Genomic DNA, 50434 nt, shown 5'->3' on the forward strand with positions numbered 1-50434 from the left:
CCCCCGCCACTCCACGCCAGCAACAACAGGGCGCGGTCGCGTATCCCGCGCACGCCGTCGTCGCAGGTGGCGAGCAGCGCTTGCAACGACTCAAGCACGATCGCGGTCTTCTTACGCACCTCCACGCCCTGACGCGACTGCGCCTTGCGCGCTTCGCGCAGCAGGGTCTTCAGCGCCGATGATTCAGTCGGGCTGTCCCACTCCTTGATCCGGTGCCATTTACCGAGCACTGAAAGACGGTGACTGACCGTGTTGAACGATAGCGGCCCCAGCCTGCCCTTGACCCGAGCGGTGACTAGCGTCGCATCGATCGACGGCGGCAGCAGGTGCGCCCAACTGCCGTCCGCCAACGGCCGGGCCAGATGATCCAGCACGAACTGCACGGCCACGGTGGCAGGGAGTGGCGCATCGCCCAGGGCCTGGCCGTAGCGCAACTGCAGCCAGGTCGACCAGTAGGCGAGAGCGCTGCGGTAGCTGCGCACGGTGTTGGCCGCGGTGCCGGCGGCGATAAAGGCCGCGGCCGCTTCCTGGGCGTTGCTCGCCAGAAAATGCAGGTCCAGCGGGGTTTCGTCGAGCAGTGGTAATTGATCTGTAATTTCTATTACGTCCAACGTATTATTATTCCAATTAAGAAAATATAGAGTCGGATAATCTTTCATTATCAGACCTAATATAGCCGGAGATGAGCCATGGCAGTAGGGGTGCCGGAAACCGAGGTGTTTGCCGCCGCAGACGCGGTGTTGGCCCGCGGCGAACGGCCGACCGTGGAGCGCGTGCGTCTGGAGTTGGGGCGCGGCAGTCCGGCGCGGGTTGGCGGCCTGCTCGATCAATGGTGGGCGCGGTTGGCCGAACGGCTCAGCGGCGAGACCCGTCTACCCGCGCTGCCCGGCGAGGTCTCGCAGGCCTTCGTCGCGGTGTGGCAGCAGGCCATCCACCTGGCCCAGGGCGTCGCCGAACAGGCGTTGTCCGATCAACGTCAGGTCTTGGCTGCCGAGCGCGAGCGAGTTGCTGCTGTCGAGGATCAGGCGCGTCAGGACGCGGCACAGTTTCGCCAACAGGCGACGGACGCAGTAGCGGGGCGCCAGGCAGTCGAGTTGCGCCTGGCGGATCTGGAGCTACTGCTGACCCAGCGCCAGACGCAGATCGAGGATTTGCAGCAGCAGCGTGAAGGTTTGTTGCACGAGCGCCGTGAAGCGCAGCAGCACAACCACACGTTACAGCATGATCTGCAGGCGTTACGGCTCAAGGCCGAGCAGGAGCGTGTGACGCAGGAGGGCTACGTACGTGGCGTTGAAGATCGTGCGCACCGTGAGGTTGACCGCGCGCGGGAGGAGGGCAAGGCCATGGCGGCCCAATTCAAGGAGGTTGGGCGGCACGTCGAGCAGCTGCAACGGCGGCTGGAGTCGACTCAAAACGAGCTGAGTCAAACCCAGCAACATGCCGCGGCACAGCAGGCCCGTGCTGATACGCTGGAGCAACAACTGACGCAGTTACGCCAGGTTCCCGCCGTCAAGCGTAAACCAAAATCCGGCAAATCCGTTGCTTCGACCGGTTGAATCCACAGCCATCAGCGGCCATTCCACACTCCGGCTTGCAGCCTGCGATCCCGATGCAGCAATCAGCTGAACTGAACCTGAGGTTCAGCTTCAGTCCATGAGCGACTGAATTGCCTTAATGGCCTCATGCCTTATTGGATAGGCATACGGATTATGCCCGTTGAGCCGCGCCGACTGGATCAAGCTCATGATCGCCGCAGCCCGTTTTCCGCTTTCTAGCGATCCGGCGAAGAGCCAGTTCTGCGGCTAAGAGCCCTCTGAACCGGGGGTTGAGGGATGATCGGGGGTGAATCTAGGTGATCCAGGAGGTGACAGCAGGATTGACATAGCGATTATGGATTGACTATTGTTCATCTGCGCCTAGGCGTGAACCACAGGGTGGTTACAGGGATCTTCGGATCGCACCCCTCTTCTGATGAAAGTCAGATGGCCCAGTGCCAGGTAACAGCGTCCTGCCCCGTCGAACGCATGCAATCGACGGCTGAGAATCCCGCCTAGAGCGGGATTCGTCGTTTCTGGCCCTTCAACTACCCGGAAGTAAATATCGAAATTTCTGGCATGTAAATGTCCAAAACCGTGTAACCCCTTCCGGTTTTGGATATTTACTTCCAACACGTCGCTGTGTGAAAACTGCATAAGCGTCCGGCAGACACACCGACCCTTCCTAGAGGCTTGGAGGCCTGACAGTTTTGTAATTAAGTCACTGGCCATGCCATGGCACACCGACTTTCCTGAGCGAGTCCATGCTTGTACTCCTCGCTCAATATCCCCGCCAGCCTCTAATCACCGTCTCTTCTGTTGCGCGCTTTATTGCCGTTTTTACGGGAACGAAAGCCGGCAAGGTTGCAGGTGATTGATCCCGGTAGGTCGGTAGCCACTTGCGGATAACGTTGGCGTTGATACCGTGATGGATGGCTACGCTGGAAATCGTCGCTCCGGGTTGCAGGCATTCTTGGACGACCTAGGCTTTGAACGGATGAGGGTAAGAGCTTCGTTGGCGCAAAATCCTGGCGATAAGGGCAATTGCGTCCGCAAAAAATACGCGGACACCATCGCCCTTAATGCTGGAGTTCGGTAGGTGACTTGGCCGGACGCTTACGACCTTTCCAGTAATTCACGACCTTGAGGGCCATGCCAATTCTCCGGGGTGAGCTGCCGCTCGCTGGCGAAATCATCGAAGGATGGCGTGTCGATGAACCCTTCATGGGCGAAGGAAGACTGCACGCATAGGAGATCAGCCGACCATAGGAGTGGCGGCCACGATACCGGGCCGGCCCTCTGGATCCTCAGACGTCCCGAAAGCTTCTCGGCGGTGTCGAGTCGATCCCGATCACTCGAATAAATCGCCTGCGATCCTGCCCTTCTAATTCAAGAGCCCGGGCCTGAAGCAATTTAATGAGCTCACTGAATGTCATTCGATCGGAAGCTGTAGGGTAATGCCATTTTCGATCTTGCTCCTGCAGCACAATGACTAGGAAGCCTGTCGTTGCATTGCGGTTGCGCATGTACTGCCCCACCAACTGGTGCTCGAGTGCTTCCAAATACTGGGGCACGGTCCAGCGCATGGACATCTTGAGTTCGATGGAGGCGTAGTCTGAACCTTTCCGACAAAGCACATCCCGTCGCGTGGCCTCTGCTGTCTCGGACTCCCGCGTGACGGTATAACGAGACCCCGCGAGGTGATTCATTTCACTCCCAAGCAAGGCCTGAAAATCGGCTTCCAACGCGAGGCCTTCCTTGTCGGTACTGATACGAGAAAAGTTCACGGCGCTGAAGAACCGACGAAGACTGAACTCACCTTTTTCAATGCTGTACTTCACGGCCAGAAGGTCTTCCTGGACCGCCAGCGCCAGCGAAAGTGTGCCGGCGACTGGCTGCCTGAAGTCGTCATCGAACTTGTCAAAATCCCGTTGCAATACTGGCGAACGACTGAAGCGTGCTTCCTGCATGTCGAATAAAACACTGCTCAGGTACTGTGCTTGCTCGTCGCCCGCAACCTTGCGAATTGCCTCGAGGGCTTCATAGGCTCTTGTCGACCCTGCTGCAGCAATGGCGGGTATGAGCGCATCACGCAGTTGCTCGGCAGCATCCCGATTACCTGGCGTATACACACTTCCTTCAGGATGCTCGATGTCGTTCTCAGGTCGGACGATACCGAAGGTCCATCTATAAAGGGCGGCCAGTGTGTCAACCCCGTCGTCACTCTGTTTGGCGAGCCCGATGACTTTCGACCCATAGTCCTTTCCGAGGTAGGCCGCCAGTTCGAAAACAAAACTCTGTGCTTGGGGACTGGCGTCAACCAGCCACCGCTCAAGATGGGATTTGAAGGAATCTGGGTGGGTAGTAAGCCAGAAAGCCCCCCACATGACACTTTGCGCCACTGTTTCCAGTAGAGCGGGCTGAATGACGCTCTCGCCTGATTCAGTAAGCATGGCCGTGCTGAATGTCGCCTGAAGTCGGCTCGACGCCTGCGCCTCAAACACGTCTTGAGTTGTTGTGCCTGGAACATTGCTTACCAGATTGAGGAGCGACTCGGTCGTGTGATTTCTGCACCGTGGCTGTTTAAGAAGAAAGGACCAGGCCGCCGGCGCCAACGCTTTCTGAATGCTCTCCGGCGCGTTGTTTAATTCAACAAGCAATTCTTCTGCGTGTTCGAAGGAGGTTGGTCCCCGATCCGCGCGCGCGATCAGCTGCTGTAACTCGACAATCGCCACAGTCTGGTGTGCGTCGACCAATGGCCAGAACCATTTAGGAAATCCGTTGATTTCAAAGCAAGCGTATTGAATGGCCTGTCCTACCTGGCTCGCCGACAAGGTCGGCAAATCGGTGCCGTCGCGAAGCTCTTGGCTTAGGCCCAGCAAGCCAGCCACGGTGATGTGGTACGTGGACCTTGGTTCATCCTCCTTAAACATTGGCAGTTGATCGCGCCAAAGCGTGGACAGCCCGGCCTTGAATGCGGCTGCCAGGTCAGCGCCAGCGACCGCCGCCACTGGCTCGATGCTGACGTCGCCATAGCGGGACGACGTGTTTGCCTGCAAAAGCCAGCCAACCAACCAAGCAATTGCCTGACGCCCAGAGCCGTTACTTATCAGGTCAATTTCCTCGTGCAGAGTTGCCAGTGATGCTGCGTCCATGGTCATGCGATTCTGACGATTTTCCTTGGCCGTTGCCCGGGGCTTCCTGCCAGTGGCAATGGGCGCCTGAAATGCCAGAATCGCGGATCGCAGCGGGTCCGACATGAGCGTCGTGGCGTCCTCCAAGGCGGGCTCACAGATAAAGCCAAAGCCAAAAATGGCGTCCCTGAGCACTTCAGTATCTGGGGCGGTCAGCTGTAGGACTTTCCGAAGGAGTTCCAGGCGTACCGCCGGGTTCTGGCCAAGCGCTGTGCGCAGAGCTGAAAAATCACTCGAACCATAAAAGCATTCGCGGAAAAACCGGCGAATGATGAGACAAAGGAGAACCACGCGTGATTCATTGCGGTTCCCTGATCGAGTGATTAGTGAGGCCAGCACATCGATCACAAAACTGATCCGCCGATCGGAGAAGTCCGAATAGACTTTCCTTCGTGCGTCGGGCAGATGACGGTCCCGGACCAAGCGAATTACCAGCGATCGCGCCAGCTGATAGGCCTGTTGCTCATCCGCAGCGTCGAGAACCGGACCAGCGATGGTGGAGGTCAGGCGGAAAGCCCCTTGACCCCGGTCAAACTGCCGTTCGACCAAGGTAACGATTTGGGCCGCCGTCAGGTGCGACCAGGCCAGGCGGGTAATCGATGCGGAGATCAGGCTTTCATGGAGAGCAGCTTCCTCCATCAGCGCGGTTGCAATGCCTTGAAGGTCCTCGTTGACGCCAAGGTCCAGCAGGTAATACAGGTCGAGGCTCTGTCGTTGTTTCATGAGCAGTGCCAGGTCACCCTGACACGCCTTCAGCACCTGCTGGCGCAGAATGTCTGAGCGGTTGTGGGTTGCAATATTGATCAGCGCACTTCGGGCGCGATGATTTGAACCATATTGCTCGAACAGCTCGCTGATCAATGGCAGGTTGTAGTCCGCGCCAACCTGCCAGTAGTTTTCGGGTGTGAGATCGTAATGTTTGCGCCCAAGGCGATCCCCTTGTGTCGCCACAAGTTGAATACTTCGCTTGATTGCCTCGTGGGCGTCAGCCTTAGGGATATCCCGGTTACGTAAGTCACCAAAAAAGGCGACCACTTGCGGGTCTCGCGGCAAAAGTTCTTCCCGGCAGTAGGCGCTCAAGGTCGCCAGCCAACCCAAAATCGTCAGCAGCCGACGCTGTACACCACGCTCGCCCGTAGGGGCGTCCCAGGAAAACGCATCGACCAGGCGTTTGGCATCTTCGGGTGATTGAACCCGCGAGGCGAAATGTTGCGCGGCAAGAAACGGAACAAGTTCCTCAGGGTAGAGCTTGACCTGGTGGTGGCCAGCATCAATGAATAGTTGCGATGTCAGCAATTGCTGCAAGGCCGACTCCGGGAGCTGGGTACCCGCAATCAGTCGCACGGAAAGCACAGCGTCATCCACGCCGAACTGTTCCGAAGGCATCTCGATGTTCATCAGCTGACAAACCATTGAGGCTGCCGCAATTCTGCTGACAACCGCCACCTGTGCAGAGGGAGTGCCAGCAGTTGAAAGGCGATCGTCACGCCCTTGTTGGAGTTCGACAGCCTGGACCACCCCCTTGTAAACATCGGTTAGACACTCCGGTTGGCGGTTTACCAGATCGAGGTGGGCAAGGATCGCAAGTCCGCCGGGGCTCTTCGTGAACCCAGGCAGGCCCTTGTTGTGGGCTACCTCGAGGAGTGTGGCCGCATCATCAACCCCTTGTGCACGCTGCAGATAGGTTTTGGCCTGGCTTGAGGTTAGCGAAGCCAGGGAGAAAATGGACAACGCGGTGTGGCTGCTGCTTAACCGGGTGGTTGTGGCCTTGTCCGTCTCATCACCAAGCAGCCCCCCGAAATCGGTCTCCTCCGTGGAAGTGACCTCAAGGGGAACATCCAGAATCTCCGAGAGCTGGCTCAAAACATCCTGAGAGAGTACGGCCGGGCGCGTCGAGATGATCCACTGGGTGTTACTGTTTGGCCATTGGACCGCCTTGAGGACCTGCTTCAGGGCATGATGCAGATCAGCCCGCTGCTTGGGCGAAGCCTCATCCAAGGAATCGATGAACAGGGTGACTGCCGCATCAGGAGCTTGCTGCCAAGCCTGGAAGGCATCAACCTCAGACGGGATCAGTGAGTCCTCAAAGGCACCCCGATCAAGCACTTTGCGCAGCTCGATAAACACCGCGTATTTCCCCGCCATGCGTTCACGCTTTGCCTGTTCCTTGAGTTCAGTGGTTTTCCCGAAGTTAGCCGGCGCGACGATAATCGCGTAGCGGCTTTTCAGTACCTCACCCCATGACAATTTACGACCGTTTAGGTCTGACCGCAGTAATTCCTCCTGATCGTATTTCCTCCGTTGCACGAAGCGTCGGTCTAGGTTGAGGTACGGCATAGGGAGGCGCTCCATGAAAACGGTGCGATACGTTAGCCTCCCGGGCCCGGAGTTGAAAGCTCCCGATCAAAGGCTTGCCTGATATGAAATTACATCTGCAAGCCTGCGGGTGCACTCCATGACATATGTGTGATGCTCACGTTTGCGCCGGAACGGGCCGGCACGGTGATGTAAGCTGCATGGGGTCCAATTCTCGGGCTCGGCAAGAAAGGTCGATTACCCACGTCCTAGTCGCGGCTCACACTGATGTTGTAGCTGACATCGCCCAGTCATTGCTGTAACCGCCGGAAAAATTTTGAGAGCCGCCGCGGTCTCACTATCGTTGATCCGCTACGTTCAGGTAGAAGCTACCCAGTTCGCGGTTGCGCCCCGTACTCTGGTTTATGGTCGGGTCGATATTGAGCTTCGAGTTGCCGGTTCCCTTGAACGCGCTTTCGCTAATGTCCTCCATATCGTCGCTATCGACTTAAGCGAAGTCGGCACATCGGAGCAGGGTGCGAGTATCGAAGGTGGTGGCATTTTGATCTCGACTGCTATTCGATGCAGACTAGGCATTCCCACGACGCGGGGTTGTGGTGCCTACCTGCTGACCAAATTGAGGGTGCATGAAATATATCTGTTTGTTTCTGACTGCTGCCGTGCTGGGGGGCTGCGGAAAATACAACGCAGTCGACACACTGTCTGACGCTAAGTCGGACAGCCGAGACATTAGTCTGTGCGGGGCTGGAGTTGATATCGACAATCGGGTGGGACTGATCATTCGTTCTGAAGCCAACAAGTCAGGGGGTGAGCTTTCGGCTTCTCAGCGCTCCAAAATTCAGGCGGCTGCGGTCGATGCAGGGATTTTGTCAGCAAATGACAATTACGAAACCTATGTGAAGTGCATCCTCGAGCTAAATAAGCGACGTGGTGCCACACAGACGCTGAGTTTGCTACAGCGCCTGCAACAGCCTGCGCTGAAGGTCTGGCGCCAAGGGTACCAAGGTGAGACCAGTTACATTCGACGTTTGGTAATCGAAAACACAGGTGAGGAGCTGACTGAACTGCAGGTGACCAAAGCGCCTTTTCTTGTTGTGAGCGAAAGGTGCCCTGTTGGTCAGGCAAAGAAAGGCGACGGAAAAAAGTGTGCTGATTTACCCATTGCATATATTCCCCTTGCCAATTATTACTCCTCTGTCACTTGGGTTGGGGCCTATAAGGGCGAGCTCTACTCGGTCGATGAAGCACCACATGGCATGGATGACGTGGTGACGCGGTTCGCGCATGACAATGCTATCCCCGGAACCCAAGCGTTGAATAACAGTCTGGCGCTTCTGGTGAGGGTTCGTTACAAGGACAAGTTCCAGGACATGCACGAACGCTTCTTCGATGTAACCTTCGAGCAAAAAGAGATTGATGAGGATCTGGGGCAAGCGCTCTTCGCTAACCGTGAAAAGCTACTTGAGGCAGACTTGGTGGTTGATGTGCGAGAGATTACGGTGTCACGACTGGCAGAGGTCTGGTCAAGTCTTCGCCACCCCGACACTGAGCTGCAGTCGATCTGGCAACGCTTGGAAAGGCTTCGCTGGGAGGCCTGAGTTCAGCTTGGCGAGCGACGCCCGCGAGAATAATTGCACAGGGGATCTCACTCAGTTGCTCATGCACTTGAGCAAGCCGCGTTCAGAAACGACTTTTCCGCTTCCTAGTCATAGGAGACCTGCTGTTCCTCCGCAGGGCTGTCGCTCCTTTTCGAGCTGGCGCCCTGCGGGGGCGATTCGCGATCTCGACAGCTAACTATCGCCATTGATGACGTTTGTTGAACCGGTTACTTGGACTTCAAGACTTTGGGATTGGAGTTGCCCCAGATCGTGTACAAGTCAGCCAATAGCGCGCCATTGATGGACTCAAGCTCCGCTTGGGTAATTTCTTCATCACCTTGCCTGTCGTATAGAACGACCTCATCGCCTGCCTGCACGCCCTTGATGTCACTGACGTCAACCATCAGGGTGTTCATGGTGACCTTGCCGATCACCGGCGCGCGTTGGCCGTGGATCAGCACTGAGGCTTTGTTGGAGAACGCCCGTCGATAACCGTCGGAGTAGCCGGCCGGTATGTTGGCGATCAAGGAGTCCTTGCTCAGGGTAAAGGTACGGTCGTAGCTGATTGTACTGCCCGCCGGGTAGGCATTGACCGCCGCGACCCGCGATTTGAACTGCATCACTCGTTGAAACTCGTTATGCCCACCCACTGGGTAGCCGTAAAGCGCAGCCCCCGGGCGCACCATGTCCAACCATCCTTCCGGCACCTCAAGCGTGGTGAAGGTATTGGCACAATGCAGGGTGATCCGGCTGCGGTCCAGTTTGGCGTGTTCGATCAGCCAGCCGGACTGCTCCTTGAATTTGGCCAGTCCCTGAAGGACATCCTCTCGTTCTTCGACCGGGAAGTGGGTCATGATTCCAACGATATTCAGATGATCCAGCCGAGTCAGATCCACCGCCTGTTGTTGCCCCTCAGCCGTGCTCATTTCCAGACCGTTGCGGCTCATGCCCGCCGAATTCAGTGCCAGGTGAATCGGCAGCTTGGCGCCCTTGCGGTCGGCCAGTTCATTGAGTTGACGTGCAACCTCCAGATTACCAACCAGCTCTTCGATGTTGTAACGCAATGCATTCTCGACTTCTTCAACGGTAGCGCTGCGCAAACGCATCAGGCGTCCCTTGAAGCCTTTCGCCCGTGCAACACGCGCCTCCTCATTGCTCGCTACGCCGATACAGGTGATTCCCATCCTGATGGCGGAAGGGATCAGTAAACCAATGCCATTTCCATAAGCGTCGGCTTTCATTACGGCACACATCTGGCTTTTACCCGCCAGGCGTTGCCATCATCGATTTCCAGTCTGCTGGCTGAGGCTTCGAGTCCACTCCAGTTCCTTCGTATAACGCTTGCTTCTAGTTATTCATAATCCGAGCTATTTGCTCCAGAACCCGGCTGCGCCTAGGTTAGCGCCTAGCCGAGCTTCAAGCTTTGCGTAAAAGAACAACAACAAGAGAGGCGAATAATGCCTGTGATAACCATCGGTATGGTGGGAATCGGCCAGCTTGGCCTTCCTATCGCTACCAACCTGCTAGCGGCCGGATTTCGCGTTGTCGGTTACCGACGTCGAGATCGCGAGGCCTTCATCCGTCAGGGTGGCATCGCGCTCGAAAGCCCGACCGATGTAGCGGCGCAAGCCAACTTCATCCTCACTTGCCTGCCGAGCGAAGTGGCCCACATGGACATCATGGAGGGGCCTGATGGCCTGCTTCAGTCCATAGGACCACAGCACACGCTCATCGAGATCGGCACCTATCACAAAGCCTTCAAGCAACGAATGGCTCAGCGCATCGAACAACGTGGTGCGCGGGTGTTGGAAGCGGAGGTCAGTGGTACTCCATCAATGGTTTCGCAACGCAAGGCTTCCTTGTTTCTGGGCGGTGACCCTGAGTTGGTGGAGCACTGCAAGCCGGTGCTCGATGCAATCGCCGACATCCAGTTCCACATCGGTGGGTTTGGGTGCGCAGTCGCGATGAAATTGATCGCCAACTATCTCGTGACTATTCACACCCTGGCAGCAGCCGAGGCGTTAAACCTTGGCGTGAAAGCAGGGTTCAGCGCACAGCAGGTGGTTGAGGTGATACGCCAAAGCGCGGGTGGCTCAACGATGTTCAGCGCAAGAGCACCGATGATGGCTGATCGTCATTTCCTGCCGGCGCCAGGACCTTTCGCCACGCTGGAAAAGTACATCGACATGGCCAGTGAGCTGTCCGAGGAACTCGGTAGCGCCGCGCCTTTGTTCAATGCCGCCAAACCCTACTTCCTAAGGGCTATCGAAGAAGGCATTGGTGAAGAAGATATCTCGGCAGTGATCAAGTTGATCGAAGCCGACTCCCAGGCCGACTCCCAGGCACCTTCCAAAAAAGAGAAAACAACATGCTGATTGAACAACGTACCTATCAACTCAAGCCTGGTGCCCTGCACGAATTCCTGCGTGCTTACGAGGAGGAAGGGCTGCCACTTCAGGGCGAGGCACTGGGCAACCTGATCGGTTATTTCAAGCCGGAAACGGGGGATATCAATCGGGTGATTCAGTTGTGGGGATATTCCAGCTACGAGGACCGTGCCCAACGCCGCGCGGCGCTGTCCAGTGATCCAAGATGGCGTACGTTCCTTGGCAAGAACGGCCATCTGGTGGTTGCCCAGCAGGTGGAACTGTTGAGCGCCGCACCCTTTTCCCCTATTCGTTAAAAAGGAGCGTCCAAGATGATTCGTTCTCTACAACACGTAGGCGTGACTGTTCCGGATCTGGAAGTGGGTCGCTCCTTCTACGAAGCTGTCGGGCTCGAAGCCCGCATGGCCGGTGATCATTTGGTGTTGCGCTGTAAGGGGCGCGCCCAGGATCAAGTGCGACTGATGCCCGGCACCACAAAGCGCCTGAGTTATATCTCGTTTGGTACCGATGCAGAGGGCCTGCAGACTATTCGAGAAAGCCTGAGCTACCACGGTGTGGTCATCCATCCGGCACCGTTTGATATCGGGCAAGACGGATTGTGGTTTCGTGATCCGTCCGGCGATTGGGTTCACGTAACCGACGCCGACTCCATGCCGTTAGCTCCTTTGCCGACGCCAGAGTCGAACACCCCGGGCCGTTACCGCCGCATCGGTCAGCGCGGATGCACACCGTCCTCGAAGTTGCGTCGAGTGACACCGTTGCGCTTGGGTCACTTGATCAAATTCACCCCCGATGTGGATCGTTCGATTGATTTCTATACCCAGGTGCTAGGGATGAAAGTCTCTGATCGCGCGGGGGACAAGATCGCCTTTCTACGGTGTGGCTGTGGCGGTGATCACCATGTATTGGGCCTGGCCAAGAGCAGCCATAGCGGTCTGCATCATCTCAGTTTTGAGGTGATGGGTATTGATGAGATCGAATTGGGCGCTCAACACCTGATGAGCCTGGGCTACGAAAGCGCTTTTGGCCTTGGACGACATGTGGCCGGCTCCAATTACTTTCATTACATCCGCGACCCTTGGGACAGCATGGTCGAATACTTCTGGGACATCGATGTCATTCCCGAAGATGACAGCGAATGGCTGGCTATCGATGGGGCACCACCAGACCTGATCGCCGTGTGGGCAACCAATCCACCACCTGAAGCCTTCATTCAGAATTTCGAGGCGGCGCGTGATGAGTGATAGCTCTACGACCAAGGAACTGCTGGCAGGGATGTTGAACAAGCCGCTGTTCGTGGTCATGCGTACGCCACGGGACCTGACCCGCGTACCAGAGCTGCTGGACGCCCACTTGAAGTGGGCGATTCTGGCGCAGCAACGCGGCGAGTTGTTCGCTTCCGGGCCCTTTGTCTCGGATCAGACCCTTCCCGGTGAGCTGGGGGGTATGAGCATTTTGCGTGCGGCGGATCATGCCGAAGCACTGCGCATCGTCCAGTCAGATCCCTTTATCGCCCACGGCGTTTATGACGTGGATGTACGCAAGTGGCTGCTCATGGAAGGCGGCCTCACGCTCCACGTCAGCTTTTCCAACCAACGCTTTTCGCTCCTGTGATGGTGGCCCCATGAAGTATCAGCTTTTCACCTATCGGACGGATGTCCAGTCAAACGCAACCGGCCTGCTTGTTGGCGAATACGCCTATGATCTTGGTCAGCTTGTGGCCAAGGCCGGCCTTGAGTTGCCGGCAGCTTCCCTCGATGCATTGCTCGAGTTCTGGGAAACGTCCAATCCGCAGCTGCAAAAGCTTGCAATGGCAGTGTTTGAAGCGCCAGCACTCTATGAGTCGCAGCGGCTTGATCTTGCCACGTTGCACTTTGCTCCGTTCCTGGAACGTCCAGGCACGATCTATTGCGCGGGAGCAAACTATCGAGACCATGTCGAAGCCATGGCCCGTGCGTTCAACATGAAACTGTCGCTGGATCCGCGCAGCGAGGGCATTGCTCCCTGGCATTTCATCAAGCCCGGCCGCGGCAGTCTGGTCGCACACAAGCAAGCGGTAGACTTTCCGGCAGGTGTCCGCATGCTCGATTGGGAAGCCGAGTTGGCGGTAGTGATCGGCAAGCGAGCGTCGCGTGTCTCCATTGAAGAGGCGCTCGACTATGTGGCGGGTTACACCTGCGCCAATGACCTGTCCGCGCGTGATCGGCTGCGTCGCGAGCAAGTCGACCCCAGCTCGCCGTTTCGCTTCGATTGGATTGGCCACAAATGCTTCACGGGCTCTTGCCCACTGGGCCCTTACCTGACGCCGGCACAATTTGTCAAAGATCCCGAGAACCTGGACATCAAGCTGTCGAGGAATGGGGTGTGGGTACAGGATTCCAATACTCGCAACCATATGTACGGCATCGCAGAGCAGATTTCCTATCTGAGCCAGACCATCGATCTGTTTCCCGGTGATGTTCTGTTGACGGGAACACCGGCGGGCGTGGGCATGGAAAGCCACACATTCCTGGACCGCGGCGATGTATTGAAAGTCTGCATCGAAGGGCTTGGCGAGCTGGAAACCACTATTCGGTAACACCTTGCTGAAGGCCGGGCAATCAACACCCGGCCGTTTAATAACTCAACTGTTTGCAGCGTCCTGACAAATGACTGTGTGCTTCGCTGCGCCTGAAATTTGCCAGTCGCCTTTCAGTAACGCCAGCACTGAAAGCTGCAAAAAAACTCTCCTCCGTCATACAAAAATAACAATGGTACATGAGATGAGCACACCAAGATCAAATGCTCTGCGCGCGACAAGCGCCTGGATCAGCACCCTCTGCATCGGCCTTCTTTGCGTTCCGCTGGCCCAGGCAACAGAAGGCGGCGGCACCTCATACCCACTGGGTGTGAATACGGTTCTCGCGGGAAAGATGCCACCGCCAGGCTTTACCGAGTTTTTCTACTTGTCCGACTACAGCGCGAATAAAACGCTGGATGGCGATGGCAATCAAAAACAAGGTATTCACAACTTTGACCTTGATGTTCAAGCACTGTCGATGCGAGTGGATTACGTCTACCAGGACTTCTCGATACTGGGTGCCAAGCTGGCCAGTCGCATTGCCTTGCCCTTAGTCAAGGGCGACGTCAAGTTCGATGTCGATACACCGGCAGGGCGCGTTCATCGCAGCGATCACCAAGAAGGCATCGGCGATTTGACGGTAACTCCATTTGTATTGGGGTGGAGCTCTCCACGGTACAGCCAATTATTCGCGCTGGATGTATTTGCGCCCGTAGGATCCTATGACAAGGACCGCCTTTTCAACCCGGGTCGAAATTACTGGGCTTACGGACCATGGTACTCGTTTACTGCCTATCCATTGGAGAAACTGGAGGTCAGCGCCAAGCTCATTTATATGTTCAATGGTGAGAACTCCGCTACCCACTATCGCTCCGGCCGTGAGTTCAACGCCGACTACAACATTGGCTACAACATCACTCCCGAATGGCAAGTGGGCGTGAACGGCTATGCGTATAAGCAGCTCAGCGATGATGAGAAGAATGGTCAGACGTATTTGGATGGTAACCGTGGTCGGGTCGTCGCAATCGGCCCCTCGATCAAATACCAAACCCCGGCAATCGGGTTTGTCATGAAAGTGCAGCACGAAATGCTAGTCGAGAACCGTGCCGAAGGTAATAAATTCTGGCTGCAGGCCGTTTACCGATTCTGAACTTTGCCTCTTTCCAGGGTCGCAATAAACAACATCGCGGCCCGCGGAACGAACATCACTGTCCAATAATTAAAAGCAGGTGAAATCGTGACTGGAATATCCAAGTGGCATGTACTGATCGGCGGATTCATCGCCTACCTTTTTGATGCAATGGAGATCATCCTGCTTACGCTCGCTCTGCCGGTTATCCGCCAGGACCTGGGTTTCAGCCTCCATGAGGTGGGTGCGCTGGCTAGCGCTACATTGCTGGGTATTGGTGTGAGCGGCGTTGCCACAGGTTGGTACTCCGACAACTTCGGTCGGCGCAAGGCATTGATTGCATCGCTGGCGATCTTCGGCACACTGACCTGTTTCTTTGCATTCGCTCATGATCTCTACGTAATGGCGGGCCTGAGGTTTGTCTCTGGTCTTGGCCTTGGCGGGGTATGGACGATCCTCTCGGCTTATATCGTCGAAACGTGGCCGCCCAAGCAACGCGCTAGAGCCATATCCTTCGTGATCAGTGCCTTCCCAGTTGGCGCCATCGTGGCTGCGCTGGCAGCAAAGTTCATGCTGCCGGAATGGCGTTTGATGTTTTTCGTGTCCGGTGCCTCGGTGATACTGCCGATTATTTATGTATTTTTTCTGATTCCGGAATCGCCGGCCTGGAAGGCTCAGCGCAATACACAGGGCACTACTGCGCAGCGGATATCGGTCAGGGAGATTTTTTCGCCTGAACTACTTCGTTACACCCTGCTGGGGTCTCTTGCAGCCAGCTTTGCGTTGCTTGGTTCCTGGGGCGTCAGCACGTGGCTGCCCACCTACCTGATACAGGACCGTGGCTTGAGTCTGGCGTCGATGACCAGCTTTATGGCGGTACTCCATCTCGGGAATTTCTTTGGCCTGAACGTATTCGGCTTCATCGCCGATCGCATTGGCAAGCGGCTTACGATTGTTATATCGCTGTTGCTGACATCCATGATGGCGCTGGTCTATGTCTATACCACCCACACCCAATCGCTGATCTGGATAGGGGCGGGGTACGCATTTTTCATGGTGTTCGCTGGGTTGTTCGGTTCTTACTTCAGCGAGATGTACCCCATCCGGGTGCGAACGCTTGGAGCGGGCTTCTGTTTCAATGCGGGTCGCGGACTGGCGGCTTTCGCACCCGTGCTGCTCAGTGGCATTGCCAGCTTCTATAGCCTGGCAGCGGGATTGATCGTCTGCGCCGGCTTCTACGTCATTTCCGCATTGTTTGTGTTCTCCATGCCAAGGAGTAAAACAGTGAATGAAGTCAGTACGCAGGCAGGCGCTTCAGACATTGCCAAGGAGGCAATCGGGTGACCTGATTCGTTGGTGAAAATGCCTCGTATCTGTAGATACGGGGCATTTTTTTTACCCCGAAAAACTGGATGCAGAGGGTGATACGCGTATAAATAAATCAGATAGCGTGAATAACTAATATTTGCTTCTTTTATTTATTGGCCAGCGGGAAGATGGTTCCCAGACAACAATAAATAAGAGGACATGCCTCATGATTAACCTGCATGACATTCGGTACATACGGCTTGGCACCGCGAATCTGGACGAGGCACGTCGCTACGCCACACAGGTTCTCGGCTTGCAGATCGCAAGAGAAGCCAATGGAGCGGTGTACTTCCGATCGGACAGCCGAGACCATACGCTCTGCTATTACGAGGGCGATCCGCAAGAAACCACAACAGCGTTCGAAGTCAGAACAGCGCAGGACCTGGAAGACGCAGCGGTCTTGCTGGAGCGTAATGAATTCAACGTACAGCATGGCTCTCGTGCAGACGCTGAAGTGCGCTATGTCGACGACTTCATTCGCTTCAAAGATCCCAGCGGCAATAACATCGAGCTGGTCTTGCGTCCCCAGGCAAGCGGGCGACGCTATTTCCCTAGTCGCGATGCCGGCATCACCGGTTTCAGCCACATTGGCTTGCGCACCATGAATGCCCGGCGTGATGAACTGTTCTGGACTCAGCTGGCAAACGCCAGGGTTAGTGACCGAATTGGCGAGGCGCCACTGCTGCGTATCGACGAGATCCATCACAAGATCGCCTTGTTCCCTTCGTCCCATCCCGGCGTGCAACACATCAACCATCAGGTGGAGTCCGTCGATGACTTGATGCGTGCCTATTACTTCCTGGTTGAGCGGGGCATACGCATCCTCTTTGGTCCGGGCCGCCACCCCACCTCGGGCGCGATGTTCCTCTATTTCGAGGGACCTGACGGCATGACATACGAATACTCGACAGGGGTCAGCCTGATCTCTCCAGAAAATGATGCAACCCACCAACCTCGGCAGTTTCCGGCGGAGGGTGCGGGATTCTGCGCGTGGGGTGCGAAGCCAGACATTCCGGAGTTCAAATCGTGAGTCACTTTCCAACTCCCGGCCGAGATCAGCAATCGCAAGTGCGCTTGGCTGCGCGGGCTTTGGCCCGCGCTGGTTTAGTGCATGCCTACGGGCACTGCAGCTTGCGACTTGATGAAGAGCACTTTTTGGTTTGCGCCGCGCGACCGATGGGTTTGATCCGTATTGGTGAGCCAGGAATTGTGGTGCCAATCAAAGGTGAATTGCCCGACGGTGTGCTGGGTGAAGTCCGTATTCACCAGCAAATATACCGTCGACGCCCGGACGTCCATGCAGTGATCCGAAGCATGCCTGCCCAGGTCATGACCCTGTCCTGTGCGAGGCTCACACCTCAATCGCGTCATGGAATGGGTAGTTACTTCCAGGCGCCAATCCCGCTGTGGGACGACCCGCAGCTGCTGCGCAGCGACGACCAAGCCAGCGCCCTGGCCAATCAATTAGGGCAGGGGAATGCCCTGGTCATGCGTGGCAATGGTGCCATCGTCGTCGGCGCGTCACTGGTCGAAGCGTTGACGCTGACCTGGTACCTGGAAGACGCCGCACGGATTGAATTGCAACTGCACAGCGCGGGTCTTGCAATCCAAGGACCGGTACTCGACGCACAGGCCTGCGCGCAAAGGGCTGTCACCAGCGGCCGAATTTACGAACGCATGTGGGAATACCTGACAGCGGGCGACCCCGAAGCCAGCGTTCAAACACTCTAAAACAAGAAGGAACACTGTATGCCTGCGAAAGAATTCCGCCATTTTATCAATGGTGAATGGGTGAGTAGCGCCCGTACGTTCGAGAACCGAAACCCGGCCGACAACAGCCTGATCGGCTTGGTACATGAAGCCGGCAAGGCTGAGGTCGACGCCGCCGTGCGAGCTGCGCGCGATGCGTTGAAAGGCCCCTGGGGCAGCATGACCGTTGCCCAGAGAACGGCCCTGTTGCACAAGGTGGCGGATGGCATCGAACGTCGCCATGAAGAGTTTGTAGCCGCCGAAGTGGCCGATACGGGTAAACCACGCGCGCTCGCCGGACATCTGGACATTCCCCGTGGTGCGGCCAACTTCAAGGTGTTCGCCGACCTGATCAAGAATGTGCCGACTGAAAGCTTCGTGATGGACACCCCTGACGGTGGCAAGGCGGTGAACTACAGCGTGCGAGCACCACGAGGCGTCATCGCTGTTGTTTGTCCCTGGAATCTGCCGCTGTTGCTGATGACCTGGAAGGTTGGGCCGGCCCTGGCCTGTGGCAATACTGTGGTGGTCAAACCCTCGGAAGAGACCCCGGCCACTGCCACGCTGCTCGCCGAAGTCATGAATGAAGCCGGCGTGCCACCGGGTGTATACAACGTAGTGCATGGTTTCGGCGGTGACTCGGCCGGTGCCTTCCTTACTGCTCACCCAGAAGTCAATGGCGTCACCTTCACCGGTGAAACCGGCACGGGCGAGATCATCATGAAGGCCGCAGCCAAGGGTATCCGCCCGGTATCGCTGGAACTGGGCGGCAAGAACGCAGGCATCGTTTTTGCCGATGCGGACCTGGAAAAAGCCGTCAAAGGTTTGGGGCGCGCCGTGTTCGAGAACAGTGGCCAGGTCTGCCTGGGGACCGAGCGCATCTACGTGCAACGTCCACTGTTCGAGCGTTTTGTCGCTGCGTTCAAAGCCCACGCCGAAGGCATCAAAGTGGGTGACCCGAACCAGCACGACAGCACCATGGGACCGGTGATCTCACTCGGTCACCGTGAAAAAATTCTCTCTTATTGCCGTCAGGCGGTCGCCGACGGTGCCACGGTGGTCCATGGCGGTGGCATCGCCCAAGTACCGGAGCACTTGGCCGAGGGGGCTTGGTTCGAGCCGACGATCTGGACCGGCCTTTCGGAAACGTCGGCCGTGGTGCGTGAGGAAATTTTCGGCCCGGTTTGCCACATCGCCCCCTTTGATACCGAAGAAGAAGTCGTCCACCTGGCTAACGACACACCCTATGGTCTGGCTGCCAGCGTGTGGACTAGCAACCTGCAGGTCGCCCATCGTCTGGGCAGCGCATTGGACGTGGGTGTTTGCTGGATCAACTCATGGTTCCTGCGCGACCTGCGTACCGCTTTCGGCGGTGCCAAGCAGTCGGGTATCGGCCGTGAGGGGGGCGTGCATTCGCTTGAATTCTACACCGAGCTGCGCAACGTCTGCGTGCGGCTGTAAGGAGCCATTCATGAATAAACAAGAGATCCACGTACTCGGCCAGCAACTACACCAGGCCCTCAGCAACGGCCAGGCTCTGGCGCCGCTGACCGACACCTACCCGGACATGACCCTGGAACAGGCTTATGAGGTACAGCTGTCAATGATCCAGCGACGCCTTGACGACGGCCAGCGGGTCATTGGAAAAAAGATCGGCGTCACGAGCAAAGTGGTCATGGACATGCTCGGCGTCGATCAACCGGACTTCGGTCATCTGCTCTCGGACATGCTCTATGCCGACGGCGCCGCCATCGCCATCGACGGTTTGATCGCACCCAAAGCCGAAGGCGAAATCGCGTTCGTGCTCAAGGAAGACCTGCATGGCCCCGGTATCACCGTGGCTGATGTTTTACGGGCTACTGACTATGTGATGCCGTGCTTCGAGATCGTCGATTCGCGCATCCGTGACTGGAAGATCCGCATCCAGGACACCGTCGCCGACAACGCCTCCGCCGGGGCTTTCGTCCTGGGCGGGCAGGGCGTGGCCCCGCGTGACGTTGACCTGGCCTGTGTCGGCATGACCCTGGAAAAGAACGGTGAAGTGGTTGCCACTGGCGCCGGTGCTGCGGCCCTCGGTCATCCGGCGAATGCCGTGGCCTGGCTGGCTAACAAACTCGGTCAACTTGGCATTGGCCTCAACAAGGGCGAAGTCATTCTCTCCGGCTCACTCGCCGCCATGGTGCCGGTCAAGGCCGGTGATCAATTGCGCATCAGCCTGGGCGGCATCGGCTCGGCCTCCGTTCGTTTCGTTTGAAGGAAACCCTTATGAATCTCTCTGCAGCAACTATCGCCCAACTGGCCGAACACCTGGAAAACGCCGAACTCAATCGTGAGGCGGTGGCCAAAATCACCGACGCCCATCCGGACATGGACTGGGAAGACGCCTACGCCATTCAGGACACCATTCGCCAGCGCAAAGAGTCACGCGGTGTACGTATCGCTGGCTTGAAAATGGGCCTGACCTCTTTCGCGAAGATGAAGCAAATGGGGGTCACTGACCCGATCCACGGCTTCCTTACGGACTACGGTTCTTGCCTGGACGGCGCGGCTATCGATGTTGATGGGTTGATCCATCCCAAGGTCGAAGCCGAGATCGCCTTTGTCCTCAAGCATCCGCTCAAGGGACCGGGCGTGCATGTTGGCGATGTATTGGCGGCCACCGATTTTATTTTGCCGGCAGTCGAAGTGATCGACTCGCGCTACGAGAACTTCCGCTTCGATCTCAAGAGCGTCATTGCCGACAACACGTCTTCGGCACGTTTTGTCACCGGCGGACAAATGAGCGGCGTGCAGGGCATTGACCTTAAATGCCTGGGTGTGGTGCTGGAGAAGAACGGCGAAGTGGTCGCCACCGGTGCCGGCGCCGCGGTGCTCGGGCACCCGGCGCAGAGCGTCGCCATGCTGGCCAACATGCTCGGTGCCAAGGGGCGTGAACTGCCGGCGGGCTGCTTCATCATGACCGGTGGCATCACCGAGGCCATTGCTGTTGCTGCCGGGGACAACATCACCGTCCGCTACCAGCATTTGGGTAGTGTCTCCATGCGCTTCACTTCATCCAGCCAGCGTTGATCCGGAGATACCGACCATGCCTATCGCCATGATCCACCTCGCCGAGGGCCGCAGTGAAGAGATGAAGCATGCACTGTTGGTCAATGTCACCCAGGCCATCGCACAAAGCCTGGATGTGCCAGTAGAAAACGTTCGCGTGCTGCTTCAAGAGATTCCCGAAACCCAGTGGGCCGCGGGTGGCAAGACCCTTGCCGAACGCCGGCGCGGTAACGCCTGATCCCCAGGCTGTGTGCAACGACAGGACACAATAACAATGAGCAATCCAATCAGCGTCGCCATCATCGGCTCGGGCAACATCGGCACTGACCTGATGATCAAGATACTGCGTCACGGCAAGCACCTGAAAATGGCCGTCATGGTCGGTATCGACCCGGCCTCCGACGGTTTGGCCCGCGCCCAACGCATGGGCGTTGCGGTGACCCATGAAGGCGTCGAAGGCCTGACCCGCATGGACGAATTCAAAGACATCGATGTCGTCTTCGATGCGACCTCGGCCGGTGCCCACGTGAAGAACGACGCCTTCCTGCGCTCGATCAAACCCGGCATCCGTCTGATCGACCTGACGCCTGCAGCCATCGGCCCGTATTGCGTGCCAGTGGTCAATCTGGAACAGAATCTCGGTCAACTCAACGTCAACATGGTCACCTGCGGTGGTCAGGCGACCATTCCGATGGTCGCGGCGGTATCGCGAGTGGCCAAGGTGCATTACGCCGAAATCGTCGCCTCGATTGCCAGTAAATCCGCCGGCCCCGGCACCCGCGCCAACATCGACGAGTTCACCGAAACCACCTCCAAGGCCATCGAAGTGATTGGCGGCGCGGCCAAGGGCAAGGCGATCATCGTGATGAACCCGGCCGAACCGCCTCTAATGATGCGCGACACCGTGTTCGTATTGTCCGAAGCGGCGGACAAGGCACTGGTCGAGGCCTCGATCGTCGAGATGGCGGCCGCCGTGCAAGCCTATGTGCCGGGCTATCGCTTGAAGCAGAAAGTCCAGTTCGACGTGATCCCCGAGGATGCACCGCTGAACATTCCCGGTCTCGGAAAATTCTCCGGGCTCAAGACCTCAGTGTTCCTCGAAGTCGAAGGCGCCGCCCACTACCTGCCAGCCTATGCCGGCAACCTCGACATCATGACTTCCGCTGCCTTGGCCACCGCCGAGCGCATGGCGCATTCGATGCTCAACGCCTGAGGAGACCGACATGACTTTCAATCCCGGCAAAAAGATCTACATCTCCGACGTAACCCTGCGCGACGGCAGCCACGCGATTCGTCACCAGTATTCGATCCAAAACGTGCAGGACATCGCCCGCGCCTTGGACAAAGCCAAGGTCGATTCGATCGAAGTGGCGCACGGTGATGGCCTGCAAGGGTCGAGCTTCAACTACGGCTTCGCGGCGCACACCGACCTGGAATGGATCGAAGCCGCCGCCGACGTGATCAGCCACGCAAAGATCACTACCTTGTTGTTGCCTGGCATCGGTACCGTGCATGACCTGAAAGCAGCCTACAACGCCGGTGCCCGGGTGGTGCGCATCGCCACTCATTGCACCGAGGCCGATGTGTCAAAACAGCACATCGAATACGCCCGCGAGCTGGGCATGGACACCGTCGGTTTCCTGATGATGAGCCATATGATTCCGGCCGAACAGTTGGCCGCCCAAGCCAAGTTGATGGAGAGCTACGGCGCGACCTGCGTGTACATGGCCGACTCCGGTGGGGCGATGAACATGCAGGACATCCGCGAGCGTTTCCGTGCGTTCAAGGCGGTGCTCAAGCCGGAAACCGAAACCGGCATGCACGCCCATCACAACCTGAGCCTGGGGGTTGCCAACTCCATCGTCGCGGTGGAAGAAGGTTGTGACCGCGTTGACGCCAGCCTGGCTGGCATGGGGGCGGGGGCGGGCAACGCGCCATTGGAGGTGTTCATCGCCGCCGCCGAACGACTGGGCTGGAATCATGGCACCGACCTCTACACCTTGATGGATGCCGCTGATGACATCATCCGTCCGCTTCAGGACCGTCCGGTGCGGGTAGATCGCGAGACGCTGGCGCTGGGTTATGCAGGCGTTTACTCCAGCTTCCTGCGTCATGCTGAAGCGGCGGCCCAGCGCTACGGGTTGCGTACCATCGACATCCTGGTCGAATTGGGGCGGCGAAAAATGGTCGGTGGGCAAGAGGACATGATCGTTGATGTGGCACTGGACCTGACACGACGTTGAGTTATCCACGCGTCCGTATAACACTCCAGAATTCCAGTTTTACTGCACTTGCCGCTCGAAGCCCACGTCGCTTTGCTGGCAAGTGCAGTGTTTTGGTTTCTGAATATCAGTCAGGGCGCTGTGATGAAAGATCTAAATCTGCTCTATATCTTTGAGGCGTTGTGGCGAGACCACTCCGCTTCAATTGCGGCGCAGAATCCGGGTGTTACGCAGGCAGCCGTCAGCGGGTCGCTCAAGCGGTTACGAAACGACTATGGTGACAGGTTGTTTACGCTGGTAGGTCGCCGAATGGAACCGACACCGTTTTGTGTCCATATCGCGCCGCGACTGTTGGCCTCCCATGCGATGGTCAGGGAGGCTGGAAGCCAAATGCCGGTGTTTGATCCGAAAAGTTGTAAAAAGGCATTTACCATCAGAATGCGCGACGTTGGCGAAGTCGTTTGGTTGCCCGCCACCGTAAGCGAATTGTCCAAGGTTGCACCTCAAGCACGTTTACATGATTTTAGAGGAGAGTGAAATGCTCAAGGCTTCAGACGTCGTAGTGCAGTGCCTCGAGAATGAGGGCGTAGAGTTCGTGTTCGGGATTCCTGGTGAAGAGAACCTGGACTTACTTGAATCACTCAGGCGCTCCAACATCCGGCTCGTTCTCACTCGACATGAGCAATCGGCTGGTTTCATGGCGGCAACCTATGGCCGGTTGACCGGCAAAACAGGAGTCAGCTTATCGACCCTTGGCCCTGGCGCTACGAACCTGGTCACTGCTGGCGCCTATGCCTACTTGGGTGGAATGCCAATGCTCATGATTACCGGGCAGAAGCCAATCAAAAAGTCCAAGCAGGGCCGTTTCCAGATTCTTGATGTTGTTGGGATGATGCAACCGCTGACCAAGTACACCCACCAGTTGGCGTCCGCTGACAACATTCCCTCGCGTGTGCGTGAAGCCTTCCGCCTTGCTGAGGAAGAAAAGCCCGGAGCGGTTCATCTTGAACTTCCCGAGGACATCGCCGCGGAGCAGACCGAAAGCCGACCAATTCCTCCGAGCCTGCATCGTCGCCCGCTGGCCGAGCACAAGGCCATCGAGGCCGCAGTCGAGAAATTGCAGACCGCCCGTAGCCCAATCCTGGTGATTGGTGCCGGCGCCAATCGCAAGATGACCGCCAAGGTACTCAAGCAACTGATCGACAAGACCGGCATCCCTTTTGTCACCACTCAGATGGGCAAAGGCGTGGTAGATGAGCGTCATCCACGCTTCCTTGGCAATGCCGCACTGTCTTCCGGCGACTTCGTGCACCGTGCTGTCGAGGCGGCTGATCTGATCGTAAACATTGGCCACGACGTGATTGAGAAACCGCCATTTTTCATGGTCCGTGGCGGCACCGAAGTCATCCACATCAACTTCCGCTCCGCCGAGGTCGATCCGGTGTACTTCCCACAGGTCGAAGTGATCGGCGATATCGCCAATGCTGTTTGGCAGATCGGCGAATCCTTGAATGACACTTCACACTGGGACTTCACCCGCCTTATGACGATCCGTGAATCCAACGAGGCCCAAGTGATCGAGGGCGCGGACGACAACCGTTTCCCGATCTACCCGCAGCGCTTTGTCGCCGACGTGCGTCGTGCCTTGCCCTCCGAAGGCATCGTGGCTCTGGATAACGGCATCTACAAAATCTGGTTCGCGCGCAACTACAAGGCACATAAACCCAACACCGTTCTGTTAGACAATGCCTTGGCAACGATGGGTGCGGGCCTGCCTTCGGCGATGGCTTCACATTTGGTCTATCCGGATCGTCCTGTGGTAGCTGTGTGCGGTGACGGCGGCTTCATGATGAACAGCCAGGAGCTGGAAACCGCCGTACGTTTGAAGATGAACCTGACGGTCATCATCCTACGCGATGATGGCTACGGCATGATCCGTTGGAAGCAGTCCAACATGGGGTTCACTGATTTTGGTCTGGACTACGGCAACCCGGATTTCGTCATGTATGCGCAAAGCTATGGCGCCAAGGGCCACCGGGTGGAAAGCGCCGAAGGATTCTTGCCGCTACTGCAGCGCTGCATCAGTGAGCCGGGTGTGCACGTTATCGATTGCCCGGTGGATTATTCCGAGAACGATTTCATTCTGAACCATGAGCTTAAAAGACGTAGCGCTTTGGTTTAAGCCAACGCTCGCCAACCCCCATTCAGAAAAGGAAACGTCATGCAGCTGAAAGACACTCAGTTGTTCCGCCAGCAAGCCTTCATCGATGGCACTTGGGTAGATGCGGACAATGGTCAGACGATCAAGGTCAACAACCCGGCAACGGGCGAAATTCTGGGCACCGTGCCCAAAATGGGCGCTGCCGAAACCCGCCGTGCGATCGAAGCCGCTGACAAAGCGCTGCCGGCCTGGCGTGCACTGACCGCCAAAGAACGTGCGGGCAAGCTGCGTCGCTGGTTCGAATTGATGATCGAGAATCAGGACGACCTGGCTCGCCTGATGACTCTGGAACAAGGCAAGCCATTGGCCGAAGCCAAGGGTGAAATCGTTTACGCCGCTTCCTTCATCGAGTGGTTCGCCGAAGAAGCCAAGCGCATCTACGGTGACGTGATTCCGGGCCACCAGCCAGACAAGCGCCTGATCGTGATCAAGCAGCCAATCGGCGTGACCGCTGCCATCACCCCGTGGAACTTCCCGGCCGCGATGATCACCCGTAAAGCCGGCCCGGCCCTGGCCGCCGGTTGCACCATGGTGCTCAAGCCTGCTTCGCAAACGCCATTCTCGGCGTTCGCCCTGGCCGAACTGGCCCAGCGCGCCGGCATTCCTGCCGGTGTGTTCAGCGTTGTTTCCGGTAGCGCCGGCGACATCGGTAGCGAGCTGACCAGCAACCCGATCGTGCGCAAGCTGTCCTTCACCGGTTCGACCGAAATTGGTCGTCAGCTGATGTCGGAATGCGCCAAGGACATCAAGAAAGTGTCCCTGGAACTGGGCGGCAACGCACCGTTCATCGTGTTCGACGACGCGGACCTGGATAAGGCCGTCGAAGGCGCGATCATTTCCAAGTACCGCAACAACGGCCAGACCTGCGTCTGCGCCAACCGTCTGTACATTCAGGATTCGGTCTACGACGCGTTCGCCGAGAAGCTGAAAGTGGCTGTGGCCAAACTCAAGATCGGTAACGGTCTGGAAGAAGGCACCACCACTGGCCCGCTGATCGACGAAAAAGCCGTGGCCAAGGTGCAAGAACACATCGCCGACGCCTTGAGCAAAGGCGCCCAGGTACTGGCCGGTGGCAACACCATCGAAGGCAACTTCTTCGAGCCGACCATTCTGGTCAACGTACCGAACAACGCTGCCGTGGCCAAGGAAGAAACCTTTGGCCCACTGGCTCCACTGTTCCGCTTCAAAGACGAAGCCGAGGTAATCGCGATGTCCAACGACACCGAGTTCGGCCTGGCTTCGTACTTCTATGCTCGCGACCTAGGCCGTGTATTCCGCGTGGCGGAAGCCCTGGAATACGGCATGGTCGGCGTCAACACCGGGTTGATCTCCAACGAAGTCGCGCCGTTCGGTGGCATCAAGGCCTCGGGCCTGGGCCGTGAAGGCTCCAAGTACGGCATCGAAGACTATCTGGAAATCAAGTATCTGTGTTTGAGCGTGTAATAGGTTTTCAACCTTATTAGTCTGATTGACTGAAAGGAATGGGGCCGGCGAGTCCGGCTCCGATTTTTTCTTCTGTCCTTTCTTATCACTGAAGCTATCGCTCCGCGGCTACAAGCCACCCCGATTTTCAATGGAAGTGGGCGTAGGACCAACGGATAGTAGCGAGACAGGACCTTGCCAAGTGCGCTGGGTACAACCCCAGAGCATGTCTGACTCAAGCAGCAGGTGTGGTGCCGATAGGTACTGAGGCATGGATGCACGGATACTGTTGCGCCCACCGGCATCTAGCAGTCGCGTTCGAGCGTTTGGTGGCCACTGCCTCCAGGTTCAACCAGCAGCTGTTGCTGCCCGATGAATCGTTCCAGGGTCAATTTCTTTTCGGCAAGTGGATGTCCAGCGCGCATTGCGCAGACGTAGTGCTGAGAAAATACAAGGGTTCGATGGATATCCGTCTGCAGGGTAGGCAGGTGACCCACCGCCAAGTCAATACGGCCAGTGGAGAGACCGTTCAACGTTTCGTCGACCGAGCCCGTCACCGTATGGATCCGTGCCATGGGGGCCTGGGCGAACAACACTTTCAGAGTCGTCGGAAGGCATACCACCTCGCCGATATCTCGCATACGAAGGGTGAATGTCTTGCGGCAGTCGTGTGAGTCGAATGCAGCCATCTGGCTGTCAGCCTGGCGCACCAGTTCGAGCGACTCGAGCAGCAAAGGTGCGATCTGCACCGCGAAGGGCGCTGGCTCCATACGCTGCTGGACCTGCGCGGACACAGAGTAATCCCGCCTTAGTGCTTCGAAGGTGTAGAGCAGGTTTAAGTCCTTCATCGCTGTCCTTCGTATAGTTCTTGTTTTTACATATGTATAGCTTTGGGTGTTTGCTCCCAGGCTCGGCTGGGCCTAGGTTAGGACCCAGCCAAGCTTCGTGCTTCGCGTAAAAGAACTATAAGAAGAGAGGCAAAAAATGCCTGGTACAACCATCGGTATGGTGGGAAATGGCCAACTTGGCCTTCCCATCGCCACCAACCTGCTTGCCGCCGGGTTTCGCGTCGTCGACTACCGCCGTCGAGATCGCGAAGCCTTTGTTCAACAGGGTGGCATCGCGCTTCAGAGTCCCGCCGCCGTAGCGGCCGAAGCAAATTTCATCCTCACCTGCCTGCCATGCGAAGAGTCCCACCTGGAAATCATGGAGGGGCCTGATGGCATCCTTCAGTCCATAGGGCCACAGCACTCGCTGATCGAGATCGGCACGTATCGGAAGGCCTTCAAACAGCGGATAGCTCAGCGCATCGAGCTTCGTGGGGCTCGGGCACTGGAAGCTGAAGTTAGCGGCACCCCATCAATGGTGCTGCTTAGCTTGGTTGAATATCTACGACATCGGCTTTGCAGGAGCGCAGCTTGAACCCACTAATTACCGCTGTTCGTGTCGGCAACCATGCCTCGTCCAACCGTATGGTCAGGCTCCAATGACTCGCTCTCGTGCTGATGATGCAGGTGTGCCGAGGGCGTTGGTGCCCACCTACTACGCGAAGTATGCCGGTAACTGGAACTCGCCCGAAGGGGAGGGGCTGTTGATGCAGGGGGGATGACTGCCCTGCAGGATTGACTCAGTAGATGACCGAAGTGAATGAGGAAGCCAAATGTATCCCTTTACATTCTCCTTTCTCCGCAAACCTTAAACAATAAAAACAATACCCAAGCGTCCCCGTCGTCACGAGCATCCAATGCTGACGGTTGCTGCCCTAGAAACATCTAAGTTCGATGGGCTAGAGCGCAATTGGCACTAACGTGTTCATTCGAGGTGGGTGTGTATTTCCGGAGCGACTCCATGAAGCTCGACTTGAATCTACTTCGGGTACTGCAGGCGATCTATGATACCCGCAATATAACTGCAGCAGCTGGATCGCTGAAGGTGAGCCAGCCTGCAGCCAGCGCTGCATTGGCACGACTTCGCGATTCATTCAACGATCCTCTTTTTATTCGGACTCCCATGGGCATGGAGCCGACACCTAGAACCGAGAGCATCATAGAAAAAGTCAAAGAGGTCATTGAGTCGATTGACCAGGATATTTTGACGCGGCAATGCTTCGATCCCCGACAAGCGACCAGCGATATTGTTCTTTGTTTGACTGCCATCGCTGAGCACGTGTTTTTGCCGCACCTGTTTCCGGTAATGAAGCAACAGGCCCCTTCTGCCCGGATTCGCTCTCTCTCACTCTCGCCGCAGGATGTGGCCCAAGGATTACAGAGCGGGAAGGTGGACCTAGCAATCGGTTTCTATCCAGATCTTGTATCTGCGGACATCTTTCAGCAGAGGCTTTTTTCACACACTCTTGTTTGCTTGGTAAGGAAGGGGCATCCAATTGCAGGGGCACGCATGACTTTGGATGAGTTCTTAAAAGCTGAACATGTTCAGGTCAAGGATAGTAGCCGAACCAGCGAGATGTTCGATCAGGTACTAGCTAGTCGCCAACAAGAGCGAAATATCGTTCTTACTACATCCCATTACATGAGTGTTCCAGGAATCATTTCTGAATCAGATCTTGTCGCAATCGCTCCGATGGTTGTGGCAAATATGTTTGCAGGTCAGTATGGATTAAAGACTGTGTCGCTCCCGATTGAAATTCCCGAATATGATCTGAAGCAATACTGGCACAGAAAATTCCACCATCACCCTCGACTGATTTGGTTGCGCTCACTGATTCAACGAGAATTTTCGAATGCTCCCGTAGCTGACATGATGAGCAAATTTGCCTAAGTGATTTTTCATGGGCCTTTGTGCCGTCGTTATAGAGAGCTCTAGGGAAGGTCAGAAGTAGTGGCGAGCTCTTTTGTACACTCAATTGGCGGCTTGGATCATGGGAAACAGCCCTCAGGTGGCGGTCGGTCTTTGAAGGAAGCCTCTGGGTTTGAAGGCGGTTGCGTGGAGGATATAAGTAGAACGGATAATCCAAATTACGAGAAATGACTTCCGTTGGAGATGTACTGAGCGTAAGTTGTTCTGGAAACTAAAGCGTGAGTTTGGGGCGGGGTGGTGATCGTGTTTGCCTGTTCATAGGCATTTCAAATGCCAGCCACACTCAAGGAGAAAGCAATGTTATATGTTGCAAAAGAAGTTTCGGTAAATGGCAGTCGTAAGCCGGGAGAACCAGTCCTGAGTCGCTCGCAAGTATGGAAAGGGCTGGAATTGAAAGCGGGGAACGCCTTGCCTTTTGTTGCGGCAATGTCAAAGTGTGAGGTTGTTGAACTCACTGAAAATGGTCTGATTCGAGATATCGAAATACGGGGCCAGGCTGCCCGGGAGCGGATCACCTTTTATCCAGGAAAGAAGGTTGTGTTTTTGCGCCTCTCTGGTCCAGTTGATGGTCTGATTACAAATGAAATTCTCGAAGGGAAAGATGGCGACATGAGGCTTCGTTTTAGTTTCGCCTTGCAATTGGTTGATGCCGACTCTGGGTCACCGCAGGAGCAAGAGTTCGGGATGATGATGGAGCAGGATTATGCTGCAGCCGTGGATTCCACTCTTTCCGCAATCCGACAGGCTGTAAATAGCGGAAAACTGTAGTCGAATCCTTATTCGATTAACCAGTTTCTATCGCCGAAATTTTGGGGTGGTCATTTTCAATGATTCGACTGTCAGTTGCTGTGGATGGCTGGCTGGAGTCTTTGTGCTGCCTTGTGCTTTCGGTGGTAATAGCTGGCTGTAAGTCTGTGTCAAATTTATAATTAAAAATTGGTGGTGCTGACATGCGTGGTCTCTGCTATGAGAAGCTTTTCGATAATATCGACAGAAAGCGTATGGAGGATTTTTTATCCTTTTTGACTGAGGATATTAAACTTTCTATTGCCAATAATCCGGCGGCTTCTGGAAAGGAAGAGGTGCGCACTATCGTAGGTGCATTTTGGCAGACAATAAATGGTTTAAAACACCACATACACCATGTGATTGAAAGCGATGATTATGTGGTATTTGAAAGCCTCGTGACCTATACGCGCCTGGACCAGAAAGAAGTTTCGGTTCCGTGCGCTACCATCATCAAGCTTAGGCACGAACTCATTAGTGAGTGGCGTATCTATGTCGATGCTTCGCCTGTTTTCTCTGCTGCATGAAGTGTGTTTGAAATTGGTTTGCTCCGGATAAATCACTCTGTTCCGAATCAAAGTGATTGTGCCGAGTTGCATTGCATGCTGCCTGCGTGATCGCGCGGTTCAGCTTTAGCAATACGAGTTTATTCAATTTTTCTTGCAAGTTCTGGAGTTTGCCATGGCTAGCCGATTAAAAGAAAAAGTAACTGTAATTACTGGAATAGGTAGTGGCATGGGGCGTGCCGCAGCATTGCTTTTTGCCGCAGAGGGGGCAAAGGTCGTCGGATGTGACGTCAATGTAGACGGTTGCAAAGAGACTATTGCAACAATTTTGGATCAAGGAGGTGAAGCTGTTGCATTGCATCCTTGTGACCCGTCCGATCCGGCCCAGGCCCAAGCACTCATTGATTTTGCGATCTCTAACTTTGGGCGTATCGATGTGCTCTACAACAATGCCGCAGCCGTGCACTTTGCGCCGATCGAAGAAATGACCCATGAAATGTGGACAGCCACCATGAAAGGTGAGTTGGACATTGTGTTTAACGCCTGCAAGGCGGCATGGCCTCATCTGAGAAAGCGTGGTGGATCGATCATTAACTGCGGTTCAACTTCCGGGAAGATCGCTTATGAAGTATTGCCCGCATTAGCACACGCGGCTGGAAAGGGAGGAGTGATCGCTATGACCCGGCAGCTTGCAATGGAAGGCGGTCAGCATGGCATTCGTGCCAACAGCATCTCCCCTGGCTTGGTTCGCTCCGGTGCCACCGCTGCTTTTATAGACGATCCCGAGTGGTTTGGCCCAATGAAGCGAAAGCTGATGCTTAACGGCTTGGTGGGTACTCCTGAAGACATTGCGTATTGCGCACTTTACTTAGCCAGTGATGAGGCGAAATGGGTGACCGGCGCTGATTTCGCAATAGATGGCGGTACTACTGCGTGGTGACGCGATTCGGTCGGGACATTGTCGACTGAGTTTATAGAAGGGCAGCGAGGCCATGCTGACATCCTCTGTACGACCTGGCTTCACTGCGGAGTGGTCGTAGTCGGCGTGTGTTCTACGTCTGAATCACTGCTGGCCTCGCACGAGCCGATAGTCGGATCCTCCTTGGGTACCGGAGCTCTCGCCGGCTCAGACGGCGTACGCAAGCCAAGCGCCTTCTAACCCAAGAATGCTGGAGCGCAAGTCGCGCGTGTATCGCAATTGACACTGCAGTCTATCGAGGCGGGCGGGCCCCGGGGATACACACACCGATAAGAAGTCGCAGAAAGAGGGTGCAAGGTTTTGGCCTTGTTCCCTGCAAAAATCACAGAAGTTTCCTTGCTAACAACAATAGATACCTGGAGACCGAACAATGACCAGCACGCGAATTACTCCGCGAGCGAGTTTTAGCCATGCGCGTCCAACTCACGTGGCGCACGCAATACATCTTGCCATTGCCTGCGTCGCGGCGGTGGCCTCGAATGGCGCATCCGCATTTGAAATCCCAACGGACAACCCTGACTGGAAAATGAGGTGGGACTCCAGCCTGAAATACAGCGCTGCCTGGCGGTTGAAGGATGCCGACTCAAAGCTCATCGGGCCAGCCCAGGCCAACCTTGATGATGGTGATCGCAATTTCCGTGAAAAAGGCCTGGTGTCGAGCCGCGTGGATTTGTTCTCCGAGGCGGATGTCATCTACAAGGAACGATTTGGTGGCCGTGTAAGTGGTGCCGCGTGGTACGACGAAGTCTACAACCGTTCCAACGACAACAATTCCCCCCTTACGATCAATAGTACATCCGTTCCGGCAGGCGAGTTTACGCACGATACGCGTGACCTTATGGGCCGCGAGGCTGAATTACTCGATGCCTTCGTATTTGGTGGGGCCGATTTTGGCGACATGAGCGGGACATTCCGTCTCGGACGGCATGCCCAGATCTGGGGAGAAACGCTGTTCTTTGGCTCCAACGGTATTGCTGGCGGTATGGTGCCTATCGACTACGTGAAACTGTTCAACGTGCCCGGTTCTCAATTCAAGGAAGTGGTACGACCGGTCAATCAGTTCTCGGCGCAACTGCAAGTTCGGCCTGGTCTCACGGTTAGCGGGTACTACCAGTTCGAATGGGAAGAAAACCGCATTCCAGCTTCCGGCGCGTTCAGCTCCTTCTCGGATATTTTCGGTGATGGGGCGGAGAGTCTCCTGTGGCCAACCGGGGCGCACTTTGCGAACGCAGGCAAAATCAAGCCAAGTGACGCTGGCCAGTTCGGCTTTCAGGTTCGTATCCGGCCAGAGGACATAGATGCTGATATCGGCCTCTATGCCATCCGCTACCACCAGAAGGACGGAAACATTTATATCCGTCCCGCCGCGGGGACAGGGTTCTTCAGCAACCAGGGGGCGCCGGGGCAGGAAGTTGGTGTTTTCCAGACCGTATACCATGAGGGCATTCGCGCTTATGGCGCCAGTCTTAACACCTCGCTCGGCGACGCGAACATGGGCATCGAAGTCTCGATGCGCGACAACGCGCCGCTGGTCAATCCTGGGGTCTTTGTCTTCGATCCTGAGGCCGACAATGATTCCCACCCAGCCTACCCCGTGGGCCGTACAGCGCACGTGAACGTATCGTCAACGCTGCTCCTCTCTCCGACTGCACTTTGGCAAGGCGGAACTTTTCTGGCTGAGATGGGGTGGAACCGCCTGCTGTCGGTCACTGACAACCCGCAGGCAGTTGATCCCAATGCAACGCGAGATGCCCTTGGATTCCGCATGCTCTTCTCTCCCACCTACTACCAGGTGTTGGACGGGTTGGATGTGTCCATCCCCATTGGCCTTGGATACAACCCAAAGGGTAGGTCGTCCGCGGTGACTCTCTTCAACGGGGGCGTCGACAAGGGCGGTGATTACAGCATCGGCATCAAGGGTGATTACAAGAAGGACATCATCCTCGGCCTTACCTACACGTCCTACTTCGGCAATACCGGCGCCGTGCTTGAGTCGAGTAACGACCGGCTGTCGTTTGATCAGTACTACAAAGATCGCAGCAACATCTCCGCCACTGTGCAGATGTCGTTCTAAGTCCTGGAGATCAACATGAAATTGCATTCATTCAAATTGCTTGGCGTCGTCGCGGCAATGGCTTGTGCCGGCATTGCACAGGGCGCAGTAACCAACGAAGAGGCTCAGCAGCTCAAGAGCACCCTGACGCCTGTGGGTGCAGAGCGCGCCGGTAATGCTGACGGCAGCATCCCCGCGTGGAGCGATGCCGGTGTCACTCCGCCGGCGGGGTACAAGTCAGGTGATCCTCGACCTGATCCCTTTGCCCGCGAAAAGCCAATCCTGACTATCACCTCCAAAGACATCGACAGCAATGCGGCGAAGCTGCCCGAAGGTGTGAAGGCCCTACTCGGGAAGTACCCTGACTCTTTTCGCTTAAACGTGTATCCCACCCACCGCACGGCGACTTTGCCGCAATGGGTGAATGACAACACGTTCCGCAATGCGACCAGCGCGAAGACTACCAACGGTGGCAATTCGATCGAAGGCGCCTACGGAGGCATTCCGTTTCCGATTCCGAAGACCGGTGCGGAAGCAATGTGGAACCACCGCTTGTCCTATGCGGGGTCGACCACCACGACGACATACCTCAACTACACGGGTACTGCAGACGGGAAGTTGGTGATTCCGTCCAGGGGCTACAACAAAGTGCAGTGGCCGTACTACGACCCGAAAACGCCGTGGCATGCCGACTTTAAGGGGCCCTTCATGCAACTGCGGAACATGCAGACGGAGCCCGCGTTCAAGTCCGGCGAGGCGCTGCTGGTTAACGAAACCCTGGATCGCGGGCGATCGGCATGGCAGTACTTTCCTGGACAGCGGCGTGTTCGCAAGGCGCCGACAGTGGGCTATGACACGCCCAACGACGTCAACTCCGGGCAGGAGTATTACGACGAGGCCTTCATGTTCTGGGGCGAGTTGGACCGGTACGACTGGAAGTTGGTCGGCAAGAAGGAAATGTATGTCCCCTACAACACCAACGGCTGGCAGAACCTTCCGGCCGACAAGCAGTATTCCACGCACCACATTAACCCTGACTCGTTCCGCTGGGAGCTGCACCGCGTCTGGGTGGTCGAAGGGACGCTGGCATCGGGTAAGCGACATGTAGTTCCGAAGCGGCGCTACTACTTGGATGAGGACACTTGGGGCGCCGTAATGCACGAGGGCTGGGACGCCGAAGGCAAGATCTGGCGAGTAGGCATGGGCTTACCCCACATCGTATGGGAGGGCCCATATGTCCTCACGAGCCAGCCTTGGGTCACCTACAACATTCAGACTGGCACCTGGGTAGTCGGTGCGCCGGCAGACTACTCCAATGGCCCGTACTACCGTCAGCTCGATACGCTGCCGGCCACCTATTTCACTCCCGAGTCGCTGGCTGCGGAAGGTGTGAGATGACGACTCGCAGCCGTCGGAGGATCTCGCTCCGTTTTCCCATCGTCCTGATCGCGTGGTGCGCTGTCAGCATAGGTGTGCATGGCGCGGAGGCCCCCAGCGATGGGGGGCTCCGCCCGGAGGAAGAGCACGGACCTGCTGTTGATCTTGGCGACCACCGTCTGACAACAATGGCTACGCCCACGCACCGAACCACAAAGGCTGCCATGATGGCAGCCGCGTCGGCCGGCAAACGCCAAGTTGTTGCGGGTGAGCGTGGGCTGATTATTTACTCGGATGATTGCGGGAACACGTGGCAACAGGCGAGGGTGCCGGTCAGTGTCACGCTGACCGCCCTGACATTCGTCGATCCCACCCGCGGCTGGGCCGTGGGACACGATGGCGTCATTCTCGCCACGCAGGACGCAGGCACTACGTGGCAGAAGCAATTAGACGGCCGGGTCATTGCGCAGCTGGCCTTGGTTGCGGCCCAGAAGGCAACCGCTGCGGACAGCTCGAACGAGGCTGCCCAACGAGCGCTGAGCGATGCCGAGCGGCTGGTCGCCGACGGCGCGGTCAAGCCCTTGTTTGCGGTGCACTTCTGGACTCCTGAGCGCGGAATAGTGGTTGGTGCATACGGGTTGGCACTGATCACCGATGATGCCGGAGCGACCTGGCAGTGGATCGGCGACCGGATTCCCAATCCCATGGGGCTCCACCTTTACGGCCTTTGGGCTCACGAGAATCTTGTGTATGCGGTCGGCGAACAGGGCTTGATAGTGCGGTCCGATGATGGCGCACGCAGCTTTCAGGTCGTTCCCAGTCCTTACGAGGGCAGCTACTTCGGCATCACGGATAGCGCACATGAGCAGAGTGCGGATTTGATCGTCTATGGATTGCGCGGTCATGCGTTCCTGCTCTCATCGCAATCACCAGATTTCCAACCACTACCGCTCGGAACCGAGGCGGCCTTGCTCAGTGCCTTGCCACGTCCCGCTAACAGCACGATGTTGTTCGATGCCGACGGACAAGCCATCGAAGTGCGTGGGACGGGCAGGGCAGCCAGAGCGATTGGCAGTTCACCCGTGGGGCCGGTTTTCGGCGTAACGCCCGCCTGTGGCCCTAACGTCGTGGTCGCGGGGCTGCGAGGCGTCGCCGTGGTCGATTCAACATCTATGGGCACAGTGAGCAGTTCAGGTACGAAGAAATGACAGCCATGATCAAACAGACTGGTGACTGGCCGGTGGTATCAAACCTGGCGGACTTTGATGTCCACTCAGGTTCCATAGTGGAGCGCGCACTGTTCAACAACCGCATCTGGCTTGTTGTCCTGTGCGCGCTGGTGACGATATTTCTTGGGACAAGTGCCCGCAAATTGGAGCTAAACGCCAGCTTTGAACGAATGATCCCAACGGGTCATGAATTCGTTCGCAACTACCTCGAACACCGCGAAGAACTGGTGGGGGTCGGCAATACCTTGCGTATTGCCGTACACAACAACTCAGGAACGATTTACGACGCGCACTACCAGGAAACTCTGCGCCAGCTCAATGACGAGCTATTCCTCGTTCCGGGCGTCGAGCGGCCTTTTATGAAGTCGCTGTGGACGGCTAATACACGCTGGCTTGGTGTCACAGAAGACGGTCTGGACGGTGGGCCCGTGATCCCAGACAACTTCGACGGTTCGGCGCAAAGCCTCGCCGCGCTGCGCATGAATGTCGAGCGGTCCGGCGAAATCGGCCGACTGGTCTCTCCCGACCTTCAGTCCAGCGTCATTCTCCTACCGCTACTGACAACTACTCCGGACGGAAAGCCCCTGGACTACCAGGCTCTTTCCCATCGATTGGAAGAGTTGCGCGCTAAGTATGCCAAGGGGCTCATCAGCATCCACATCACCGGCTTTGCGAAGGTGGCAGGCGATCTTATCGATGGGGTCGGTGCCATGGCTGGTTACTTCGCGCTCGCCTTGCTGATGTGCATGTCAGCGCTGTATGCGTACAGCCGCTGCGTGCGCAGTACAATCGTTGTCATTACCTGCTCACTGATCGCGGTGCTATGGACTCTCGGCGCTCTCCGGATACTGGGCTACGTGCTTGATCCATACACCGTACTGGTGCCGTTCCTGGTGTTCGCAATCGGTGCCAGCCATGGCGCCCAGAAGATGAATGGCATCGCTAACGATGTGGCAAACGGTACGCACAAAGTCGTCGCCGCCCGATACACCTTCAGACGGCTGTTCGCCGCCGGTCTGACGGCCTTGCTGGCTGATGCACTGGGTTTCGCGGTGCTCACCGTGATTGACATTCAAATCATCCGCGACTTGGCGCTCACAGCTGGGATTGGCATGGCCGCATTGATTCTGACGAATCTTGTGCTCCTACCCATCCTGCTTTCGTACACCGGGGTCTCGGTGCATAACCGGGATGAGAGTCGCTTTACCCAGGGGTTGTGGCGGGCACTCGTGCGTTTCACGCAGCCAAAGCAGGCGCGTGTAACGGTTGCAGTGGCAGTAGTGTTAGCGGTTGTCGGCATTGCGGGCAGCATGCACTTGACCGTTGGCGACCTTGATCCAGGTGCGCCCGAACTCAGGAAAGACTCACGCTACAACCAAGACAATGCCTTCATGGTCGGCAACTTTCCGTCGAGCAGCGATCTCCTGGTGGTGATGGTGAAGACGCCGAAGTCCCTGTGCACTCGGCACGAAACCATCGTCGCTGTCGACGAGCTGGAATGGCGGCTGCAGCAGTTGCCTGGCGTTGAGTCCACCAGTTCGTTCGCAAGCTTGTCCAAGCTTGCTGCCGTCGGCATCAGCGAGGGTAATCCTCGTTGGTACGATCTGCCGAACCAGGCAACGCTGAACTCGATCACCACAAGAGCTCCTCGCGAGTTGTTCAACCAGGCATGCGACCTGCTCGCTGTCTACGTCTATCTCGGCGACCACCGCGCGGAGACGCTGGACCGGGTGGTGAAAACCACGCAGGCGTTCGCTATGGAGGTAGGGGCTGGTGCAGAGACCCGAATCCTGCTCGCGGGCGGTAATGCAGGGATTGAGGCGGCCACGAACATCGTTGTGAAGCGTTCCAACTGGATCATGACCGTACTCGTGTACCTGAGCGTCATGGCGCTTGCGATGATCACCTTCCGCTCATGGCGCGCAACACTGGCCGCCATGCTGCCGCTGATGCTGACCACAGTCCTGTTGGAAGCGCTTATGGCTTGGTTGGGGATCGGGTTGAAGGTCGCCACGCTGCCCGTAGTCGCCCTAGGTGTGGGCATCGGTGTCGACTATTCGCTGTACGTCCTCAGCGTGACTCTCGCCGCTATGCGCAGCGGAGCGAGTCTGCCTGAAGCCTATGCACTGGCATTGCGCTTCACGGGCCGGGTGGTGGTCCTGACTGGTCTGACTTTGGCTGCAGCAGTCTTTACCTGGGTACTTTCGCCGATTCGCTTCCAGGCAGATATGGGGCTGCTGCTGGGCTTCATGTTCGTCTGGAACATGCTGGGCGCGCTGATCCTGCTGCCGGCATTGGCACATTTCCTCTTGAAGCCCAACCGGATTTCGTCTGTCGAGGACGAAGCCTTTCCTCCCCAAACTGCCCAGGCCTGATGGCGTGACGATCATTGGAGCAATGCCGATGTACAAACACCTGCTTGTACCCATTGACGCCTCGGTGTTATCCGAGGGCCTGGTTAGTTGTGCAATCGAAGCCGCGAGCCGCGTAGGTGCGCGCATCATCTTCTTTCATGCCTCACCAGACTATGCCGAAAGCAGCGATGGCGCGTTGGCACACGCGGCTTGGCCTGCGGACTACCAGAACCTGGCGAACGCGCAGTCACTGAAGCTTTTGGCAAAAGCAGAGGTGGCAGCACGATTAGCCGGAGTGGTCTGCAATTCGGCTTCTGCACCAAGTGCCCGGCCGCATGAGGCGATTCATCAGGCCGCGGTTGAGTACGGCTGCGACCTCATCTTCATCGCCTCACGAAGTCGCGGCAAGGTTGCACGACTGCTGCACCGATCGGTCACATCGCGGCTGCTCGAGGTGTCGACCCTGCCGGTTCTGGTCGTCAGCGGGCAGGCTCGAGGTCCCCTCACGGATGAAGAGATCGCCGTGACAGCCGTGCGCGACGAGCATCGCTCACTGGCGGCCGTCCTCCAAGCGCTAAAGGAAGTGCTTCAGCAGGCAGGCATGATCGGACAGCCTGCCGATATTCGCTTGCTGCGCGCAATGTTGTTCTATGTCGATGCCTTCCCGGAGCGTCTGCATCATCCCAAGGAAGAGATCTACTTGTATCGCAAGCTGCGCGAGCGAGCCCCGGAGTACAGCGCTCTTTTGGACAGCCTGCAGCACGATCATGACACGGGAGGTGCCCGCTTGCAGGAGCTACGGGAAGCGCTCGATGTCCTGGCGCAGAACCCGGTATCCGGGCTGAAAGAGTTTTTGGCCGCTGTCGACGAATTCACCGTCAGGCAGCTCCGGCATATGTCGGTCGAGGAGCAATCGTTGTTGCCTGCCGCGAGGGCGCATCTGAAACCAGCTGATTGGACGGAGATCAAGCATGCGTTCCAGGACAACGCAGATCCAAGATTTGGCGCGGATGCCGACGAGTCTTTTGATCATCTCCTCGGCCGATTGCTCAGCCTTGCTCGCGGACATTTTGGCGCCGCCGATAGCATCGAGGAGGTCATCGCCAGACAGGGAGGGCGTTAGGTATGCCCCCTTATCGCTTGACTGAAACAAAGGCTTTTCCATAGAGCCGACAACGCCGCAAAGATACCTCGGGGAGTTTGGGTTTGCATCGAACTGGCTCGATCAACGATTAACCGAAGTAAAACAAACTGAATGAGGTCAAAGCATGAGACAGGAAGAAAAAACAGCGCCCGCGACCGTGACACAAAACCTTGAAGGCAAAACGATCATAGTAACCGGCGCCGCAAGTGGCATCGGCCGCGAATCGGCCCTGCTCTTTGCGCAAGCCGGTGCGAAGGTGATCGTAAGCGACATCGCAGCAGACGGCGCCCGGGCTACAGTCGATGCCATTCGTTCGCTCGGAGGTGTCGCCTCGTTCGAAGCAGCGAATTTGGCAGTCGAAGAGGACGTTCAAGCCCTGGTGCAGGCTGCAGTGACGACGTACGGTCGTCTCGATGGAGCGTTCAACAATGCGGGTATCGGTCAGGCTGGCAAGTTGCTGCACGAATTGTCGACAGAGGAATGGCAACGAGCACTGCTCATTGACCTGACTTCGGTTTTTTGGTGCATCAAGTACCAAGTGATTGCCATGATGAGCACCGGTGGTGGTGCCATCGTGAATACTGCGTCGTCGCTCGGGCAGGTGGCCATACCGAATGCCAGTGAGTACGTCTCGGCCAAACATGGCGTCATTGGCCTCACGCGCGCAGCGGCTGCCGATTACGGCGCCAAGGGCGTGCGCGTCAACTGTGTGTTGCCGGGCATCGTAAATACTCCGCTCGTCCAGGAGTTGGTCGGCGATCCGCGCTTTGCCACATTCCTGGAGAAGCTGAAAGACCGGCACCCCATTGGAAGATTTGGTGAGCCTAATGAGATCGGTGAGGCGGCTCGTTGGCTGCTATCCGACGCGGCCTCCTTCGTAAATGGAGCATCAATTGCCGTCGATGGGGGCTATCTAGCGATCTGAATCGAGTCTAAAAGGCCGCGACATGTCACGGCCTTTTTGTCTGTCGAGCGTGCATCGGCCAAATCGGCTCAGGAGTTAGTACTTCAGGTGGTCGGAGCGCAAGGCTCATTCATCGACCGGGATAAGAACAAGATGAAATTCATGTCTCGAACGCTATCGCGTTTGTCCATCGGTGGGCTATTGGCGGTTGGGTTCAGCCTACTCGGGGGGTTAACTGCTTTCTTGGCCATCGTAGCCATTTTCAGCTTGCAGTCGGTGTTCGAAGGAGAGGGCAGGCTTGAAGTAATTGCAACGGTTCATTCGGGCATCCTCAGTGTGCGTAACGCAGAAAAGAGCTATCTGCTAGATGGCTCCACAGAAGCGCGGGATGAGGTAGTAAGGCTTGTCGAAGCAATTCCGTCGCAGCTCGGCGGGGTGGGGCAGTCGCTGCAACCTTTGATTCAGTCCAGTAAACGATTTCTGGACCAGTTTGAGCGATTGGCAGAGGCGCATGAGGGCGTCTTCAGGACGCAAGCCACCATGGTGCTTGAAGCGAACTCGGCCCGAATTGGTTTCGAAGGCGTCGAGCAGGACCTGATTGACTCGGCCATCGAAGATGGCGAAGAGGGCAAGGTGTCGGTGACCCTGCTCAGTGGAGCAGCATCGCTGATGCACAAACTCATGGTGTTGCGTGCAGCGGAGCTGGCGTATACGCGTGATCAGGACAAGGCGCGCTATGACCAATGGGTCCTGTTGCTGACCGACCTCCGTTCCTCGGCACAGGCGTTGGCCGCTGGCGCTGCGGATCAACAGAGGCAGACTCTCGGTAATGCTCTGCAGTCCCTGGAGAAGTATCACTCGGCGTTCGAGGAGTATAGGGCGAGTACGGTTGTCAGTCGGGAGGCCGAGCAGGAAATGGAACGTATTGCCCGCGAGATGATGGAGATGTCCGTTACGGCGCGGCAGTTGGTTACCGAGGGGCAGCAGCGACTCAATCGGTATACCTACATTTGGCTAATCATCATGGCGGCGATGACCCTTGCCCTCGGTACTGGTGCCGCGCTTTTGATCCGAAATCAGATCATTAAGCCCCTGCGATACACCGCTACGGTGGTAGGCCAGGTCGCTGAAGGCCAACTGAACCATGCAGTTCAGGTTGTTCGCCGGGATGAACTGGGGTTGGTGCTTGAGGGCATGCGCAGGATGAAAGAGAGTCTCCACAATATCGTCAGCCGAATTGAGCAAGGGAGTACGCAGCTCGAAGGCGCTGCCAGTTCACTGGGCCGTGTAACCGAGGACCTGGCGCAAGGTGCTGAGAACCAATCCCGGGAAACCGATCACGTAGTTACCTCGATGCTGCAGATGAGCGAATCGCTAAGTGAGGTCGCCAGCCGCACAGATCAGGCTACCAGTGCGGCCAGCTCGGCTCGCCACGAGGCCAAGGGTGGTAGTGAAAGTGCCATGGCTGTTATGCGCCAGGTGGATTTGTTGAACGAGCAGATCCAGGAAGTGAGCCGTGGAATGGGTGAGTTAGACGCACAAAGCGAGCGCATTGGACGGGTGCTGGAGGTTATCCGGGGGCTCGCGGATCAAACCAACCTGCTGGCGTTGAACGCCGCTATCGAAGCGGCGAGAGCAGGGGCGATGGGGCGTGGGTTTTCGGTGGTCGCCGATGAAGTCCGAAATCTGGCTAACCGGACTCAAGCATCGGCGGGCGAGATCGCCGAGATGATCGAGTCCCTTCAGCGTGAGAGCAAAGAGGGGCTGCGCCGGGTTGCACGTGCTCGGGAGGACTCGGAGCGAGCTCGGGAGCACTCTGCCAAGGCAAACTCGGCATTGGCTCAGGTCAGCGAGGACGTGTCGACCATCCACGCCATGAACCTGCAAGTCGCGGCTGCCACTGAAGAACAGAGTCGAATGTCCGGGGAGGTCAGTAAAAGCATGGGGCGTGTTCGGGAGGCGGCGGAGCAGGGCAAGCAGCGTAGCGACCAGTTGCTCCATGCTTCACGTGAGCTAGAACATCTTGCGGAGCAATTGAGGGTAGTGCTCCGACACTTCACCCTGTGCTGAGTACCGCGAGGCACAAGTTGTACAGCGGGCCTTGTGCAGAAAAGTGAGCAGGTCGAAATAGTGGCCAGTGTGGTATCGCGAAGGTTACTGGTGCGGCTGATCTACCGTCGAACAAAAGAATCGAAAGCTGGCGCCCAACACTCGCCTGCTCAAACTCCTGACCAGGAGACGCATCAGGCAGAGGTCAAAATGGAGTTGGGCATCTTTGAGGATACGTTCGGATTCATATGGGCATTCTAACAGTCGCACTCATGAGCAGAGTTCTGTCTTGAAGCAACTGCTGCCGAAGCCCTTTTCCGGCACCATCCACGACCTCAAGGATTCTTATTCGGCTGTCGCTCGCAGTGTACGCATAGCGACGCACTGTGCTTAACACCGATGACATCGCCCCCCCTTCAGGACCGTCCAGTGGGTGTTGATCGCGAGACGCTGGCGCTGGGTTATGCAGGCGTTTACTCCAGCTTTCTGCGCCACGCCGAAGCGGCTACCCAGCGCTACGGGTTGCGTACCGTAGACATCTGGTCGAATTGGGATGGCGAAAAAAGGTGGGTGAGCAAGAGGACATGATCGTCGATGTGGCGCTGGACCTGACACGGCGTTGATTGGTGGATATATGCAACAGTCTTTGGTGTTTTTACGGTATTGCGCGTCGTAATACATATAAATAGAGTAACTGATACATAAAGTGAGAGCGTGCCAACAAAGATATTTACCGCTCGTCGGTAAATGATGTGCTGCACCCTAGAGTTAGTGTGGGGCAGTTGTTTTGAATACAGAATCCAACGGAGTTTTCCATGATTAATATTAGTCGCCGCATTCAGGTTAATGCGCAATCAGAAGCAAACGGTGTGAACCTGAACCGAAGCCAGGTGTGGGAAGGTTTGGTGAGTAAAGCGCGCAACGCCGTGCCTTACGTTTCAGCAATCACCGAATGCAACATTGTCGAGGACCAGGGAGATCGCTTTATTCGTGAAGTGGTTTTGCACGGCGAACGCTTGCAGGAACTGGTGATTCTTTCGATAGAGCAACAGGTTGAATTCGTGCGCCTCTCCGGTAATGCTCGAGGGATCATTAAAAACGTGATCGAAGAAGAGAACGGTGAACTGTACCTGCGCTTCTCCTTCGTTTTTTCCCTGCCAGGTGTGTCTGCCGGTAGCGACAAAGAACTTGAGTTTGCAACCGGCATGCAAAACTCCTATCTGGATGCGGTAAGAAGCACGCTGCAAACCATTCGTAATAAAGTCAGCCAATCAGCATAGATTTCGGTGCAATAACCAGAAGCTGAAAACAAAAACAAGAAATGAGGCGTGCCATGAATCATGAATTGACAGGTATGTTTGAAAGTGTCGATCGGATGTCGGTCGAAGGTTTTTTGAGTTATCTGACCGATGACGTCGTGTTTCGGTTTGGCAATTCCCCAGAAGTAGTGGGGAAAGAGGGTGTCCGGGTAGCGATTGAGTCATTTTTTACCCAAATAGCCTCACTGGAACATATTCTTCAAGGCGTGTGGAGCGAAGGCGACACGACAATAATGCGTTTTGATACGTATTACACCAAGCATGACGGCACGATTATCAATGTTCCTTGTTGTGTCGTCGTTCACTTCAATGCTTCCCGTTTGATTAATGATTATCGAATTCACATTGATATTTCACCGCTGTACAGTAACGCATATGCCAGTGAAGTTATCCGCGCGTCCGCATAACACTCAAGAACTCCAGCTTTACTGCACTTGCCGGTCGAAGCCCACGACGCTTTGCTGGCAAGTGCGGTGTTTTGGTTTCTGAATATCAGTCAGGGCGTTATGATGAAAGATCTAAATCTGCTCTATACCTTTGAGGCGTTGTGGCGAGACCACTCCGCTTCAATCGCGGCGCAGAATCTGGGTGTTACGCAGGCAGCCGTCAGCGGGTCGCTCAAGCGGTTACGAAACGACTATGGTGACAGGTTGTTTACGCTGGTAGGTCGCCGAATGGAACCGACACCGTTTTGTGTCCATATCGCGCCGCGACTGCTGGCCTCCCTTGCGATGGTCAGGGAGGCCGGGTGCCAAATGCCGGCGTTTGATCCGAAAACTTGCGAAAAATCATTTATCTTCAGAATGCGCGACATCGGTGAAGTCGTTTGCTTGCCCCCCATCTTGAGTGAATTGTCCAGGGTTGCACCTCAAGCGCGGATACACACCGTCGGGGGGGGGATGGATGAGACGCTCAATGGCCTGTCCACTGGCCGGATCGACTTGGCACTCGGCTTTATGCCGACCCTTCAGACTGACATACACCGTACACCGGTTTTTTCTCAGCATTATGTCTGCGCCATGCGCAAAGACCACCCCTTGGCACATTGCGGCTTAAGCCTTGAAGCCTTTGCCACCAGTGAGCATTTGTTGGTGGAGTCCGGTGGTAGTGGTCACCAGGCACTGGAGCGTGCGCTGATCGATGCGGGTGGCAGAGACTGCATTAAAATGCGCACCCCTCAGTTCTTGTCTGGTCCGCACTTGCTGCTGGATACCGACATGATATGGACGTTGCCCATTGCCCTGGGTAAAACACTGGCGCGCTTTTATCCTCTCGCCATACATCCTCTGCCCCTGCAAATACCCTCGTTCGAGATTGATCTGTACTGGCATGATCGATTTCACCGAGACCCTCAGAACAAGTGGTTGAGAGAAATGGTAGGCCAGGTGCTGCGCAGCCAACAATCAGCCTGGCAATAGTCGCTTTCAAAGGAAACCACGGCCATCTAGGCGTTACATTCCCCGAGCTCAAAACATGAATTCGCGGAGGGCTGCACCTTCATCAGGCGACTCTCTCAATGGTGATGCTTCGTTCCTGGATGCTTTGGGGTAAATGGAGACTCAGGTAGTCGATCAAGCTGCGAACTGATGGCAACATCCCTTTCGGCTTAGGGTAGAGCAGATGGATGATATGCGTTGCACCGGTCCAAGAGGGGATAACGACTTCCAGAGCCTTCGCGCGCACCGAGGCGGCGGCTATGGGCTCTGGCAACAAGGCGACGCCCAACCCATTAACAGCGGCTTCCAACTGCATACGTAGATCATCGCAGATAAGACGCGGCTGATGGCTGACCAGCAGCTCCTCACCTGATGAACTGCGCAGGAACCAGCGACCGACGCCATCATGGATGTCACCAGGACGCGAAAGGGTCTCGATTTCTGACAAGGCCTCGACCGTGGCAGGCCGCCCAACACGATCGAGAAAGCGGGGGCTTGCAACCAGGATCTGCTTGGCGGCCCCTAATTCCTTTGCGACCAACCCGGCCGTTTCTTCAATCCGGGGGCGCGATCGCAAGGTCACGTCGAAGCGCTCTTCAAAGAGGTCGACCTCTCGATCTACCGCATTCAACTCAAGCCGTACCTTTGGATATTTTTCCATGTAGCCAGGTAGCAGGGGGGCCAAATAACTTTGCGCCATAACCTGAGGGCAGCTCAGCCGTACCAACCCGACGGGTTCACGTCGAAGATGCTCCACACTTTCATAGGCGGTGTGAGCCCCCTCAACAACGGGTTGGCTGAGCGTAAAGAAATGATGGCCAGCTTCGGTCAGCGAAACCTGGCGCGTCGTGCGATGTAGCAGTCTGGCTCCCACTCGCAATTCCAGATGCGCGACACGACGACTGAGCAACGTTTTTTCAATTCCCGTTGCCCGTGCCGCAGCCGAGAACCCTCCATGTTTGACCACCAGTACGAAGTAATAAAGGTCATTAAGGTCTTTCATGCAGTTGACGCTCTCCTACGGGGGCACTGTTGAAACCGTCAACGGCACCGGCGCTGTACTGATTGAGTTCGAGGCGTGTGGAATGGCTTCGAAGGCTGATATAGCTATCATTCATCAAACTTTATTCGGGATAAACTGGCTATAATTGAATTAACTGATCCACATATGGAGCAATCAACATGGAACTTCTGAACGACATGGCGTTGTTCGTCGAGGTCGTCAAAGCCCATAGCTTTCGCAGGGCTGCAGAAGCGATGGAGATGCCCAATTCGACCTTGTCGCGACGCATCAGCGGACTTGAAAAGGCCATTGGCTTGAGGCTGTTAAATCGCACCACGCGCAAGATCGAATTGACCGAGGCGGGGCAGTTGTACTTTGACCGATGCAAGCGGATCGTTGACGAGGCGCGGTTGGCGCACGAGCAACTGGGTGAAATGCTTGCGCATCCAAGCGGCCTTTTGCGTGCGTCATTGCCTGTGGATTTCGCCAACATTTACCTGGCACCACTCATTGCCGAGTTCGCTCGACGGTATCCAGGCATCAGCTTTGAATTCGACCTCACTCCGCGCCAGGTCGACCTGGTCAGCGAACCCGTCGATGTGGTTATCCGCATGGGCGAGCCGGCAGATTCGAATCTGATTGCACGCAGGCTGGCGACCCTCTCTCGTCGTTTATATGCCTCGCCTCGCTATCTGGAACTCAATGGAGAGCCCAACCATCCGGCTGAGCTGGTAAACCACGAATGCCTGCGACTGCGAAAGGCTGGCAAGTGGCAACTCTCCCATGCAGGCGAAGTGGTTGAAATCGAGGTGGGTGGACGGTTTCAACTCAATAGTGTCGGGATGCTTCGGCGATTGGCGACGCTGGATCTGGGGATCGCTGTTCTGCCGGAAGGCATTGCGGCGGATGATCTGCGCAACGGCTTGCTGCAACCGGTACTGCCCCAATGGCACGCCAATCCGATCCCGGTGTATGCCCTCACTGAAACCCGTCTTTTGCCCGCAAAAACTCAACGCTTCATTGAGTTTCTGCGTGAGCGACTTGAGCAGGTTTGACTGTCCGGGTCCGGCGATTGCTGAGCCAATAAAGGCCACCTATTGCTATCGCGCCGATCAGTACGGGAAGCGCCAGCCAATGGAAGAACACCTGTGATGTGCCTGCGGTGGAAATAAACCAGGCGCCTAGCATCGAGCCGACAATTGAACCGCAACGGCCGACGGCCATTGCCCAGCTCACCCCGGTCACGCGGGCGGCGGTGGGGTACAGGGTGGCGGATACCAGGTTGAGTCCGTTTTGAGCACCGGCCACACCGAAACCGATGAAAAATACGGCGGTGGCCAATGAGTAGGGGTCACCCATCAGATAACCCGTCACAGCAATGACCACTGCCGCTCCCGAGTACGAGAGGGCCAACACAGGGTAGGGGCCAACGCGATCCATCAGCAGGGCCATGAGAACGGCGCCGACGGTACCGCCCAGCGGCACCATGGCACCAATACGTGAAGCGTAAGCGATGTCGTAGCCGGCCTCTTTGAGTAGGGTAGGCAGCCAACTGGTCAGCAGGTAGAACACAAAGAGCGAGCAGAAGAAGGTCACCCACAGCAGCAGTGTTCGGACCAGTCGGCCGTCGATGAACAGATGCGAGATCGGCGACCTTACTTGGGCCGGACGTTCATCATCGAGGATCATTACACCGTTCCAGCTTTTTCTGGTGATGCGTTCGACCACTCGGCGCAAGACGTCGGCGTGCTTGGCCGAGGACGCCATGAACCGAACCGACTCGGGCATTAGCCAAGCCAACACTGGCAGTAACGCTAGCGGCATGACGCCACCCAGTACCAGAACGGAACGCCAGCCGAATGCTGGAATCATCTGTGCGGCGAGCATGCCGCCCAAGGCAAGGCCAGCCGTGAAGCCACTCCAGCTCAAGGTCACCATGATCATGCGTCGGCGTGCAGGGGAATATTCAGCGCTCAAGGCAATGCACGCCGGCATCGCTCCACCCAGGCCGATGCCAGTGATGAAACGCATAACCGTAAGTGACTCGATCGAATGGGTAAAGGCGCTGGCCAGGGTGGCGAGACCAAACACCAGCACTGAAATCAGTAAAACGCGTTTACGCCCAAAGGCATCGGCGACCGGTCCCAGTATCAGGCTGCCTATCATCAGGCCGAACAGTCCAGTCCCGAAAACAGGTGACAACTGGGCAGGCAACAATCCCCATTCTTCGCGCAGTGACGGAGCGATATAACCAATGGCTGCCGTATCGAAACCATCCACCAGGACGATGAGGAAGCACAAGGCAAGGATGACGATCTGGTACGGCGAGATCTTCGCGTTATCGATGATCTCGCCAATTCGGGCGTTGTCAGGATTCATGCGGCTACCTTTTATTTTTTTTATCTGGACGAGATCGTCGCCAAGCGCATTAAATAAAGGAAGCCAATTCTAATTATTCAAGCTATCTGGTTTTGTTATAACTATGCGCACCGACCTCAACTTGCTCCGCGTCCTGCTGGCCGTTTATGAAACCGGCAATGTCACCGCGGCGGCGAAGCGGCTAGGCATGAGCCAGCCCGCAACCAGTGCTGCACTGGCCCGCTTGCGACACTCCCTGGGGGATCCACTGTTCATTCGCTCGGGCAACCTGATGGAGGCGACGCCACGGGCGCAAGGCATCATTGAGCGCACCCGCGAAGTGATCGAGATCATCGACCGGGACATCCTCAGCGGCCCGACCTTCGACCCTGCCACGAGCGAGCAGGAGTTCGTCTTTTGCCTGAGCGAAGTGGGTGAAGTGGTCTTTCTACCTGCGCTATTCCAAAGCCTGCGCAGCGCGGCACCGAATACGCGCATACGAACCGTCAGTCTGGCACCTGATGAGCTTGTGGAGAACCTGCATGAAGGTCGGGTCGATGCGGTGCTTGGCTATTTTCCCGACCTCACTACCCCCAACATCTATCAGCAACGTTTGTTCTCTCATGATCTGGTCTGCCTGATCCGCCTCGATCATCCGCTGGCAGGGGAACAACTGTCCCTGGAGGATTTCACCACGCTGGAACATCTGCAGGTACGTGACGGCAGTCGTCGCCAGGAAATGTTCGAAGCCCACCTGACCAAAGCAGGTATCCACCGGAACATCGTTCTGCAGACGTCTCACTACATGAGTGTGCCATCGATCATTGAACGCTCTGATCTGATCGTGGTGTTGCCACGAACCGTCGCCAACATGTACACGCATAATCTGAATGTGCGAATGGTTGAGCCGCCCTTGGACATTCCACGCTACGACCTCAAGCAGTACTGGCATGCGCGTTTTCACGAAGCCCCCAGAAGCGTCTGGCTGCGACGCTTGATTATGTCGGTATTCAATGGGTGACGTACCTCGTCAATCTGGAGCCATTGACGAGGTAGAAGGGGCGCCAGTCATGGCCCTTACATACCTGCGTCGAGATTGGTGCGTAAGCGCAACAGTCCTTGGTGATTACTTGCCTAGTCAGTACCTGACACCTCATTTATGGTCTGGTTAATTGATCAATCAGGTGGGCTTTGGGATGCTGCAAAAGGAACAATTCAAAACACTGGGCGGCTTTGGCTCCGTGCATGGCGTACCAAAGCTGCCAACGGGTTTTGCTGACGTCTTTGATAGCTACGAGATCGCTGCCAACGGTGTGAAACTGCACGCCGTCATTGGCGGGCAGGGCAAGCCATTGTTACTGCTTGGGGGGT

Annotated in this window: 41 protein-coding genes and 6 pseudogenes; 40 read left to right on the forward strand and 7 right to left on the reverse strand. The window is 56.5% G+C overall.

Translation table 11 applies throughout. The features are described 5' to 3' along the window. Positions 1-611: pseudogene (locus PMI29_RS06520) on the reverse strand (integrase); the annotation flags it as partial. Positions 612-689: 78 nt separating this feature from the next. Here PMI29_RS06520 and PMI29_RS06515 point away from each other — a divergent pair. Beyond that, a complete protein-coding gene (locus tag PMI29_RS06515) occupies positions 690-1556 on the forward strand; it encodes a DNA-binding protein (RefSeq protein WP_008001955.1) in 867 nt (288 codons plus the stop codon). A gap of 760 nt (positions 1557-2316) precedes the next feature. Here the strand turns inward: PMI29_RS06515 and PMI29_RS33170 are convergent. Together PMI29_RS33170 and PMI29_RS06510 are read right to left on the reverse strand one after the other, a co-directional pair. Beyond that, positions 2317-2505: pseudogene (locus tag PMI29_RS33170) on the reverse strand (transposase); the annotation flags it as partial. 337 nt (positions 2506-2842) lie between these two features. Continuing rightward, positions 2843-7066 carry a hypothetical protein gene (locus PMI29_RS06510; protein WP_008001957.1) on the reverse strand — a complete coding sequence of 1408 codons (4224 nt, stop codon included), beginning with the start codon at positions 7064-7066 and terminating at the stop codon, positions 2843-2845. Positions 7067-7671: 605 nt separating this feature from the next. Here PMI29_RS06510 and PMI29_RS06505 point away from each other — a divergent pair. Continuing rightward, positions 7672-8643 carry a hypothetical protein gene (locus PMI29_RS06505; RefSeq protein ID WP_008001962.1) on the forward strand — a complete coding sequence of 324 codons (972 nt, stop codon included), beginning with the start codon at positions 7672-7674 and terminating at the stop codon, positions 8641-8643. 227 nt (positions 8644-8870) lie between these two features. On the opposite strand, the pseudogene alr reads toward PMI29_RS06505, so the two are convergent. After that, positions 8871-9920, reverse strand: a pseudogene (gene alr / locus PMI29_RS06500) (alanine racemase); the annotation flags it as partial. Between the two features lie 201 nt (positions 9921-10121). Here alr and PMI29_RS06495 point away from each other — a divergent pair. From PMI29_RS06495 to gabD, 18 genes are all read left to right on the forward strand, one after another. Beyond that, a complete protein-coding gene (locus PMI29_RS06495; RefSeq protein ID WP_238541685.1) occupies positions 10122-11018 on the forward strand; it encodes an NAD(P)-dependent oxidoreductase in 897 nt (298 codons plus the stop codon). Beyond that, complete coding sequence (locus PMI29_RS06490) at positions 11012-11326, forward strand: NIPSNAP family protein (protein ID WP_007938251.1); 315 nt, start codon at positions 11012-11014, stop codon at positions 11324-11326. The genes PMI29_RS06495 and PMI29_RS06490 overlap by 7 nt, the downstream gene beginning before the upstream one ends. 15 nt (positions 11327-11341) lie before the next feature. Then, positions 11342-12274: a VOC family protein gene (locus PMI29_RS06485; RefSeq protein WP_008001967.1), complete on the forward strand. Its 933-nt coding sequence runs from the start codon at positions 11342-11344 to the stop codon at positions 12272-12274. Continuing rightward, complete coding sequence (locus PMI29_RS06480) at positions 12267-12644, forward strand: YciI family protein (RefSeq protein ID WP_008001969.1); 378 nt, start codon at positions 12267-12269, stop codon at positions 12642-12644. Before PMI29_RS06485 ends, PMI29_RS06480 begins: the two co-directional genes overlap by 8 nt. A 10-nt stretch (positions 12645-12654) precedes the next feature. Next, a complete protein-coding gene (locus PMI29_RS06475) occupies positions 12655-13608 on the forward strand; it encodes a fumarylacetoacetate hydrolase family protein (RefSeq protein WP_008001970.1) in 954 nt (317 codons plus the stop codon). 184 nt (positions 13609-13792) lie between these two features. Beyond that, positions 13793-14740: a SphA family protein gene (locus tag PMI29_RS06470; RefSeq protein ID WP_008001973.1), complete on the forward strand. Its 948-nt coding sequence runs from the start codon at positions 13793-13795 to the stop codon at positions 14738-14740. Positions 14741-14827: 87 nt separating this feature from the next. Further along, complete coding sequence (locus tag PMI29_RS06465; protein WP_008001974.1) at positions 14828-16063, forward strand: MFS transporter; 1236 nt, start codon at positions 14828-14830, stop codon at positions 16061-16063. A gap of 190 nt (positions 16064-16253) precedes the next feature. Beyond that, positions 16254-17117: a VOC family protein gene (locus tag PMI29_RS06460; protein ID WP_008001975.1), complete on the forward strand. Its 864-nt coding sequence runs from the start codon at positions 16254-16256 to the stop codon at positions 17115-17117. Next, positions 17114-17818, forward strand: coding sequence for a class II aldolase/adducin family protein (locus tag PMI29_RS06455; RefSeq protein WP_008001976.1), 705 nt, complete (start codon positions 17114-17116; stop codon positions 17816-17818). Before PMI29_RS06460 ends, PMI29_RS06455 begins: the two co-directional genes overlap by 4 nt. A gap of 18 nt (positions 17819-17836) precedes the next feature. Further along, positions 17837-19297, forward strand: a complete 1461-nt coding sequence (locus PMI29_RS06450; protein ID WP_008001977.1) for a 2-hydroxymuconic semialdehyde dehydrogenase — start codon at positions 17837-17839, stop codon at positions 19295-19297. Positions 19298-19307: 10 nt separating this feature from the next. Next, positions 19308-20090 carry a 2-oxopent-4-enoate hydratase gene (dmpE, locus tag PMI29_RS06445; protein WP_008001978.1) on the forward strand — a complete coding sequence of 261 codons (783 nt, stop codon included), beginning with the start codon at positions 19308-19310 and terminating at the stop codon, positions 20088-20090. 11 nt (positions 20091-20101) lie between these two features. Next, the gene (dmpH, locus tag PMI29_RS06440) at positions 20102-20905 is read left to right on the forward strand and encodes a 2-oxo-3-hexenedioate decarboxylase (protein ID WP_007971591.1); all 804 of its coding nucleotides are present in this window, start codon (positions 20102-20104) and stop codon (positions 20903-20905) included. A 16-nt stretch (positions 20906-20921) separates the two neighbouring features. Then, on the forward strand, positions 20922-21122 hold the full coding sequence (locus tag PMI29_RS06435) for a 2-hydroxymuconate tautomerase family protein (protein WP_008001979.1): 201 nt from the start codon (positions 20922-20924) through the stop codon (positions 21120-21122). 36 nt (positions 21123-21158) lie between these two features. After that, positions 21159-22097, forward strand: coding sequence for an acetaldehyde dehydrogenase (acetylating) (locus PMI29_RS06430; RefSeq protein WP_008001980.1), 939 nt, complete (start codon positions 21159-21161; stop codon positions 22095-22097). 10 nt (positions 22098-22107) lie between these two features. Next, on the forward strand, positions 22108-23127 hold the full coding sequence (gene dmpG / locus PMI29_RS06425) for a 4-hydroxy-2-oxovalerate aldolase (protein WP_008001981.1): 1020 nt from the start codon (positions 22108-22110) through the stop codon (positions 23125-23127). A gap of 123 nt (positions 23128-23250) precedes the next feature. Continuing rightward, positions 23251-23643, forward strand: a complete 393-nt coding sequence (locus tag PMI29_RS0130385; RefSeq protein ID WP_238541683.1) for a LysR family transcriptional regulator — start codon at positions 23251-23253, stop codon at positions 23641-23643. Between the two features lies 1 nt (position 23644). Further along, positions 23645-25288 carry an acetolactate synthase large subunit gene (locus PMI29_RS06420; protein WP_008001982.1) on the forward strand — a complete coding sequence of 548 codons (1644 nt, stop codon included), beginning with the start codon at positions 23645-23647 and terminating at the stop codon, positions 25286-25288. Positions 25289-25327: 39 nt separating this feature from the next. Next, the gene (gene gabD, locus PMI29_RS06415) at positions 25328-26770 is read left to right on the forward strand and encodes an NADP-dependent succinate-semialdehyde dehydrogenase (RefSeq protein ID WP_008001983.1); all 1443 of its coding nucleotides are present in this window, start codon (positions 25328-25330) and stop codon (positions 26768-26770) included. A 284-nt stretch (positions 26771-27054) separates the two neighbouring features. Here gabD and PMI29_RS32745 read toward each other — a convergent pair whose 3' ends face one another. Further along, entirely contained in the window at positions 27055-27597 is a 543-nt protein-coding gene (locus PMI29_RS32745) for a LysR substrate-binding domain-containing protein (protein ID WP_008001984.1), read from the reverse strand. A 136-nt stretch (positions 27598-27733) separates the two neighbouring features. Here PMI29_RS32745 and PMI29_RS06410 point away from each other — a divergent pair, with 136 nt between their 5' ends. From PMI29_RS06410 to PMI29_RS06345, 17 genes and pseudogenes are all read left to right on the forward strand, one after another. Continuing rightward, a complete protein-coding gene (locus PMI29_RS06410; protein ID WP_008001985.1) occupies positions 27734-28171 on the forward strand; it encodes an NAD(P)-binding domain-containing protein in 438 nt (145 codons plus the stop codon). 8 nt (positions 28172-28179) lie between these two features. Beyond that, positions 28180-28307, forward strand: a pseudogene (locus PMI29_RS32750) (alkene reductase); the annotation flags it as partial. 290 nt (positions 28308-28597) lie between these two features. Then, entirely contained in the window at positions 28598-29527 is a 930-nt protein-coding gene (locus PMI29_RS06405; protein ID WP_008001987.1) for a LysR family transcriptional regulator, read from the forward strand. A 309-nt stretch (positions 29528-29836) separates the two neighbouring features. Continuing rightward, positions 29837-30334 (forward strand): SRPBCC family protein, encoded by a 498-nt coding sequence (locus PMI29_RS06400; RefSeq protein WP_202948976.1) that lies wholly within the window; start codon positions 29837-29839, stop codon positions 30332-30334. Between the two features lie 182 nt (positions 30335-30516). After that, complete coding sequence (locus PMI29_RS06395; RefSeq protein ID WP_008001989.1) at positions 30517-30879, forward strand: nuclear transport factor 2 family protein; 363 nt, start codon at positions 30517-30519, stop codon at positions 30877-30879. Positions 30880-31033: 154 nt separating this feature from the next. Continuing rightward, positions 31034-31798: an SDR family NAD(P)-dependent oxidoreductase gene (locus PMI29_RS06390; protein WP_008001990.1), complete on the forward strand. Its 765-nt coding sequence runs from the start codon at positions 31034-31036 to the stop codon at positions 31796-31798. A 409-nt stretch (positions 31799-32207) separates the two neighbouring features. After that, positions 32208-33911, forward strand: coding sequence for a DUF1302 domain-containing protein (locus tag PMI29_RS06385; RefSeq protein ID WP_008001991.1), 1704 nt, complete (start codon positions 32208-32210; stop codon positions 33909-33911). Between the two features lie 15 nt (positions 33912-33926). Then, the gene (locus PMI29_RS06380) at positions 33927-35288 is read left to right on the forward strand and encodes a DUF1329 domain-containing protein (RefSeq protein WP_008001992.1); all 1362 of its coding nucleotides are present in this window, start codon (positions 33927-33929) and stop codon (positions 35286-35288) included. 203 nt (positions 35289-35491) lie between these two features. Then, on the forward strand, positions 35492-36475 hold the full coding sequence (locus tag PMI29_RS0130395; protein ID WP_008001994.1) for a WD40/YVTN/BNR-like repeat-containing protein: 984 nt from the start codon (positions 35492-35494) through the stop codon (positions 36473-36475). After that, positions 36472-38871 (forward strand): efflux RND transporter permease subunit, encoded by a 2400-nt coding sequence (locus tag PMI29_RS06375; protein WP_008001998.1) that lies wholly within the window; start codon positions 36472-36474, stop codon positions 38869-38871. Before PMI29_RS0130395 ends, PMI29_RS06375 begins: the two co-directional genes overlap by 4 nt. Before the next feature lie 28 nt (positions 38872-38899). Continuing rightward, on the forward strand, positions 38900-39973 hold the full coding sequence (locus PMI29_RS06370) for a universal stress protein (protein WP_008001999.1): 1074 nt from the start codon (positions 38900-38902) through the stop codon (positions 39971-39973). A gap of 145 nt (positions 39974-40118) precedes the next feature. Continuing rightward, a complete protein-coding gene (locus tag PMI29_RS06365) occupies positions 40119-40919 on the forward strand; it encodes an SDR family NAD(P)-dependent oxidoreductase (protein WP_008002001.1) in 801 nt (266 codons plus the stop codon). A 132-nt stretch (positions 40920-41051) separates the two neighbouring features. Further along, entirely contained in the window at positions 41052-42968 is a 1917-nt protein-coding gene (locus PMI29_RS06360) for a methyl-accepting chemotaxis protein (protein WP_008002003.1), read from the forward strand. A 378-nt stretch (positions 42969-43346) separates the two neighbouring features. Next, positions 43347-43570, forward strand: a pseudogene (locus tag PMI29_RS31440) (hypothetical protein). A 192-nt stretch (positions 43571-43762) separates the two neighbouring features. Continuing rightward, positions 43763-44227, forward strand: coding sequence for an SRPBCC family protein (locus PMI29_RS06355; RefSeq protein ID WP_008002005.1), 465 nt, complete (start codon positions 43763-43765; stop codon positions 44225-44227). 53 nt (positions 44228-44280) lie between these two features. Next, the gene (locus tag PMI29_RS06350; protein WP_008002007.1) at positions 44281-44673 is read left to right on the forward strand and encodes a nuclear transport factor 2 family protein; all 393 of its coding nucleotides are present in this window, start codon (positions 44281-44283) and stop codon (positions 44671-44673) included. 102 nt (positions 44674-44775) lie between these two features. Continuing rightward, positions 44776-45684, forward strand: coding sequence for a LysR substrate-binding domain-containing protein (locus PMI29_RS06345; RefSeq protein ID WP_033052642.1), 909 nt, complete (start codon positions 44776-44778; stop codon positions 45682-45684). A gap of 82 nt (positions 45685-45766) precedes the next feature. Here PMI29_RS06345 and PMI29_RS06340 read toward each other — a convergent pair whose 3' ends face one another. After that, positions 45767-46705 (reverse strand): LysR family transcriptional regulator, encoded by a 939-nt coding sequence (locus tag PMI29_RS06340; protein ID WP_008002011.1) that lies wholly within the window; start codon positions 46703-46705, stop codon positions 45767-45769. Positions 46706-46884: 179 nt separating this feature from the next. Between PMI29_RS06340 and PMI29_RS06335 the strand changes: the two genes are divergently transcribed. Next, positions 46885-47760, forward strand: coding sequence for a LysR family transcriptional regulator (locus PMI29_RS06335; RefSeq protein WP_008002012.1), 876 nt, complete (start codon positions 46885-46887; stop codon positions 47758-47760). On the opposite strand, the gene PMI29_RS06330 is transcribed toward PMI29_RS06335, so the two are convergent. Continuing rightward, complete coding sequence (locus tag PMI29_RS06330) at positions 47723-49084, reverse strand: MFS transporter (protein ID WP_008002015.1); 1362 nt, start codon at positions 49082-49084, stop codon at positions 47723-47725. The two genes, PMI29_RS06335 and PMI29_RS06330, sit on opposite strands and share 38 nt — an antisense overlap. 103 nt (positions 49085-49187) lie before the next feature. Between PMI29_RS06330 and PMI29_RS06325 the strand changes: the two genes are divergently transcribed. Then, the gene (locus PMI29_RS06325) at positions 49188-50084 is read left to right on the forward strand and encodes a LysR family transcriptional regulator (RefSeq protein WP_008002017.1); all 897 of its coding nucleotides are present in this window, start codon (positions 49188-49190) and stop codon (positions 50082-50084) included. Between the two features lie 175 nt (positions 50085-50259). Beyond that, positions 50260-50434, forward strand: a pseudogene (locus tag PMI29_RS06320) (alpha/beta fold hydrolase); the annotation flags it as partial.

Source organism: Pseudomonas sp. GM49 (assembly GCF_000282355.1).
Classification (GTDB): domain Bacteria; phylum Pseudomonadota; class Gammaproteobacteria; order Pseudomonadales; family Pseudomonadaceae; genus Aquipseudomonas.

Bases quoted from the DNA above. Each gene is read 5' to 3' on its own strand.
- PMI29_RS06335 (WP_008002012.1), top strand. From the start codon at position 46,885: ATGGAACTTCTGAACGACATGGCGTTGTTCGTCGAGGTCGTCAAAGCC.
- PMI29_RS06495 (WP_238541685.1), top strand. From the start codon at position 10,122: ATGGTGGGAATCGGCCAGCTTGGCCTTCCTATCGCTACCAACCTGCTA.
- PMI29_RS06325 (WP_008002017.1), top strand. From the start codon at position 49,188: ATGCGCACCGACCTCAACTTGCTCCGCGTCCTGCTGGCCGTTTATGAA.
- PMI29_RS32745 (WP_008001984.1), bottom strand. From the start codon at position 27,597: ATGAAGGACTTAAACCTGCTCTACACCTTCGAAGCACTAAGGCGGGAT.
- PMI29_RS06485 (WP_008001967.1), top strand. From the start codon at position 11,342: ATGATTCGTTCTCTACAACACGTAGGCGTGACTGTTCCGGATCTGGAA.
- PMI29_RS06345 (WP_033052642.1), top strand. From the start codon at position 44,776: ATGAAAGATCTAAATCTGCTCTATACCTTTGAGGCGTTGTGGCGAGAC.
- PMI29_RS06470 (WP_008001973.1), top strand. From the start codon at position 13,793: ATGAGCACACCAAGATCAAATGCTCTGCGCGCGACAAGCGCCTGGATC.
- PMI29_RS06435 (WP_008001979.1), top strand. From the start codon at position 20,922: ATGCCTATCGCCATGATCCACCTCGCCGAGGGCCGCAGTGAAGAGATG.
- PMI29_RS06475 (WP_008001970.1), top strand. From the start codon at position 12,655: ATGAAGTATCAGCTTTTCACCTATCGGACGGATGTCCAGTCAAACGCA.
- PMI29_RS06405 (WP_008001987.1), top strand. From the start codon at position 28,598: ATGAAGCTCGACTTGAATCTACTTCGGGTACTGCAGGCGATCTATGAT.
- PMI29_RS06365 (WP_008002001.1), top strand. From the start codon at position 40,119: ATGAGACAGGAAGAAAAAACAGCGCCCGCGACCGTGACACAAAACCTT.
- PMI29_RS06480 (WP_008001969.1), top strand. From the start codon at position 12,267: ATGAGTGATAGCTCTACGACCAAGGAACTGCTGGCAGGGATGTTGAAC.
- PMI29_RS06385 (WP_008001991.1), top strand. From the start codon at position 32,208: ATGACCAGCACGCGAATTACTCCGCGAGCGAGTTTTAGCCATGCGCGT.
- dmpG (WP_008001981.1), top strand. From the start codon at position 22,108: ATGACTTTCAATCCCGGCAAAAAGATCTACATCTCCGACGTAACCCTG.
- PMI29_RS06430 (WP_008001980.1), top strand. From the start codon at position 21,159: ATGAGCAATCCAATCAGCGTCGCCATCATCGGCTCGGGCAACATCGGC.
- PMI29_RS06515 (WP_008001955.1), top strand. From the start codon at position 690: ATGGCAGTAGGGGTGCCGGAAACCGAGGTGTTTGCCGCCGCAGACGCG.
- PMI29_RS06450 (WP_008001977.1), top strand. From the start codon at position 17,837: ATGCCTGCGAAAGAATTCCGCCATTTTATCAATGGTGAATGGGTGAGT.
- PMI29_RS06350 (WP_008002007.1), top strand. From the start codon at position 44,281: ATGAATCATGAATTGACAGGTATGTTTGAAAGTGTCGATCGGATGTCG.
- PMI29_RS0130385 (WP_238541683.1), top strand. From the start codon at position 23,251: ATGAAAGATCTAAATCTGCTCTATATCTTTGAGGCGTTGTGGCGAGAC.
- PMI29_RS06380 (WP_008001992.1), top strand. From the start codon at position 33,927: ATGAAATTGCATTCATTCAAATTGCTTGGCGTCGTCGCGGCAATGGCT.
- PMI29_RS06410 (WP_008001985.1), top strand. From the start codon at position 27,734: ATGCCTGGTACAACCATCGGTATGGTGGGAAATGGCCAACTTGGCCTT.
- PMI29_RS06510 (WP_008001957.1), bottom strand. From the start codon at position 7,066: ATGCCGTACCTCAACCTAGACCGACGCTTCGTGCAACGGAGGAAATAC.
- PMI29_RS06505 (WP_008001962.1), top strand. From the start codon at position 7,672: ATGAAATATATCTGTTTGTTTCTGACTGCTGCCGTGCTGGGGGGCTGC.
- PMI29_RS06370 (WP_008001999.1), top strand. From the start codon at position 38,900: ATGTACAAACACCTGCTTGTACCCATTGACGCCTCGGTGTTATCCGAG.
- dmpH (WP_007971591.1), top strand. From the start codon at position 20,102: ATGAATCTCTCTGCAGCAACTATCGCCCAACTGGCCGAACACCTGGAA.
- PMI29_RS06355 (WP_008002005.1), top strand. From the start codon at position 43,763: ATGATTAATATTAGTCGCCGCATTCAGGTTAATGCGCAATCAGAAGCA.
- PMI29_RS06330 (WP_008002015.1), bottom strand. From the start codon at position 49,084: ATGAATCCTGACAACGCCCGAATTGGCGAGATCATCGATAACGCGAAG.
- PMI29_RS06375 (WP_008001998.1), top strand. From the start codon at position 36,472: ATGACAGCCATGATCAAACAGACTGGTGACTGGCCGGTGGTATCAAAC.
- PMI29_RS06420 (WP_008001982.1), top strand. From the start codon at position 23,645: ATGCTCAAGGCTTCAGACGTCGTAGTGCAGTGCCTCGAGAATGAGGGC.
- PMI29_RS06390 (WP_008001990.1), top strand. From the start codon at position 31,034: ATGGCTAGCCGATTAAAAGAAAAAGTAACTGTAATTACTGGAATAGGT.
- PMI29_RS06460 (WP_008001975.1), top strand. From the start codon at position 16,254: ATGATTAACCTGCATGACATTCGGTACATACGGCTTGGCACCGCGAAT.
- PMI29_RS06400 (WP_202948976.1), top strand. From the start codon at position 29,837: ATGCCAGCCACACTCAAGGAGAAAGCAATGTTATATGTTGCAAAAGAA.
- PMI29_RS06490 (WP_007938251.1), top strand. From the start codon at position 11,012: ATGCTGATTGAACAACGTACCTATCAACTCAAGCCTGGTGCCCTGCAC.
- PMI29_RS0130395 (WP_008001994.1), top strand. From the start codon at position 35,492: ATGATGGCAGCCGCGTCGGCCGGCAAACGCCAAGTTGTTGCGGGTGAG.
- gabD (WP_008001983.1), top strand. From the start codon at position 25,328: ATGCAGCTGAAAGACACTCAGTTGTTCCGCCAGCAAGCCTTCATCGAT.
- PMI29_RS06395 (WP_008001989.1), top strand. From the start codon at position 30,517: ATGCGTGGTCTCTGCTATGAGAAGCTTTTCGATAATATCGACAGAAAG.
- dmpE (WP_008001978.1), top strand. From the start codon at position 19,308: ATGAATAAACAAGAGATCCACGTACTCGGCCAGCAACTACACCAGGCC.
- PMI29_RS06360 (WP_008002003.1), top strand. From the start codon at position 41,052: ATGAAATTCATGTCTCGAACGCTATCGCGTTTGTCCATCGGTGGGCTA.
- PMI29_RS06340 (WP_008002011.1), bottom strand. From the start codon at position 46,705: ATGAAAGACCTTAATGACCTTTATTACTTCGTACTGGTGGTCAAACAT.